The 56,327-nt window shown below is 60.2% G+C and carries 51 protein-coding genes (2 of these 51 running past the window's edge); 11 read left to right on the forward strand and 40 right to left on the reverse strand.

Going from position 1 to position 56,327, the window contains the following annotated elements; translation table 11 throughout:
- On the forward strand, positions 1 to 1,097 hold the 3' portion of the coding sequence (gene pntB, locus ACUXAC_RS06520; protein WP_060439853.1) for a Re/Si-specific NAD(P)(+) transhydrogenase subunit beta. It extends 298 nt beyond the left edge of the window; 1,097 of the gene's 1,395 nt are visible here — the last part of the coding sequence; the start codon falls outside the window, past its left edge; its stop codon occupies positions 1,095 to 1,097.
- A gap of 57 nt (positions 1,098 to 1,154) precedes the next feature.
- Here pntB and uspE read toward each other — a convergent pair whose 3' ends face one another.
- Positions 1,155 to 2,117, reverse strand: a complete 963-nt coding sequence (gene uspE / locus ACUXAC_RS06525; RefSeq protein ID WP_004938281.1) for a universal stress protein UspE — start codon at positions 2,115 to 2,117, stop codon at positions 1,155 to 1,157.
- A 126-nt stretch (positions 2,118 to 2,243) separates the two neighbouring features.
- Complete coding sequence (locus ACUXAC_RS06530) at positions 2,244 to 3,008, reverse strand: FNR family transcription factor (RefSeq protein WP_004938278.1); 765 nt, start codon at positions 3,006 to 3,008, stop codon at positions 2,244 to 2,246.
- A gap of 393 nt (positions 3,009 to 3,401) precedes the next feature.
- Between ACUXAC_RS06530 and ACUXAC_RS06535 the strand changes: the two genes are divergently transcribed.
- Both ACUXAC_RS06535 and ACUXAC_RS06540 read left to right on the forward strand, forming a co-directional pair.
- On the forward strand, positions 3,402 to 3,737 hold the full coding sequence (locus ACUXAC_RS06535; RefSeq protein ID WP_060418645.1) for a hypothetical protein: 336 nt from the start codon (positions 3,402 to 3,404) through the stop codon (positions 3,735 to 3,737).
- A gap of 16 nt (positions 3,738 to 3,753) precedes the next feature.
- The gene (locus ACUXAC_RS06540; RefSeq protein ID WP_225528740.1) at positions 3,754 to 4,281 is read left to right on the forward strand and encodes a glycine zipper family protein; all 528 of its coding nucleotides are present in this window, start codon (positions 3,754 to 3,756) and stop codon (positions 4,279 to 4,281) included.
- Here the strand turns inward: ACUXAC_RS06540 and ogt are convergent.
- From ogt to ACUXAC_RS06595, 11 genes are all read right to left on the reverse strand, one after another.
- Complete coding sequence (gene ogt, locus ACUXAC_RS06545) at positions 4,278 to 4,808, reverse strand: methylated-DNA--[protein]-cysteine S-methyltransferase (RefSeq protein ID WP_060418648.1); 531 nt, start codon at positions 4,806 to 4,808, stop codon at positions 4,278 to 4,280. The two genes, ACUXAC_RS06540 and ogt, sit on opposite strands and share 4 nt — an antisense overlap.
- Before the next feature lie 219 nt (positions 4,809 to 5,027).
- A complete protein-coding gene (locus ACUXAC_RS06550; RefSeq protein ID WP_049198300.1) occupies positions 5,028 to 5,339 on the reverse strand; it encodes a hypothetical protein in 312 nt (103 codons plus the stop codon).
- Between the two features lie 305 nt (positions 5,340 to 5,644).
- Complete coding sequence (locus ACUXAC_RS06555) at positions 5,645 to 6,499, reverse strand: tagatose bisphosphate family class II aldolase (RefSeq protein WP_049199756.1); 855 nt, start codon at positions 6,497 to 6,499, stop codon at positions 5,645 to 5,647.
- Between the two features lie 9 nt (positions 6,500 to 6,508).
- Positions 6,509 to 7,675 (reverse strand): SIS domain-containing protein, encoded by a 1,167-nt coding sequence (locus tag ACUXAC_RS06560; RefSeq protein WP_225528741.1) that lies wholly within the window; start codon positions 7,673 to 7,675, stop codon positions 6,509 to 6,511.
- Positions 7,676 to 7,700: 25 nt separating this feature from the next.
- On the reverse strand, positions 7,701 to 8,471 hold the full coding sequence (agaR, locus tag ACUXAC_RS06565) for a transcriptional repressor AgaR (RefSeq protein WP_087762745.1): 771 nt from the start codon (positions 8,469 to 8,471) through the stop codon (positions 7,701 to 7,703).
- Positions 8,472 to 8,803: 332 nt separating this feature from the next.
- Positions 8,804 to 9,709 carry an ROK family protein gene (locus ACUXAC_RS06570; RefSeq protein WP_060440685.1) on the reverse strand — a complete coding sequence of 302 codons (906 nt, stop codon included), beginning with the start codon at positions 9,707 to 9,709 and terminating at the stop codon, positions 8,804 to 8,806.
- A 17-nt stretch (positions 9,710 to 9,726) separates the two neighbouring features.
- Positions 9,727 to 11,010: a Gfo/Idh/MocA family protein gene (locus ACUXAC_RS06575; RefSeq protein ID WP_193159140.1), complete on the reverse strand. Its 1,284-nt coding sequence runs from the start codon at positions 11,008 to 11,010 to the stop codon at positions 9,727 to 9,729.
- A gap of 19 nt (positions 11,011 to 11,029) precedes the next feature.
- The gene (locus tag ACUXAC_RS06580; protein WP_454266567.1) at positions 11,030 to 12,142 is read right to left on the reverse strand and encodes an ABC transporter ATP-binding protein; all 1,113 of its coding nucleotides are present in this window, start codon (positions 12,140 to 12,142) and stop codon (positions 11,030 to 11,032) included.
- Between the two features lie 21 nt (positions 12,143 to 12,163).
- On the reverse strand, positions 12,164 to 12,982 hold the full coding sequence (locus ACUXAC_RS06585; protein WP_004938251.1) for a carbohydrate ABC transporter permease: 819 nt from the start codon (positions 12,980 to 12,982) through the stop codon (positions 12,164 to 12,166).
- A 10-nt stretch (positions 12,983 to 12,992) separates the two neighbouring features.
- Complete coding sequence (locus ACUXAC_RS06590; protein WP_087762748.1) at positions 12,993 to 13,934, reverse strand: carbohydrate ABC transporter permease; 942 nt, start codon at positions 13,932 to 13,934, stop codon at positions 12,993 to 12,995.
- Positions 13,935 to 14,012: 78 nt separating this feature from the next.
- The gene (locus ACUXAC_RS06595) at positions 14,013 to 15,266 is read right to left on the reverse strand and encodes an ABC transporter substrate-binding protein (RefSeq protein WP_225528742.1); all 1,254 of its coding nucleotides are present in this window, start codon (positions 15,264 to 15,266) and stop codon (positions 14,013 to 14,015) included.
- A gap of 465 nt (positions 15,267 to 15,731) precedes the next feature.
- On the opposite strand from ACUXAC_RS06595, the gene ACUXAC_RS06600 reads away from it, so the two are divergent.
- From ACUXAC_RS06600 to ACUXAC_RS06615, 4 genes are all read left to right on the forward strand, one after another.
- Entirely contained in the window at positions 15,732 to 17,402 is a 1,671-nt protein-coding gene (locus ACUXAC_RS06600; RefSeq protein ID WP_387441220.1) for a DUF4091 domain-containing protein, read from the forward strand.
- Between the two features lie 155 nt (positions 17,403 to 17,557).
- A complete protein-coding gene (gene olsF, locus ACUXAC_RS06605; protein ID WP_197827023.1) occupies positions 17,558 to 19,279 on the forward strand; it encodes an ornithine lipid synthase OlsF in 1,722 nt (573 codons plus the stop codon).
- Positions 19,280 to 19,380: 101 nt separating this feature from the next.
- Positions 19,381 to 20,163: an N-formylglutamate amidohydrolase gene (locus ACUXAC_RS06610; protein ID WP_123895030.1), complete on the forward strand. Its 783-nt coding sequence runs from the start codon at positions 19,381 to 19,383 to the stop codon at positions 20,161 to 20,163.
- A 76-nt stretch (positions 20,164 to 20,239) separates the two neighbouring features.
- A complete protein-coding gene (locus tag ACUXAC_RS06615) occupies positions 20,240 to 20,953 on the forward strand; it encodes a flagellar brake protein (protein WP_049199733.1) in 714 nt (237 codons plus the stop codon).
- Positions 20,954 to 21,013: 60 nt separating this feature from the next.
- On the opposite strand, the gene ACUXAC_RS06620 is transcribed toward ACUXAC_RS06615, so the two are convergent.
- The 12 genes from ACUXAC_RS06620 to ACUXAC_RS06675 form a co-directional block, all read right to left on the reverse strand.
- A complete protein-coding gene (locus ACUXAC_RS06620) occupies positions 21,014 to 22,441 on the reverse strand; it encodes a hypothetical protein (RefSeq protein WP_141959338.1) in 1,428 nt (475 codons plus the stop codon).
- Positions 22,422 to 24,332 carry a hypothetical protein gene (locus ACUXAC_RS06625; RefSeq protein ID WP_387441217.1) on the reverse strand — a complete coding sequence of 637 codons (1,911 nt, stop codon included), beginning with the start codon at positions 24,330 to 24,332 and terminating at the stop codon, positions 22,422 to 22,424. The genes ACUXAC_RS06620 and ACUXAC_RS06625 overlap by 20 nt, the downstream gene beginning before the upstream one ends.
- Before the next feature lie 9 nt (positions 24,333 to 24,341).
- Positions 24,342 to 26,000, reverse strand: coding sequence for a hypothetical protein (locus ACUXAC_RS06630; RefSeq protein ID WP_060418681.1), 1,659 nt, complete (start codon positions 25,998 to 26,000; stop codon positions 24,342 to 24,344).
- Between the two features lie 13 nt (positions 26,001 to 26,013).
- Positions 26,014 to 27,780, reverse strand: a complete 1,767-nt coding sequence (locus ACUXAC_RS06635; RefSeq protein ID WP_454266568.1) for a hypothetical protein — start codon at positions 27,778 to 27,780, stop codon at positions 26,014 to 26,016.
- A 128-nt stretch (positions 27,781 to 27,908) separates the two neighbouring features.
- Positions 27,909 to 30,065, reverse strand: a complete 2,157-nt coding sequence (locus ACUXAC_RS06640) for a hypothetical protein (RefSeq protein WP_060418685.1) — start codon at positions 30,063 to 30,065, stop codon at positions 27,909 to 27,911.
- A 21-nt stretch (positions 30,066 to 30,086) separates the two neighbouring features.
- Positions 30,087 to 31,517: a hypothetical protein gene (locus ACUXAC_RS06645; RefSeq protein WP_387441214.1), complete on the reverse strand. Its 1,431-nt coding sequence runs from the start codon at positions 31,515 to 31,517 to the stop codon at positions 30,087 to 30,089.
- Entirely contained in the window at positions 31,514 to 33,268 is a 1,755-nt protein-coding gene (locus ACUXAC_RS06650) for a hypothetical protein (protein WP_159318069.1), read from the reverse strand. Before ACUXAC_RS06650 ends, ACUXAC_RS06645 begins: the two co-directional genes overlap by 4 nt.
- A 4-nt stretch (positions 33,269 to 33,272) precedes the next feature.
- The gene (locus ACUXAC_RS06655; protein ID WP_141959327.1) at positions 33,273 to 34,880 is read right to left on the reverse strand and encodes a Hint domain-containing protein; all 1,608 of its coding nucleotides are present in this window, start codon (positions 34,878 to 34,880) and stop codon (positions 33,273 to 33,275) included.
- A 79-nt stretch (positions 34,881 to 34,959) separates the two neighbouring features.
- Positions 34,960 to 35,484 (reverse strand): NUDIX hydrolase, encoded by a 525-nt coding sequence (locus ACUXAC_RS06660; RefSeq protein ID WP_060418693.1) that lies wholly within the window; start codon positions 35,482 to 35,484, stop codon positions 34,960 to 34,962.
- A 452-nt stretch (positions 35,485 to 35,936) separates the two neighbouring features.
- Positions 35,937 to 36,776 carry a PfkB family carbohydrate kinase gene (locus ACUXAC_RS06665; RefSeq protein WP_197785258.1) on the reverse strand — a complete coding sequence of 280 codons (840 nt, stop codon included), beginning with the start codon at positions 36,774 to 36,776 and terminating at the stop codon, positions 35,937 to 35,939.
- A gap of 3 nt (positions 36,777 to 36,779) precedes the next feature.
- The gene (locus ACUXAC_RS06670; RefSeq protein ID WP_060418700.1) at positions 36,780 to 37,496 is read right to left on the reverse strand and encodes a glutamine amidotransferase; all 717 of its coding nucleotides are present in this window, start codon (positions 37,494 to 37,496) and stop codon (positions 36,780 to 36,782) included.
- Positions 37,493 to 37,747, reverse strand: a complete 255-nt coding sequence (locus ACUXAC_RS06675; protein ID WP_336850431.1) for a hypothetical protein — start codon at positions 37,745 to 37,747, stop codon at positions 37,493 to 37,495. The genes ACUXAC_RS06670 and ACUXAC_RS06675 overlap by 4 nt, the downstream gene beginning before the upstream one ends.
- 66 nt (positions 37,748 to 37,813) lie before the next feature.
- Here ACUXAC_RS06675 and ACUXAC_RS06680 point away from each other — a divergent pair, with 66 nt between their 5' ends.
- Positions 37,814 to 39,118 (forward strand): aminotransferase class I/II-fold pyridoxal phosphate-dependent enzyme, encoded by a 1,305-nt coding sequence (locus ACUXAC_RS06680; RefSeq protein ID WP_387441209.1) that lies wholly within the window; start codon positions 37,814 to 37,816, stop codon positions 39,116 to 39,118.
- Here the strand turns inward: ACUXAC_RS06680 and ACUXAC_RS06685 are convergent.
- The 3 genes from ACUXAC_RS06685 to nudI form a co-directional block, all read right to left on the reverse strand.
- Positions 39,115 to 40,101: an MsnO8 family LLM class oxidoreductase gene (locus tag ACUXAC_RS06685; protein ID WP_089186017.1), complete on the reverse strand. Its 987-nt coding sequence runs from the start codon at positions 40,099 to 40,101 to the stop codon at positions 39,115 to 39,117. The genes ACUXAC_RS06680 and ACUXAC_RS06685 overlap by 4 nt on opposite strands.
- A 138-nt stretch (positions 40,102 to 40,239) precedes the next feature.
- The gene (gene pbpG, locus ACUXAC_RS06690) at positions 40,240 to 41,076 is read right to left on the reverse strand and encodes a D-alanyl-D-alanine endopeptidase (RefSeq protein WP_100395739.1); all 837 of its coding nucleotides are present in this window, start codon (positions 41,074 to 41,076) and stop codon (positions 40,240 to 40,242) included.
- 93 nt (positions 41,077 to 41,169) lie between these two features.
- Positions 41,170 to 41,595 carry a nucleoside triphosphatase NudI gene (gene nudI, locus ACUXAC_RS06695; protein WP_087762761.1) on the reverse strand — a complete coding sequence of 142 codons (426 nt, stop codon included), beginning with the start codon at positions 41,593 to 41,595 and terminating at the stop codon, positions 41,170 to 41,172.
- 229 nt (positions 41,596 to 41,824) lie between these two features.
- Between nudI and ACUXAC_RS06700 the strand changes: the two genes are divergently transcribed.
- Positions 41,825 to 43,255 carry a C40 family peptidase gene (locus tag ACUXAC_RS06700; RefSeq protein WP_147839917.1) on the forward strand — a complete coding sequence of 477 codons (1,431 nt, stop codon included), beginning with the start codon at positions 41,825 to 41,827 and terminating at the stop codon, positions 43,253 to 43,255.
- A gap of 65 nt (positions 43,256 to 43,320) precedes the next feature.
- Here ACUXAC_RS06700 and ACUXAC_RS06705 read toward each other — a convergent pair whose 3' ends face one another.
- Positions 43,321 to 44,073, reverse strand: coding sequence for a hypothetical protein (locus tag ACUXAC_RS06705; protein ID WP_089186015.1), 753 nt, complete (start codon positions 44,071 to 44,073; stop codon positions 43,321 to 43,323).
- A 257-nt stretch (positions 44,074 to 44,330) separates the two neighbouring features.
- On the opposite strand from ACUXAC_RS06705, the gene ACUXAC_RS06710 reads away from it, so the two are divergent.
- Entirely contained in the window at positions 44,331 to 45,359 is a 1,029-nt protein-coding gene (locus ACUXAC_RS06710) for a transporter (protein ID WP_060439873.1), read from the forward strand.
- Here the strand turns inward: ACUXAC_RS06710 and ACUXAC_RS06715 are convergent, their stop codons facing one another.
- The 9 genes from ACUXAC_RS06715 to ACUXAC_RS06755 form a co-directional block, all read right to left on the reverse strand.
- Positions 45,360 to 45,893, reverse strand: coding sequence for an SRPBCC family protein (locus ACUXAC_RS06715; RefSeq protein ID WP_060418727.1), 534 nt, complete (start codon positions 45,891 to 45,893; stop codon positions 45,360 to 45,362). It abuts the gene before it with no gap.
- 3 nt (positions 45,894 to 45,896) lie between these two features.
- Positions 45,897 to 46,244: an ArsR/SmtB family transcription factor gene (locus ACUXAC_RS06720; protein ID WP_060439874.1), complete on the reverse strand. Its 348-nt coding sequence runs from the start codon at positions 46,242 to 46,244 to the stop codon at positions 45,897 to 45,899.
- An 82-nt stretch (positions 46,245 to 46,326) separates the two neighbouring features.
- Entirely contained in the window at positions 46,327 to 47,553 is a 1,227-nt protein-coding gene (locus ACUXAC_RS06725; protein ID WP_197756948.1) for a Zn-dependent hydrolase, read from the reverse strand.
- On the reverse strand, positions 47,550 to 48,041 hold the full coding sequence (locus tag ACUXAC_RS06730; RefSeq protein ID WP_060439876.1) for an L-2-amino-thiazoline-4-carboxylic acid hydrolase: 492 nt from the start codon (positions 48,039 to 48,041) through the stop codon (positions 47,550 to 47,552). The genes ACUXAC_RS06725 and ACUXAC_RS06730 overlap by 4 nt, the downstream gene beginning before the upstream one ends.
- Before the next feature lie 18 nt (positions 48,042 to 48,059).
- Positions 48,060 to 49,163, reverse strand: a complete 1,104-nt coding sequence (locus ACUXAC_RS06735; RefSeq protein WP_371935060.1) for a branched-chain amino acid ABC transporter substrate-binding protein — start codon at positions 49,161 to 49,163, stop codon at positions 48,060 to 48,062.
- 82 nt (positions 49,164 to 49,245) lie between these two features.
- Positions 49,246 to 49,959 (reverse strand): ABC transporter ATP-binding protein, encoded by a 714-nt coding sequence (locus ACUXAC_RS06740; RefSeq protein ID WP_060439877.1) that lies wholly within the window; start codon positions 49,957 to 49,959, stop codon positions 49,246 to 49,248.
- Entirely contained in the window at positions 49,952 to 50,722 is a 771-nt protein-coding gene (locus ACUXAC_RS06745) for an ABC transporter ATP-binding protein (RefSeq protein WP_201966404.1), read from the reverse strand. Before ACUXAC_RS06745 ends, ACUXAC_RS06740 begins: the two co-directional genes overlap by 8 nt.
- Complete coding sequence (locus tag ACUXAC_RS06750) at positions 50,719 to 51,831, reverse strand: ABC transporter permease subunit (protein WP_387441201.1); 1,113 nt, start codon at positions 51,829 to 51,831, stop codon at positions 50,719 to 50,721. The genes ACUXAC_RS06745 and ACUXAC_RS06750 overlap by 4 nt, the downstream gene beginning before the upstream one ends.
- 10 nt (positions 51,832 to 51,841) lie before the next feature.
- A complete protein-coding gene (locus tag ACUXAC_RS06755; RefSeq protein WP_197756600.1) occupies positions 51,842 to 52,792 on the reverse strand; it encodes a branched-chain amino acid ABC transporter permease in 951 nt (316 codons plus the stop codon).
- Between the two features lie 169 nt (positions 52,793 to 52,961).
- On the opposite strand from ACUXAC_RS06755, the gene ACUXAC_RS06760 reads away from it, so the two are divergent.
- Positions 52,962 to 53,891, forward strand: coding sequence for a LysR substrate-binding domain-containing protein (locus ACUXAC_RS06760; RefSeq protein ID WP_060418747.1), 930 nt, complete (start codon positions 52,962 to 52,964; stop codon positions 53,889 to 53,891).
- On the opposite strand, the gene ACUXAC_RS06765 is transcribed toward ACUXAC_RS06760, so the two are convergent.
- Both ACUXAC_RS06765 and ACUXAC_RS06770 read right to left on the reverse strand, forming a co-directional pair.
- Positions 53,888 to 55,207 (reverse strand): ABC transporter ATP-binding protein, encoded by a 1,320-nt coding sequence (locus ACUXAC_RS06765; RefSeq protein ID WP_387441198.1) that lies wholly within the window; start codon positions 55,205 to 55,207, stop codon positions 53,888 to 53,890. The two genes, ACUXAC_RS06760 and ACUXAC_RS06765, sit on opposite strands and share 4 nt — an antisense overlap.
- A 12-nt stretch (positions 55,208 to 55,219) precedes the next feature.
- Positions 55,220 to 56,327: the 3' portion of an ABC transporter permease gene (locus ACUXAC_RS06770; protein ID WP_387441196.1), read on the reverse strand. Its footprint extends 632 nt past the window's final position; 1,108 of the gene's 1,740 nt are visible here — the last part of the coding sequence; its start codon lies beyond the right edge, outside the window; its stop codon occupies positions 55,220 to 55,222.

The raw sequence follows: 56,327 nt of genomic DNA on the forward strand, positions 1-56,327 counted from the left end.
TGGTCGGTTTCAACAGCTACCTGGATCACGGCGCGCCGATGGAGCCGGTGATGGCGAATATCCATCTGACCGAAGTGTTCCTCGGTATCTTTATCGGCGCGGTAACCTTCACCGGTTCGATTGTCGCCTTCGGCAAGCTGCGCGGCATCATCTCTTCCAAACCGCTGATGCTGCCGAACCGCCACAAGCTGAATCTGGCGGCGTTGGTGCTCTCGTTCCTGCTGCTGGTGGCGTTCGTGCGTACCGACAGCGTGGGCTGGCAGGTGGTGACGCTGCTGCTGATGACGGCGATCGCACTGGCGTTCGGCTGGCATCTGGTGGCCTCGATCGGCGGCGCCGACATGCCGGTGGTGGTGTCGATGCTCAACTCCTACTCGGGGTGGGCGGCGGCCGCGGCGGGCTTCATGCTGAGCAACGATCTGCTGATCGTCACCGGCGCGCTGGTGGGCTCTTCGGGTGCGATCCTGTCTTACATTATGTGTAAGGCAATGAACCGCTCGTTTATCAGCGTGATCGCCGGCGGTTTCGGCAGTGACGGTTCGTCTACCGGCGATGCCGAAGAGATGGGCGAATACCGTGAAACCACGGCGGAAGAGGTGGCCGAGCAGCTGAAGAACTCCACCTCGGTGATCATCACGCCGGGTTACGGCATGGCGGTGGCGCAGGCGCAATATCCGGTGGCAGAAATCACCGAGAAACTGCGGGCGCGCGGCGTTAAGGTGCGCTTCGGCATTCACCCGGTCGCGGGGCGTTTGCCGGGCCACATGAACGTGCTGCTGGCGGAGGCGAAGGTGCCGTACGACGTGGTGCTGGAGATGGATGAAATCAACGAAGATTTCCCGGATACCGACACCGTGCTGGTAATTGGCGCCAACGACACGGTGAACCCGGCGGCATTGGAAGATCCGCGCAGCCCGATCGCCGGCATGCCGGTATTGGAAGTGTGGAAAGCGCAGAACGTGATCGCGTTTAAACGCTCGATGAACACCGGCTACGCCGGCGTGCAGAACCCGCTGTTCTTCAAGGAGAACACCCAGATGCTGTTCGGCGACGCCAAAGACAGCGTGGAAGCGATTCTGCGGGCATTGCAGAAGTAGTTGAGCAACCAAAAAAACGGGCCGCTTATTAGCGGCCCATTTTTTTATGCGTGAAGGCTAATCTTCGTCGTCGTGCTCATCGTCTTCATCCGCCTCGATCGGGCAGTTGAAGTTCTCCGGCTTAATCACCAGCAGATCGCATTTCAGATGGTCGATCACATGTTCCGCGGTGTTGCCGATAAAGGCCGCTGAAATGCCGGTGCGGCCCAGGGTGCCCAGAACCACCACGCCGGCCTGCAGGTGTTCGGCCAGATCGGGGATCACCTCTTCCGGCAGGCCTTTTTCCACGTGGGTGAACTCTTCCTTAATGCAGAATTTCTGCCGCAGCGCCTTCATGGCGATCAGATGCTGGCCGCGGATGGCGTCGTTGTAGACGCTCGGATCGAAGTCGGGCAGCTCGATGGCGATGTTGATCGGGGTAACGGGATAGGCGCCGACCAGGTGAACCTCGGTCTGGTTGACGTTCTGCGCCAGTTCGACGGTTTCTTGCACCAGTTTGATATTGAGCGGGTCGTGATAGGGTTCTTCGCTGGCCAGGTTGACCGCCACCAGCGCTTTGCCGCCTTCTGGCCAGGGTTGGTCTTTTACCATCCACACCGGGCAAGGGCATTTGCGCAGCAGGTGCCAGTCGGTGGGGGTGAAGATCACCGACTCCAGCCGGTCGTGCTGGTGCGCCATTTTCAGCAGCAGATCATGCTGGCCGGAAAGCACTTCCTGAATGATGGCTTCGAAGGGGCGGTTATGCCAGACCACTTTGATTTCGATCGGCACGCCGTCGTTGAGATAGAAGCGGCACTGCTCGTTGATCCAGGCGGCGCGTTGGCTGATCACACCTTGCCGCATCGCCGTTCTTTCGTCCGGGGAGAGCAGGGTCGTCATTTCGTAAGAGAAGTCATAAATGGGCAGGAAGGCTTTGATGCGCCCGCCGTTCCGTTTTACCAGGTACACGGCGCGGCGCAATGCCGGCTGATCGTCCTGATTGGGGTCAATAGCCACCAGAAGATTCTGATACTTCGCCATAGGGCCTCCTTACAGCTGAAATCAACAGTCTGTTAATTTACAGAGTAACCCAACATTGAAAAACAGAACAACAACAGAAGCGTGCCGGATCAACAATTTCGGTGAAATGTTGATCCGGCAGGGGAATCAGGCGTTGACGGTCACGTTGATGCGTGGCGTACCGGCCAGCACCGACAGGGCGTCGGCGTTTTCGATGGTGATGTATTTGCCTTTCACGCTGAGGATTTCGCTTTTCTGGAAGCGGCCCAGCAGGCGGCTGATGGTTTCCACCGTCAGGCCGAGGTAGTTGCCGATGTCGCCGCGGGTCATGGTCAACCGGAACTCGCGCGGCGAGAAGCCACGCTCCGCGAAGCGGCGCGACAGGTTGTAAACGAACGCCGCCAGGCGCTCTTCGGCATTTTTCTTCGACAGCAGCAGGATCATGTCCTGGTCGCCTTTGATCTCGCCGCTCATCAGTCGCATGATCTGCTGACGCAGATTAGGCATTTTGCCGGACAGATCGTCGAGGGTTTCGAATGGGATCTCGCACACCATCGAGGTTTCCAGCGCCTGAGCGAAGCTTGGGTGCTTCAGACCGCCGATGGCGTCGAAGCCCACCAGGTCACCCGCCAGGTGGAAACCGGTGATCTGCTCGTCGCCTTGCTCGGTGATGGTGTAGCTTTTGATGGTCCCGGAACGGATCGCGTACAGCGATTTCAGCTCGTCGCCGGCCTTGAACAGGGTCTGGCCTTTCTGGATGGGCTTTTTCCTCTCGATAATGTTGTCGAGCTGGTCCAGCTCGTGGGCATTAAGGGTGAAAGGAATGCACAGCTGGCTGATGCTGCAGTCCTGGCAATGGATCGCACAACCACCAGACTGGATACGACGAATCACGCGTTTTTCCGGGATCATAGATTACGCTCATTCAATAATTGATATGAGTCAATTTTAACATCTTTTGCTGCAGCTGATAAGGGTGGCATTAGCATGAATAGGGGTATTGTGTGCGAATTTTGCGCACACATGCCGCCGATTATTCTGTATCGCGCTGAAGTCGCTAGATTTATTTGGCACTTATGCGCAACGTGCGGTCGCCATTCCGGCGGCATAAGGCAGGGCAATAGGCGCGGGTGGTCTGCGCGGCTCGCATTGACAGGTTTTAGCGGCGTGAATCAATCATCCTTTGACACATTTACTGGCGAAAGCTTGTCGCATTCATCCGAATCCTCACCGCAAAGCCGCGCCGCATCGGCGTTAAGCTGAAGGTCAGAAAGGCAGGTGAACGATCCTGTTCGGGAGTGGATGATGAAAAAGCGCATACTGTTGATGGCGGCCGCCGCGGTGTTGATGACGGCCAGCGCCGCCGCCTTCGCCCACGGCTATTACGGCCACGGCTACTACCGGCACGGCTATTATTACGGTGGGCCGCGCGTGGTGATCGGCGTGCCCTGGGGGCCGCCGCCGCTCTATTACCCGCCGCCGCCGGTGGTGTATGTCACGCCGCCGCCGCCGCAGACCTATATCGAAAAGCCGCCGAGCTATGCCTACTACTGCCGCCGCCCGGCGGGCTATTACCCCCAGGTGCCGCGTTGTCCTGACGGTTGGATGAAGGTGGTGCCAGACGGTCCGTTCTCCCGGTGATTAAAGGCGGTGCGTGATGAGACACTCTTTTGCTTTCCCGATAGTGGCGCTGGCCGGGCTGTTGGCCGGCTGCGTCTCTGCGCCTTCCGGGCCCGGGGTCACCGCGCTGCCCGGCACGGGGAAAAGTTACGAACAATTCAATCGCGATGAGGCCATGTGCCGCGGCTATGCGCAAAACAGCCTTGGCAGCGGCGCGCAAACGGCGGCCAATTCGGCGACGGGAACGGCGGTGGCGGGAACGGCCGTCGGCGCGACGGCAGGGGCGTTGATTGGCGCCGCATCCGGTCATGCCGGCCCCGGCGCGCTGATCGGCGCGGGCGGCGGGTTGCTGGTCGGCAGCGCGATGGCCAATAACTCGGCCTGGCGCAGCAGCGATGACCTGCAAGACCGCTATGATACCGTGTATACGCAGTGCATGTACGCCAAAGGTAACAAGGTGCCGGTGGCCTACGGTTATGGTGAGGCCACCTCATCGCCGGTGCCGCCGGACTACTATCCCGCCGCCCCGGCGGAGGGCGTCCCGCCGGACTATGTGCCGCGCTAGCGCGAGAGCAGATCCTGCGGCAGGTAACCTTCGTGCTGCAGCAGCCACTGCTTTCGCTGCACGCCGCCGGCATAGCCGGTCAGCGCGCCCTGCGAACCGATCACCCGGTGGCAGGGCACCACGATGCTGATCGGATTCGAACCGTTGGCCATGCCGACCGCGCGTGAGGCGGTCGGGCGGCCGATACGTTGCGCCAGCTGGCCGTAGGTCAGGATCTCGCCGCACGGGATTTGGCGCAGCTGTTGCCACACGGTGCGTTGGAACTCGGTGCCGGCGGTCATCACCGGCAGCCGATCGATAATGCCCAGTTCCCCGGCGAAATAGCGTTGCATCGCGTCGGTCAGCCCGCTGGGATCGCGCTGCTCGCGCAGGGTGAAGCGATCGGCGCGGTAGTGGGTATTCAGCAGCTTCATCAGGCGCGCTTCGTGATCGGTCCAGTCAATCGCCCGCAGGCGCCCCTGTTCATCGGCAATCAGCACCAGTTCTCCCACCGGCGTGGCGGTACGATCAATCAAAAAAGTCTGCATCTGGATCACTCCTCGGTTTGGTATGGCGATTATCGCATGAAAGCGGGGGAAGCGATGGCGGATTTCGGACATGCTGATGGGCAACCGCAGGGTTGCCCAAATAGCCGGCTCAGGGTAAGCCGGGGAGTCATTGCACGTTAAATTTATAAAATAAATTTATAAGTCATCAAGACAAGTTGTGTCTTGTTTATTATTTCATCAGACATTAACGCGTTGGCGTTACTTATAGCTGATGGTCACGCGCTTTAAATGGGGATCGTTATTCACCATTTCGCTGGTGACGGCAGAGACTAATTCTTTTGGCATTTCTTTTAACGAAGAGGAAATATACCCGTTCTGATATTCCGTCACTTTACCGAAGCAGTTGGAGATAAGCTGTTCATCCTGATGTGTGATGGTGCAGGCCGGGGTGGTAATGGCGCCGGTGAAGCGCACGACGCCGGAGGCGACCGGGCTGCCGGAAAGCGGTTTTGCTTGCAGAGCGAAGGGCAGAATGACCAATGCGCTTAATACGGCTAAGTAATGGTTCATACGCTGTTCCTCTCAGAGTAAAAATGCTGCCAATTAAAAAACAAGCACGCTTGTTTTCATCAAATAAGCTATTTCGCCTGGCGAAATAAAAACGAATGGGCAAAAATCCTACTGCCTGAATCCAATGAATTTGATAATAGGGAGGTAGGGTGAGTAAAACCATGATTTGGATCATAGTGAAGACCGGTTAATGGTTTCCGGCGCGGGCAGGGTAAAAGGCTGTGATCGTTCTCTCAGGAAAGCGGGAAATGGCGGGATGTTTTCGCCCCCGTGGTGCAGCCACGAAACCGGGGGCGAGCGCGGGGTTACAGCATACCGCTGCTGCCGCAGATGCGGATCTTTTCCGCCACCACTTCTTTCATCGCCAGCTTGCCGGGGACGATATATTTGCGCGGGTCGTTGGCATCCGGGTGCTGTGAAAAGTAGCTTTTCACCGCATCGGCGAAGGCGATTTTCAGTTCGGTGGCGACGTTGACCTTGCAGACGCCGAGCGAGATCGCGCGTTTGACCATCGCCTCCGGAATGCCGGAGGCGCCGTGCAGCACCAGGGGCACGTCCACCTGTTCGCGGATCAGCGCCAGGCGCTCGAAGTCCAGCTTCGGCTCGCCGTGATACAGGCCGTGGGCGGAACCGATCGCCACCGCCAGCGAATCGATGCCGGTGGCGGCGACGAACTCGCGTGCCGCCACCGGGTCGGTATAGAAACTGTCCGCCGTATCGACGATCAGATCGTCTTCCTGCCCGCCCAGGCGGCCCAGTTCCGCTTCCACGCTGGCGCCATAGCGGTGGCACAAGGTGACCGCAGCAGCCACTTTGGCGATGTTCTGCTCGAACGGCAGATGGGAACCGTCGATCATCACCGAACGGATGCCGCTTTTCACCTTGTGCTCGATGTCGTCCAGCTCTTCGTGATGATCCAGATGCAGCGCCAGCGGCAAATCGTAGCGGTGCGCGGCCGATTGGCAAATGCCGATCAGGTAGTCGGTGCCGGCGTAGCTGAAGGTACCGGGCGTGCCGGCCATGATCACCGGCGAGCGTAGCTCGGCGGCGGTTTCCGCCACCACCTGCACGGTTTCCAGATTGTGAACGTTAAACGCCGGGACGGCGTAACCCTGGCGCTGCGCCTTGAGCAGCATTTCTCGGTTGGCTATCAGATACATGGGATCTCCTTACTGCACGGGGGAAGGGAAACGGTAAATCGTCACGCCTTTCACCACCCGGTTAACCTCGCCGGTTGGGCAAGGGTTGTCTGGGGTCAGCGCCAGCGCCAGCGAACTCTCGAAGGCCAGCATCTGGGTGAACAGCAGATACGGGAACAGCAGCCAGATATCGTCCGTGGCCTGGTGCATAGGCAGCAGGGCATCGGACGGTGTCCGGGGCTGGCCGGTCAAACCGACCAATTGCATCGCCAACCCGTCGCGCTGCAGCTCGTTCCACAGATCGCGGTCATACTGGCGGGCGTAGTCGTCGTGGGAGAACATCACCACCACCAATGTTTGGCCGTCGACCATAAATTTCGGGCCGTGGCGCAGGCCGAGCGGCGAGTCGTAGCGCGTCACGATGCGCCCGGCGGTCAGCTCCAGCATCTTGAGCGAGGCCTCTTCCGCCAGGCCGGTAAAGCAGCTGCCGCCGAGGGTGATATAACGGCGGAAACCGCTGGCGGCCAGCGCCTTTACCTGTGGCTGCAGCGTTTCGCGCAGTGCGCGGCAGCGCTGCACCATGGCGTTCAGCGGCGCCTGGGCGGCCTCGAGCGAAAGCGGGCCGAGCAGCAGCGCGGCGCTCAGCATCATGCAGCTGAAGCTGGAGGTCATGGCGAAGCTCTGATCGTTGGAGCCTTGCGGCATCACCAGCGAACAGACGTTGTCGCGCCGATGCGCATACTGCGCCAGCTTGCTGTCCGGGTTGCAGACCAGCATCAGGTGGTAGCTTTCCGGCAGCAGTTGGTCGGCCAGCTCCACCGTCGCCACGCTTTCCGGGCTGTTGCCCGAGCGGGCGAAGGAGACCAGCAGCGTCGGCCGCTCAGGATCGAGATACTGCCGCGGGTTGGCGACGATATCGGTGGTGCCGTAGGCCGCCACGTCGCGGCCGGTTCGTTCGCGCAGCCAGGGCGCCAGGGCGCGGCCGGCGAACGCCGAGCTGCCGGCGCCGCACAGCACGATTTGCAGCCGAGGATTGGCCAACAGCGGCGCCAGGAACGGCTGCCACTGCGCCTGTTGATCCTGCAGTTGCCGGTGCAGCGCCGCCCACAGATCCGGCTGCTGCCAAATCTCTGCGGCGGTGTGCCAGGCGTTGCGCTGCTTCAGCCAATCCGCCTCGTAAGAGAAATACGCGTTCATGATGACAACTCCTTAAAAGCCTCGGTTAACGGTCGGCGATAATCACGTCGATCCCTAAATGGTGCAGCGCCTGCAGATAGTGTTCCGGAATGCGGCCGTCGGTGACCAGGCGGTGGATCTGGCCGATTTCGCGGATCATGCAAAAGCTGGTGCGGCCGAATTTGCTGGCGTCGGCGATGGCGATCACTTCGCGCGCCACCTCGCACATCACGCGGTTCAGCTGCGCTTCGCCCGGATCCGGCGTGGTGATGCCGCCCGCCAGATCGAAACCGTCGACGCCGAGAAACAGCTTGTCGAACCGGTACTGGCGCAGCTGCTGTTCGGCGGCGGGGCCGTACAGCGACCAGGCCTTGCGGCGCACGCTGCCGCCGACCACCATCAGATCGATCTGCTCGTTGTTGGCCAGCTCGAAGGCGATGTTCAGCGCGTTGGTCATCACCACCAGATCCTTTTTCCCCGCCAGCTGCGGCGCCATCTGGCTGGTGGTGGAGCCGGAGTCGAGGATGACGGCGTCGCCGTCTTCAATCAGCGCCGCCGCCGCGCAGGCGATGGCGTGTTTTACGTCGCGGTTGATGCGGCCCTTGTCCTGCAGCGGGCGATCGAAGGCGAACTGTTTGTTCAACATGGCGCCGCCGTAAGCGCGCACCGCGCAGCCGTGTTTTTCCAGCTGGCGCAGATCGCTGCGGATGGTGACGCTGGACACCGAAAACTGCTGGCTGAGCTGTTCCACGCGCACCGAGCCTTCGCGGCACAGCTGGTCGATAATTAATTCCCGGCGTTTTGCGGTATTGATCATTAACGCAGACTCCTGATTTACCTGTAGCCGTGCCCGACCGCGGCTTAATAAGCCGCAGCGATACCGACCGGAGCGCTTTCAGTTGTTCGTGGCGAATTACAGCAAACGAAACACTGAAATGCAATCGATTAATTTTAAAATATCTATATCTATCAGTTGGTTATATTTAATTTTGCTTTCGGTTTAGCGGTAACCGAAAGCGGTATTAACACAAAGTGAAAACGGCAAATTCGTTATTTTTCAGTCGACAATTCTCGCGATGGCTTTATTCGGCCCTGCGGCGGCGAAAGCCGCAGCGATCATTCGACAGCCGCCGGGCTTTCACTGTTTTTTTATGCCGCCGCCTGTAATAGCGCCGCGCCACGCACGCCGCTGCTGTCACCGTGCACCGGCGGGAATACCGCTGCCGGTTCCACGCCCGGCAGCAGCCAGTGCCGCATCGCCGCCGGCAGCAGCCGATACAGCTCGCCGACGTTCGACAACCCACCGCCCAGCACGAAGGCATCGACGTCCAGCAGCAGCTGCAAACCGGCCAGCGCGCTGGCCAGAATGTCGACGTAGACGGTCATCAGCCACTGTGCGAGCTGATCCCCCGCGCGATAGCTGGCGACCAGCGCCGGCACGTCGGCGGCCGGATGGGCAAAGTGGCGGCTCAGCGCCAGCAGCCCGCTGCCGGAGACGTAGCGTTCAAAGCAGCCGGTCAGCCCGCAGTTGCAGCCGAACAGCGGCAGATCGTAACGCTGCGCCAGCTGGGCGGAGATCGGCATATGGCCCCATTCGCCCGCCAGCCCGTTGCGCCCCTTGTGCAATTGCCGGTTCACCACCAGGCCACCGCCGGCACCGGTGCCGATGATGGCGCCGAACACCAGCGGCAGATGGGCGGTTTGCGGCGTGCTGGCTTCCGACAGCGCGAAACAGCGGCAGTCGTTCTCGATGGCGATCGGCCGCGCCAGCGCCTGCGTCAAATCATCCGCCAGGCAATGCCCTGTCAGGCAGGGCACGTTGACCGCCAGCTGGCGGCGGCTGACGGGATCGGTGATCCCCGGCAGGCCGATGCCGATGCTGCCGCGCGTATGCAGCTCGCGGTCCGCCTGCTCGACCAGCCCGGCGATGCAGGCCACGAACTCGCCATAATCGCCGGTTGGGGTGCGCACGCGCTGAAGCAGCACCTGATTGAGCCGGCGATCGTAAGCGGCCATTTCGATCTTGGTGCCGCCGATGTCGAAGCCGTAACGCATCTCTCTCGTGCTCATGGTCAGGCTCCGTTCAGGGCGATCACCGCCGCTTCGCGGCGCGCGCGTTCGGCGGCGAACACCATCAGGTGGCTCTCCAGCGCTTCCGCCGGGCCGGCCAACACCTGGCTCGGATCGTTGGTGCGAATGGCCGCGATAAAGTGCTGCATCAGGTAGTAGTCGCCGCCGCCGTGGCCGGCCATGGCGTGCAGATCCTGGCCGGCGTCGGTGTCGTAATGCGTTTCGCCGTCGTCGAGGAACGAGGTGATGCGGATATGGCGGCCGTCGCCCTCCAGGCAGCCGCGGCTGCCGAAGATGCGGGTGTGGCGATCTTCGTGGCGGGTAAAGGCCGTCATGGTGAACGACGCGGTGCGGCCGCCGGCGAACTGCATGTTGACCACCTGATGATCGACCACGTTATTGTCGCAGCGGTAAACGCAGCGGCCGTAGGGCCCGTCGCGCAGCGCCGCCCGCAGCGTCGTCTGGTCAGGTTCTGGCGTCAACACGCGCAGAAAGCCGGGCGTGGCCTTGTGGTCGTCGCCCAGATAGATGCGTTTGGCGGAATAGGGGCAGGACGCCTCCACCGCGCAATCCAGGCAGTTGTCCGCCGCGCCGGCCGGTTGGTTTTCCTGGCGGAAATGGCGCAGGTTGCCGAAGGAGCTGACCTGTTCGCAGGGCTGCTCCATCACGTAGCGGATCCAATCGATGTCGTGGCAGGATTTCTGCAGCAGCATAAAGGCGGCCTGCCGATCGTTGCGCCAGTTGCCGCGCACGAAGGAGTGCGCCTGATGCCAGTAGCCGACCGGCTCCAGGTGTTGCAGGCTGACGATGTCGCCGATCGCGCCGTCGCGCAGCAGCTGTTTGAGCTTTTGGGTATAGCGGGTGTAGCGCAGCACGTGGCCGACCGAGAAGATCAGCTTTTGGCGCACCACCTCGGCGACGATGGCGCGGCACTCGTCGGCGTCCGGCGACAGCGGCTTTTCCAGCAGCATGGCGTAGCCCTGGCGGGCGAAGGCCAGCGCCGGTTCCAGGTGCATCTGATCCTGAGTGCAGATCAGCACCGCGTCGGCCAGCTTGCCGGCATCGGCGGCCTGGCGCCAGTCGGTGAAGACGTTTTCCGGCGCGATGGCGTGCTGTGCCACGAACTGTTCGCGGTAGGCGTCGCGCGGTTCCGCCACCGCCACCACCTGCATCAAATCGGGGTGCGCCAGCGCATAGCGCGAGTAGATTTCACCGCGCGCGCCGGCGCCGACCACCAGCACCTGCACCGGGCGCTGGGCAACGTTGTTGGGTTGTGTTGACGACATTGCTGATACTCCGCTGTTGTTATTTGAGGTTTTGGCCGCTGAGCTCGTCGAACAAATGTGCGCGCGTCAGATCGAATGCCAGATGAACGCTTTCGCCGAGGCGCGGCTCCCAGTCCGGCAGCGACGCCATGCGCAGCACGAAGCGCAGGTCGGCCAGTTCACAGTGCAGCAGCTCTTCGTTGCCCATGCGCTCGATGGTGACGATCTGCGCCGGGAAGCAGTTGGCGCTGCCGGGCGCGCACAGCCGCAGGGACTCCGGCCGGATACCGAGGCACACCCGCGCATGCGGATAGTCCGTCAACTGCCGCTGCAGCGCCGGCGGCAGCTCGAGCGGGTGCTGCAGGCCGATGCGCAGCCGCACCGTTTGGCCGTCGCGCACGATCGCCAGATCGTGCAGGTTCATCGACGGGCTGCCGATAAACTCGGCGACGAAACGGTTGGCGGGGTGGTGGTACAGGTTGATCGGTTTGTCCACCTGCATGATGGCGCCGCGGTTCATCACGCAAATGCGATCGCCCATGGTCATCGCTTCGACCTGATCGTGGGTGACGTACACCATGGTGGCGGCGGCGCCTTCCTGCTTCAGCTGATTGTGCAGTTCGATCAGTTGCACGCGCATCGACACCCGCAGCTTGGCGTCGAGGTTGGACAGCGGCTCATCGAACAGGAACACTTTGGGCTTGCGCACGATGGCGCGGCCGACCGCCACCCGCTGGCACTGGCCGCCCGAGAGCTGGCCCGGCTTGCGCTGCAGCAGGTTGGTGATCTCCAGCTTTTCCGCCGCGTCGCGCACCCGGCGGTCGATCTCGGCCTTGCTCTCTTTGCCGATCAGGCCGAACGCCATGTTCTTGTACACCGTCATGTGCGGGTACAGCGCATAGTTCTGGAACACCATGACGACGCCGCGATCCTTCGGCATGCTGTCGTTGACGCAGCGATCGTGGATCAGGATCTGCCCCTCGCTGACGCTCTCCTGCCCGGCGATCATCCGCAGCAGGGTGGATTTGGCGCAGCCGGACGGGCCGACGAACACCATAAATTCCCCGTCCTCAATGTCCAGATTGACGCCGTGCAGCGCGTGGAAACCGTTGGGGTAGACTTTTTTAACGCTGTTTAACTGAATTCCGGCCATGTCATTTACCTTGTCTGCGCGTTAGCCTTTCACCCCGGCGCTGGCGATGCCCTGGATGAAATAGCGTTGGAAAATAATGAACAGCATCAGCATCGGGATCACCGCCATCAGCGCCCCGGCCATCAGCAACGGGTATTCCACCCCGGCGCGGCTGGAGAGCGAGGCGAGGCCAACCGGCAGCGTCAGCTTCTCGGTGGTGGTATTGACGATCAGCGGCCACATCAGGTTGTTCCAGCTCCACAGGCCGTTGATGATGACGCAGGCGATAATGCCCGGCCGGATCAGCGGCAGCATGATGCGCCAGAAGATGGCGAAGTAGCTGTAACCGTCGATCAGCGCCGCTTCCTCCATCTCCTTCGGCACCGCCAGAAAGAACTGGCGCAGCAGGAAGGTGGCGTAGACGCTGAAAATGCCCGGCAGCACCAGCCCGGTGATGCTGTTGACCAGCCCCAGCTTCTGTACCACCAGAAATTGCGGGATCAGAAACGCCTGGCCGGGCACCATCAGGATCGACACGCACACCAGGAACACCGCGTCGCGGCCGCGAAAATGCAGGCGCGAGAAGCCATAGGCGGCCAGGGTGGCGATCGCCATCTGCAGGGTGACGGTGAAGAAGGTCGCCAGCAGCGAGTTGAGATAAAAACCGGCGAACGGGATTTCGTGCATCACCCGGCCGTAGGCCTGCAGGCTGGGGTGCGCCGGCAGCAGCGTCAGCGGGATCTGGATGCTCTCGGCCTGGGTTTTCAGCGAGGTCACCAGCATCCAGATAAAGGGCACGACCGAGGCCAGCGCCGCCAGCCCCATAAACAGGTACACCAGCGTTTTCTTGCTTGCGTTCATGTGCAGCTCCTCAGCTGACTTTCAGGCGCTTGCCGATCGCCATTTGAATCAGGGTGATCACCATCGTGACGGCGAACAGCACCACGGTGATGGCGGAGGCGTAGCCTTTTTCCTGCAGGTAAAACGCGTACTTGTAGAACAGGTTGGTGACGGTCATCACGTCGTTTTCCACCAGCGCGCGGTCGAACATCAGGAACACCACGTCGAAGATTTGCAGGATCTCGATAAAGCTCATCACCGACACGAAGAACAGCGTCGGCACCATCATCGGCAGCGTGATGCAGAAGAAGCGCCGCAGGGTGCCGATGCCGTCGATATCCGCCGCCTCGTACAGCTGGCGCGGAATACTCTGCAGCCCGGCCAGCAAAATGATGATCTTCAGCGCCAGCGACGACCAGATGATGATGATGGACACGCTGATGCGCACCACGTCCGGATCGGACAGCCAGGCGACCGGCGCAATGTGCAGCAGGCCCAGCGCCTGGTTGATCAGGCCGAAATCCTTGTTGAACAGCCATTGCCACACCATGGCCACCGCCGCGGGCATGGTGACCGCCGGCAGGAACAGCAGGGTGCGCAGCAGGCCTTTGCCGCGGATGTTCTGGTTGAGGCCGATCGCCAACAGCAGCGACAGGCTCAGGCTGATCGGTACGCACACCACCACGTAGAACAGGGTGTTGGCGGCGGCGGTGTAGAAGTCGTCGTCTTCGAACAGGTTGAGATAGTTATCGACGCTGATGCTGCTCCAGCGCATGAACTGGTTCAGATCGGTAAAGCTGTAAAAAATGTTCTGCAAAAAGGGGATTAGGTAAAACACCGTGACCCCCAACAGCAGCGGCAGGATCATCACCCAGCCCCAGAAGCGTTCGGCGCGTTCGAGCCGATTGAGCGCGGGGCGGGCGGTGCGCCGGGATGATTTCAGGGTGACCGTAGCCGTTTCTGCCAGCGACATGTTGCCATTCCTCACCTATCACTTTCAGCGTGGGTCCACCGCGGCGCACACTCGGGGTAGCGCGCCGCGGCGGGGCGATTACTGCTCCATGACGCGCGCGATCTTCTTGACCGACTTGTCCATTTCCTGCTTGGCGTCCGCGCCCATAAAGATTTTCTTCAGGCTGGCGATCCACATGTTCTGCCATTTCGGCGTATTGGTGCCGGCGGTGGGGTAAGCCTGGGTCACTTCAAGGGTCTGGATGTAAGGCGAGACGTCGACTTTCTGGATCTGCTGCGCCCAGACCTTGGCCGCCGTCTTGTTGGCCGGGATCACCACCTTGGCCAGCTCCGCCTGCGAGGCTTCGCTGCTCATGAAGGCGATATATTTCCAGGCGGCCTGTTTGTGGGCGCTTTTGGCCGACATGGCGAAGGCCAGGCTGTGCGCTACGCCGGACTGGCGTTCAATTTTCGGCATCATTACCACGCCGATGTGATCGTTGATCAGCGGGTTGTTGGCGAACGGCGCCGCCAGCCAGGAACCGGCATAGACCATCGCGGCGCGGTTGGACTGGAAGATGTTCTCGGTTTTGACTTCGCTCATTTGCTGGGCGCTCGGCATCAGGCCGTCTTTCATCATGCCCTGCAGCTGCTGGTAGACCCAGATGGATTTGTCGTTGGCGATGTCGGTGGGTTGGCCGTCTTTCGGTACGATGTGATTGCCGTTTTGGAACAGCAGGTTCATATAGCTGTCCTGGCCGTCGATGCTGAGATCCATCACCAGCGGGAAGGCGGCGCCTTTCAGCCCGCTTTTCAGGGCGGTGGCTTTGTTTTTCAGATCGTCCCAGCTCCAGTCGCTGGTGGGGTAGCTGACGCCGGCCTGATCGAACAGTTTTTTGTTGTACCACACGGCGATGGAGTCGACGTCGCGCGGAATGGCCATCTGTTGGCCGTCGTACTGGTAGGCTTTTACCGAACTGGCGACCACGTCGTCCAGCTGAAGGCCGCTGTCCTTAATATAAGGCGCCAGCGGTTCCATAATGCCGTTTTTGGCGTATTGCACAAAATAAGGCATATTGATCCAGAATATATCCGGCGCCACGCCGCCGGCGGCGGCAGAATCCAATTTAACGAAATATTGCGCAGAGGGCGTTAATTCTATTTCTATTTTTATATCCGGATTGGCCTGTTCAAAGCGTTTGGCGATCTCCTGTTCGGCAGGTAATTGGTTTCTGTCCCAAACGGCATAGCGCAATGTTATTTTATCTGCAGCGTGGAGCAGGGTGGGTAATAATAATGCGCTGGCAAGAATAGAGTGCACCAGCAGGCGTCCGGTATTTTTTATCGGTGACATTGCTTTCCCCTCGGTGAGCGACGAATAACGTTTTTCGCAACGTAAATTCTTTCTATCCCTTAACTTTCAATGTGTCAATACACCCCAGGATGCCCAAAAATGGGGCGAGAATGTTTCACTGTTGTTAAAATCGAAAGGCTTTCATGGCCAAGTGAAAGGTATGTTTGTTCACATTCTGTTAACCTGTTAATGGGTTTTCTCCCTGCTGTCGCGGCATTTAGCGGCCCTCGCAGGCATAGGAATAACTGATAACCCTTGCACCATAATGGGGATTAAAAACATTTTTATTGTGCAAGCATCAGCTTCTTTCATTTTTGTGATGCAAATAAACAAAAAAATCGGGTCGCGGCAGTCAAAGAAGGGTATGGGAACGATTTTTATTACCGGCTATTGTCTGTGGCGATAAAAGGCGCTAGCCTGAATCTCATCGTGTTTATTCATTAAAAATAAAGAGGGCCGAACATCATGCGCCTGTCTCTGGTATTTACTCATTGCCTGGAGAAAGTATTTCATCGCCACAGCGTGCCACCTATTTCCGTGGAGGAACGGCTGAGCGGGTTAAATAACGAGGTGCTTTCCTGGCAGGCGGTGTATTGTTTGCAAACGCTCGGCAACGAAACCCGCCATGAGCTGTGTTATCAACTCGACGGGCCGCTGGCGGAGTATATCAGCGTGCGCCAGGTGCAATCGGTGCCGAGCGGTTTTCCCTGTTATCGCGAGACCGACGAGAATTACCTGACGACCGAGCCGGGCTTATTTCCCGATCCGCTGATGCCGCTGCCGCAACGGCGTTTTTTCGCCGCCTGCCGCTATTATGGCAGCCTGTGGTTGACCCTGACGCCGCCGGCCGATGCGCAACTGGCCGGCGACTTTCCGTTGACCCTGCGGTTGCTGGATGCCCAGAGCGGCGAGGCGCTGGCCGAGACCACGCTGACGCTGCATCTGGTGCCGGCGGCGTTGCCGCCGCAAACGCTGTTGCACACCGAGTGGTTGCACACCGACTGCCTGGCGGATTACTACCGTCTGGCGGTGTTCAGCCCGGATTACTGGCGCGCAGTGCGCCACTTTGTGCGCTGTGCGGTGCGCGCCGGGGTCAATATGCTGCTGACGCCGCTGTTTACGCCGCCGCTGGATACCGCCGTCGGCGGCGAACGCACCACGGTGCAGCTGGTGAGGGTGACGCGTTCGGCGCAGGGGTATGGCTTCGATTTCAGCCGCCTGGCGCAGTGGGTGGCGCTGGCGCAGGAAGAGGGCATCGAGCACTTCGAAATCGCGCCGCTGTTTACCCAATGGGGCGCGGCGCATGCGCCGAAGATCGTGGTGGAGGAGCAGGGCGAGGCGCGACCGCTTTTCGGCTGGCACACCGATGCGCAGGGCGAACCGTATCAGCGTTTCCTGCAGGCGCTGCTGCCCGAATTGACCGCCTGGTTCCGCGAACGGGGGCTGGAACGGCAGGTGTGGTTCCATGTTTCCGATGAGCCGACGCTGGACAACCTGGCGGCCTACCGGCGCGCCGCCGCCGCGCTGCGGCCGCTGCTGGACGGCTTCCGCACCTTCGACGCGCTGTCGGATTTCGCTTTCTATCAGCAAGGCCTGGTGGAAACCCCGGTCGCCGCGACCGACCATATCGATCCCTTTATCGAACACCGGGTGCCCGGCCTGTGGGCCTATTACTGCTGCGTGCAGAAAACCGAGGTCGCCAATCGGTTCTTCGCCCAGCCTTCGGCGCGCAACCGCATATTGGGCGTGCAGCTGTATCTGTACCGCATTGCCGGCTTCCTGCATTGGGGATTCAACTTCTATAACAGCGCCCATTCGCGCGAGCGCATCAATCCGTACGCGGTGACCGACAGCGGCCATGCGTTTCCCTCCGGCGATCCGTTCGTGGTCTATCCGGGCGAGGATCTGCAGCCGGTGGAGTCGCTGCGCCTGCGGGTGCTGCACCAGGGGCTGCAGGACATGCGTGCGCTGCAGCTGCTGGAGAGTCTGACCGACCGGGCGACGGTGGAGGCGCTGATCGAACGCGAGCTGGGCATGCGCATCACCTTCAAGCGTTATCCGCACCAGGCCGGGCCACTGCTGCGCCTGCGAGAAGCGGTGAACCGCCGCATCGAAGCGTTGCTGGCGCCGATGTGAGGGGCAATGGGGGCGAAAATGCGTCTTTCGCTCCCAAATCGCCATTACTTTGCTATACCTGATAGTCGATGGATTCATTTTATTGTCATGTAACTGACACGTCAGAGTCACGGCTCTGGCTTAAGTTTGCAGCGACTACGTCAGGAGATAACGCGATGTTCAGCCTGGATTCTCTGTTGCAAGATGCATTTCCACACCGCAATACCCCTGCCTGGCAGCGCAGCCTGCTAAGAACCCTTCTCTTCGAAAAAGAATTCAAACAGTTCGCCGCCGACTATCCCCACCTGAAAGGGCTCGATCTGATCGAGCAGGTGGTGGACTACTTCAACCTCAGCTGCGAGCTGGTGGACGGCGATCTGGAAAACATTCCGAGTCAGGGGCCGGTGGTGCTCGTGGCCAATCACCCGATCGGTTCGCTCGACGGCCTGGTGCTGCTGCGCGCCGTCGCGGCGGTGCGCCCGGATGTGAAAGTGGTGGCCAGCCAGCTGCTGACCTACATCGAACCGCTGCGCAACCTGTTCGTGCCGGTGGATAACGTCGCTTATAAAACCAGCCGCAAGCAGATTGAAGGCATGCAGCAGCAGCTGGACAATCAGGGCGCGCTGATCCTGTTCCCGGCCGGCGAAGTGTCGCGTATGAGCCCGAAGGGCATCCGCGACGGCCACTGGCATACCGGCTTTCTGCGCCTGGCCGCCAAGGCGCGCGCGCCGATCGTGCCTATTCATATCAGCGCGCGCAACAGCAACCTGTTCTACTTTACCTCGCTGGTCTACCGGCCGCTGTCGACGCTGTTGCTGGTGCGCGAAATGTTCCAGCAGCGGGGCGGGCGCATCAAGATCCGCATCGGCGGCCGCGTGCCGTTCGCCAACTGGCACGACGGCCACACCAGCGCCAAGGATCTGGCGGAGCGTTTTCGCCGCCATGTGTATCGCCTGGGCCAGGGCAAGCCGGGGCTGTTCGCCAGCGAATCGCCGATCGCGCTGCCGGAAGAGCGTTTGGAGCTGAAAAAAGCGCTGGCGAACTGCGAACGCTTGGGGGTGACGCCGGACGGTAAAACCATCTACCTCTACCGCCGCCACGACGAAGCGCGCACGCCGATCCTGCGCGAACTGGGTCGCCTGCGCGAGATCGCCTTCCGTGCGGTAGGGGAAGGCTCCGGCCGCCGCCGCGATCTGGACAGCTACGACGACGACTATTATCACCTGGTGCTGTGGGATGAGGAGGAGTTGGAGATCGTCGGCGCCTATCGCTTTATCCCCACCGCCGAACAAATCGAACGCAAAGGGCTGGAAAGCATCTACAGCAACAGCCTGTTCCACTACGACCGCGATATGGCACCGATCCTGGCGCAGGGCATCGAGCTGGGGCGCAGCTTCATTCAGCCCGCCTATTGGGGCAAACGCGGGCTGGACTATTTGTGGCTGGGCATCGGCGCCTACCTGTCGAAATACCCGCAGTACCGTTATCTGTTCGGCCCGGTGTCGATCTCCGGCGGCATGCCGCTGGCGGCGCGCGATCTGCTGATCGCCTTCTATCGGCTCTACTTCTCGCCGGATCATGCCTTCGCGCAGTCGCGCCGGCCTTATCCGGCGTCGCTGCCGCAGGTGCTGGCGCAGTTTGCCGGGGACAACTACCAGGAAGATCTGGTGCGGCTGAAGAGCCTGCTCAGCAACATCGGCTGTTCGATCCCGACGCTGTACAAACAGTACACCGAGCTGTGCGAGCCGGGCGGGGTGCAGTTTATCGACTTCGGCACCGATCCGGCGTTCAACAACTGCATCGATGGGCTGGTGCTGGTGGACACCACGCGGCTCAAGCCGTCGCGCTATCAGCGTTATATCGCGGTGCACCAGCCACAGCCAGCCGAGACGGCATGATTGTAGTCTGACTCATGCCTTTTTGATCTAAGCACGACCTTGGGGCCGGCGACGGGATAGCGCTACGATAAACGTTTTGCTTTCCACCGCCGGAGCCTTGCATGCCTCACTCGTTTATCCCGCCGTTATTGTCCGCCGATGAACCCTCTGCCGCCGCCGTTGAAATCCCGCATGGCAAAGCGCCATTTTTGCTGCTGTGCGATCACGCCGGCAAGGCGATACCGCAATCCCTCGGCGATCTCGGCTTACCGCCCGGGGAGATCGAACGCCACATCGGCTGGGATATCGGCGCGCTGAGCGTGTCGCGCCATCTGAGCCGCCAGCTGGACGCGACGCTGATCCATCAGCGCTATTCGCGGTTGGTGATCGACTGCAACCGGGCGCCCGGCATCGCCAGCTCGATCCCGCACTTGTCCGAGCTGACGCCGATCCCCGGCAATATCGGTATCGACGCCGAACACGCGCTGGCGCGCGAGCGCGAGGTGTTTTTGCCGTATCACCACGCCATTGACGATCATTTGGGGCAACGCCAACTGCGTGAACTGCCGACGGCGGTGATCGCCATGCACAGCTTTACGCCGGTGTTCAAGGGGGAATCGCGCCCCTGGCAGGTGGGGCTGTTGTTTAACCGCTACCCGGAGTTTGCCCATCTGCTGGCCGAGCTACTGCGTGAAGAGGGGGATTTGCAGGTGGGCATCAACGAACCTTATGCGATGACGGACGCCACCGACTATACGTTGCCGGTTCATGCGGAACGCCGCGGTTTGCCTTATGTCGGCATCGAAATTCGCCAGGATCTGATCGCCGACGAACGCGGGCAGCAGGCGTGGGCGAAACGTTTCGCGCGCCTGTTGCCGCAGGCCTGGCAACGCTGGCAAATTTGACTTTAGGAATATTCCCAGAGATGATAACCGTAAGGAATACGTAAGACGTCATTAGAAAAAAAGTCAGGAGAGACGAGTGGAGCACAGCGATAACGGACTGTTTATCAAACGGGAGCGTTTTGAAGTTCTGGCGATTCTGCGTGAAATTTGCAAACAACGCACGCCGCTGCGCGTAGAAAATCAGCAGCACCGGTTTCAAAGTCTGTTATTGAGCGTCGGGCCGGACAATATCGTGTTTAGCGGTGAGGAAGCCGCGAGCGCCATCGACGGCGCCTGCACCATCGTGATTGAAAGCAACGACGCCAAAATCGAGTTTTCCGTCGGCCAGGCGGAGCTGACCGAACATCAGGGCGTCCAGGCCTGCTCGACCCGTCTGCCGCAGGAGCTGGTTTACATTCAGCGCCGTCGCCAGTTCCGCATCACCACGCCGCACTGGCGTCAATTCTTCTGCACCGGCGAATACCCGGACGGTACGCCTTATGAGCTGCGGATCCACGATCTGTCCGCCGGCGGCGTCGGTTTGCGCTTCGACGGCCCGCTGCCGGAATTCTTCCAGCCGGGTTTGCAGTTCAAGAAAGCGCTGCTGGATCTGGGCAGCTACGGCAGCTTCAAGGTCAACATGGAGCTGGTGGTGGTCAACGACGATCAGGAAACTGACGACAACGATCAGGTGGTACACTTCTCGCGCCTGTCATGCCGCTTCCTCAAGCTGGGGCTGGCGATGGAGCGCAAAATCCAGAGCGCGGTGTTCGCCTTCGAGCTGGATTTCAACAAAAAGAAAAAACGCTGATCCTCTGTTCCGGCGCGTCGGGCTGGATGCCGCCCGGCCGCGCCGCCATTCTCTCCCCGTTCAGGGGACGTAAATAATCTCGAAGCTGGACGTATTGTCGTAGGAGGACTTTTTGCCGCCGTCGACGTAGATAATCTGCAAATCGTAGTGATACACCAGCTTCTTGTCCGGATGCAGGATCAGTTCCAGCACGGAAATCTTCACGTTAACCGATTGAACGGGGTGCTCCTTGTCCAGCTCAATGGTCTGATTGTCGATGCTGACCAGCATGCGCTTGATCGGCCGCGGCCCGGCAGGATCGTAGGCGCCGGCATCGCTGCGGAATTCCACGGTCTTATTGATGTCCGCCGGTGCGGATTGCTTGATGAAATCCGGCAGCCTGTTCTGGTATTTGGCGTCCAGCGCCAGCGCCACGGGCAGATTATCCGGGTTGAAGCCGGTGAATTGCACCGCCAGATACCCCTTGAGCAGCAGGTTTTGCGGCGACCGATCGAAGAAGGCATCCCAAATCAATCCAAATTGGCTGGCGGGCAGCGTGAATGAATCCACGATGCCGCTCTGCAGATTGATCAGCGCGTTTTTTTCCTCCGTTTTGCCGTCCGGCAGCCCCAGCAGCAGCGTCAGGGTGTCCGCGTTGGCGAACGGTGCCAGCTTGCCGTCCGGTTGCATCTGCGTGAACTGTGCGGTGGCGTCGCCGATGCGCGCCTGATTGACCTTGGGTGACAGGAAATAGTCGAACGTCACCTCGACATCGTTGAGCGAGGTTGCGTGCGGCGCTGCAGAAAACGAGATAGACAGCATCGGTTTGTCGTCGTCGGCGGCGTTGGTCGCCAGCAGGAAAGTATCCGGCAGGTAATAAAGATAGTTTTTTCGTACATAGTCCTGATAGTAGTTGTACCACAGATGCCCGAAGGCCAGCGGCGTGAGGATCAGCTGCAGGCGCGGTGGCGGCGGCAGGATGCCCTGATAGATATAGGGATAGTAGTTCTCGGCGAAGTAGAAGACTTTCGGCGAGGTGATGGTGTTGAGGAGCCCGTTATCGGTGACGATGGCGACCACCAGCGTGGTTTGCGAGTCATAATCCGACAGCGCTCGCAGCAGCGCGTCACGCTGTTCCAGGCGGTCCAGGTCGAGCTGGGCGCGGTAGCGGGTCGGTGGGACGTCCAGCAAAACCTGTTCGAAGATCATTTCTTCAACCTTGCCGAAAGTGCTGAAGGTCAGCACCACGTAGGGCACCTGCTGAACGGCGCGGCTGAGCGCGAAATCCACCGTCATATGCCAGCGCGTACCGTCACTGCTGGTGGCGATGCGATAGCGCGTCTCTCCCGAGACGACTTCGGTACAAACATCGGCCTGCAGTTCGTCGGCCACCGGCGCGGGCGCGGCGCGGTAGCGCAGACGGGGGGCTTCGGCGTCGGGAAACTGTTCGCGCGCGTTGTCCAAAATGACTTTGTTCAGCGTCACCAGATCATTGAGAAAGATGTTCATAGCGATCCTCCAGGGAAGAAAGGCGTGCCAGATGTCTGAACTGGTTCAGGCAGGCGGAAGTCCAAAGAAAATGACCGTCGTGACGGCGATAGAGCGGGCTTTCGTCGTTGGTCGCCGGCAAGCGCCAGGCGGCCAGCGCATCGATCGCCGGTGCAAGCTGCGGCACTCCTTGCCGCCTGGCGTATTCCAGCGTACTTAGCCACTCATGCGGGTGGGCATAATAGGGCGTTAACGCGTTGAGGCGGTTGTAATCGCCGTCGCTCCAGCTCACCGCCTGATTCAGCATTTGGATAATGCGCGGATAGGCCGGCGGCGGGCTGCCGTGAGCGGCGGTCAACGCATGGATTAAAATCAGCGCGTTGGTATTCACGCAGCAGTCCAGTTGCGTGATATCGCCGTCGTCTTTCATCCAGGTGTGAAAGGCGTAACACTCGGCCCAGGGATAGGGCGTCGTCTGCAGCCGCCGTTCGACGCGCTGTACCTGATAAGCCTGCATCTGCGCCAGCGTCTGTCTGGCTTGCGCCAACGAGCGCCGATGAAATCGATACAAGAGCTCAGTGATAATGGCGGTATCGTCAATGTCAGCGTCGATCCGCTGGCCCGCCATCCAGGCGGGGTGCTTGCCGGCAGGCCAAAAATGGAAGTGGTGCGGGCGGCTCTCGCAACCGAGCAAAAAGTCGAGCGCCAGCTCGATATGGGGCGCGGTCTGGGCGGTATAATCCAGCGTGCGCAGCACCTGGGCGGTGACAAAAGCATTTTCATCCTTGTGCCAGCGGCCATCCGGCGTTCTGACATGAGAGGGAAAGGCGCCGCTGGCACACTGCTGCGCCAACAGCTCCGCCAACGGCAATGGCACAAGCGGTGCCGTTTCGCGCGCTTTGCATGGCAGGATTTCGAAATGCGCGTTTTGCGGGCTGAACGTGCAGCTGACGCTGTGATTGCCCTGGCGATCGCAGGAAAAGCCGACGACGTTGTACTGCAACGGAACCTGTTCGCTCACCGCGCGGTTAAGCAGCGGCATGGCTTGGCCATCGGGCGCCAGCAGCGCGGTGATGCCGTCGAAAACGCGGCGGTTGTCGCCGAAAAAACTTGCCGCCATGGCGAACAGCGTAAAACTCTCCAGATTGCCGTCCGGCGCGTATCCCAGACTGAATCCGTAGGTGGTCGGGGGGAAGTCCCGCCTGTCCTGCCGCCGCAGCGCGCGGTCCAGCAGCGGCATCAGGGCGGAAAAACGGCTTTCTCCCTCGAACAGCCGCATGACGGCGAGGATATCGTCACGCGTGATCCGCGCACTGTGCCACTGGTAGTAATATTCGCGCGGAGAGTCGGCAGATTCCGGGTAATACCCCACCATCAGCAGCATCAATCCCGCCGCGCGGCGGGCCTCGGCGGTGAGCGGCCCTTGCAAGCCATCGGGTGCGGCCGCCATGTCCGCGGGGATTTCAACGTAGACCTTGGTTTTGATGGCGTCCGGGGCGTATTTTCGCCCCAGCCAGGCGCCGAAGCGCAGCGGCTGAACGCTTGCACATTGCATACGTCGCACCGCCTCCAGGCTGTTGGCGGGATCGGCGAGCGGGACCGCGGTGATCGCCTCACAGTGTCGGGCAAAGGCGCCGGCGCTGCGGCGCTGCGCATAGCGCGGTAAAAAGGGATCCAGCGTGCAGGCGAGCCCCTGCGGTTTGGCCGACGACACGGTGAACTCCAGCGGGCTGCCGTTATAACCGAGCAGGCTGGTGGTAAACGCGGCGGACAAACCGCCGGGCGTCGCCTTCGTCCGGCTGAAGCGGGCGACGTCCGGGGCCAGCGTGTTTTGCAAATGGGGCGCTTCCTTGCACAGGGCGTTGACCAGGGCGTTCCATGCCGCGGGTAACACTGCGTTGCGATCGATCATGGTGCTCACCTAAACCAGGTTGGGGATGACGATCGCCGGCGGGTTTTCGCTGCCGCTGCGTTCGACGGTTTCCCCGCCAACCAGGAAGTAGATCAGTGTGTAATTGACCGCCCAGGGCTTCTCCGTCAGACAGCGGTATTTGAACGTTTGGCTCTCGTGCGCGCCTTGCGTAAAGGTATATTTCTTGGTCTTGCGGCTTCCTTTGTCGTCCTGATAGCTCAGCTCCACCATGACCTGGTTACAGTTTTCCCACGAGAATTTGCGGTCGAGGAAGATACTGATCTCGTTGAAAGACAGCACCGAGCCGGGATCCATGTTCAACAGGGTCGAGGCCGATTTGGACTGCGGCTGATAGCTGCTGCTGCCTTCCCAGCCCGAGGAGGCTGCGGATTTGAACGCGAATTCGCTGGTGATATGGAATAGCTCGTTCTTATCGCTGCTGCGGGCAATGCGTTTGGTCCATGTCCCGTCATCGTTGGTGAAAGGCGCGCCGGTATAAACCTGGTTGTTGTAACGGATGTTGAAGGTGGCGGCCTTGATACCGTACTCCTCGAAGCTGTCCGGCCCGAGCACGGTCAAATCCAGCTGTTGGAAGAACGGATCGTTGACGTTGACCTGAATAAAGTAGGGAGCGGTTTTTTGGGCGTGCAGGATATCGCTGCCGATGAAGTTTTGCGGCACGGCGGACTGGCTGAGGGCTTTCGACGAGGTGTAGTTGAAGTTCAGGCTTTTGGTTTCCTCGATCCGCACCAGCTTGATCTCCAGCGAAGCGCTGGGGAACAGGCCGCCTTTGCCGGCTTCTTCGCCTTCTTTCTTGTCGCTGGCGATCAGCGAATCCAGAATGGCGTCGCTGGCGGATTTCGCCTGCGGGTTGCTGTCGTCGTTAGGTTTGAGCGTGGCGCTGAAAAAGCTTTTCAGGATCTCTTCCTTGACGAACTGCAGTGCCCACTCTTTCTCTTTGGCCTCTTCGTCGCCCGGCATGCTTTCGGTGACCTTGATCACCAGTTTCTGATCCTGCTGCAGTTTTTTGATGACGCTGTCGAAGCCCAGCCAGAAGCTGGCCGGCGTCTCAACCGGAATGGGAATGTTGGCGCCGAATTTCAGATCGAATTCTTTGTAGATGCTTTCGAACTGTGCGGTCACTTCGACCTTCAGCGCCGGCGTGATGCCGGTGAAGCTGAGGTTATAGGCGACGGCGGCCGGCGCCTTGGCCTGGGTGAACGCGGCTTCGAGGATCACCGCCTGGGACGGCGTCAGCTTGGCACTGAAAATGGCGCTGTTGTTGCCGAACAGGCTGGGGCAAGGGGCGCTGATCAGCTCACCGTTGGTGGCGCCCGCGTCGAGCACGAAGAAGTTCACCGTGCCTTTATCATACGGCACCTGGGCCTTGCGGGCATTCTTGGGATCAACGTTCAGTTTGCGCAGATAGTCGTTGAAGGCACGGTTCAACACCGCTTCGTCGATCGCCGTATTGACCTCGAAGTTGATGTATCCCCCTTGCGGATCGCTGGCGTCGCCGGTGTATTTGATCAGCGAAAACACCGGTTCGCCCGACTTCTGCGCAATGTGGATATCACCGGGCAGATACCAGAACTGGTTATCGTCTGAATCGTCGGCGAAGAAGGTGATGTTGTTGATGGTGGCAGTTTTGGCTCTGAGTAATAACATGGCGTTTCCTTAGTTAACTGAGGGTGGCGAGATCGAGAGCGTTGGCGTCGGTCGAGCACTGCACGTTTTCGGGCCGATCGCCGCCTTCGCCGGGTTGATAGGTAAACCAGATATCCAGACAGACGCTCATCTGCTCCGGATCAAGCTGATCGGCGCTGAAACAGCGCGGGGCGGCATCGGATTCGGTAAATTGAAACACCTGCTGCAGCGTTTCCGCCGGCGTGCAGACGTAGCTGGCGGAAACGATGACCATTTCCACCCGGCGCCAGTCCATGTCGGCCGACAGCGTCAGCACGCGCTGGCGATACAGGGTCGAGAACAGGTAGACGTCCTGACCGGTCGGTTCTTGCAACTCGGCGGAAATATGCGGTGAGTTGACGGCGGCGCTGTAGGTTTTGTCGACGTCGAATTGGTATTCGTCCGGCTCCGGCAGCATGACCGGGTAGTGGGCTCGCGGGCTGGTCTGGTCAAGTTGGAAGCTGCGCGACACGCTGCTGTTCGGCTGTTGCCGGTGGCGATAGCGCAGCGTGACCAGCACGGATTGATAGCGCTGCCAGTCAAACTGTTGCGCCGCTTCGATCGCGAAATCATAGCGGCCGTAGAGCGACTCGACGTCCAGAAAGACCTCGCTCATCTCCGTTTGCAGGCTGCCGGAGCTGACCGAAGTCACGCCGCCTATCGACTGGTTGAAGTACACGGTGAAGTCATACTCGACCGGCCACAGCATTTTTCCCGTTTTCGGGTCGATCAGGCTGGGTTCCTTAAACGGTTTGGGCCCGAAGTCGTCGCGGGTAAATTTCAGCTGTCGGCTGTTTGAGCCATAGCGCAACCGGGCCGTCACCAGCAGGATATTGGCGTCAAGCGCATCCGACAGCAGGCTGACCCGCACCTCGCGATAGGCGAAAAAGTCATCCTGCAGATCGCGTTTGACGATCGCGCGATCGGCCTGATAGTCCGTGCCGTTGACCAACTGGGCGAACAGGGCCTGCGGATAGAGCGAACGCTGCACGACGGTGGTTTCGCTGATCTTGCCGCTCAGGCGGCGTTGATCGATGTTTTCAACCGAGACCTGTTGTAGATAAAAGCCGGCTTTGGGGCTTGTCTGCTGCGGTTCGTTGGCGATAACCGGCGTGAAGAACTGGCTGGTGAGGATCTGCGTCAGTTCGGCGGCCGCCTGCGCCATATGGCCGTCGGGATCGGTGTCCCTGACTTTGACGGTGACGATTTTCTCGCTGATCAACTGGGCGGATGTCTGCTCGATACCGACGCTAAAGATCAGCAGGTTAAAGCCTATCGAGCGCTGCAGGTAACGGTAAACCTGGTCCCAGTTGGCTTCCAGCTCGAAGGTGGCCGGCGGCAGTTGCTGCAGGTAGTCGATTTTGTAACTGACGGCGATCGGCGTCGAGGCCGGCGTGCGCATCAGGCTTGCCAGCAGCAGGATATCGTCGTCGTCGTCCAGTTTGGCGGACAGATAGCAATATTGCTGGTCGCTCAGCGAGGTTTTGCTGGTCTGCCCGGGGATAAGATCGGGGATATTCAGCGTCGCGCTGCAGGCGATCGCCTGCAGCGGCAATAAGATCGCATCGCGCGGTATGTCCGGGCTGGCATCGGCGGCGCGTTGCGCCGCGTCGGGCGAACTGGCCAGCTGGGTCTGCAACGACAGCGTGGCGTAGTAAAGATCGTCCGGTTGGTTGAGATTTCTGAAAATTTGCAGTTGGACATCGGGTTGATTGCCTGCGGCGACCTGCACGCTCGGCGCGGCGGCACAGTAGTAATACACGGGCCGGTCCGGGTCCGCTCGAATAAAACAGATGTCTTGCATGATTACCTGATCGCGCATAGCGGCAACCCCACGTCATCAGAGAGGGAGCCGGAGCAAGGCGTGCTTGCTCCGGCGGAGACCGGCCGTCAGAAGGTCACGACCACGATGGTGCTGGTGCCCGTGATCGGCTTGGTGACGGTTTTCTCCTGGTTATCGCCGTAATAGACCGTGGCGGTGTAGCTGATCTGCGGCTCGTTGCCTTTCTCTTGCTGCATCAGGTTGAATGTCAGGTACTGCGTGAGTGACTTGGTGTCGAACTCGGTTAACGCAATGGGCTGCGTTTGCGAGAAGTCCCATTTCGGGTAGTTCACCGTCATCTCGAAGGTGATCAGCGAAACGTCTTTTTGCGACGGTTTGAAGATGATGGTGTATTTCTGCTGCTTCGGCAGGGCGTTGGCGATCAGGATCTGATTGCCGCGCGTTTCGCCATAGCCGGGCAGCTGCGGGTTGCTTTCCACGCCCGGCGGGAGGTAGGTCAGGCTGTCGCCGTCCAGCGCATAGTAGTCGGCCGAATAATAAAGCGGCTTTTCCACGTTGGTGCCGATCGGATAAATAAACGGCACCGGCGGGTTCTTGTCGCTGATCACCTGGGTGTATTGCTTGAGCGGCACGCTGTGCTCTTTGTCTTCGTACTGGGTCTTGACCACGACCTGGCTGAAGACCTCCCAGCCCAGCGGGTTGAGCAGGGTGGAGATATCTGCGTAGACGATGCCGCTTTGCGCCGCGTTGATGGTGACCACCAGATCGTCTTTGACCTGGATGTCCCCAGACAGGTAAGGCCTGGCCTGCATGCCGGTGAAGTTGACGGTGTAATGATAACGGTAGGCGCGGCCGAGCTCGGGTTTGATAAACCACTTGTCGGTTTTCTTCGGCCCCGGATCCTTCGGCGTAAAGGTCAGCGTGCTCTTGAGATCGTCGTCGTATATCGCGGTGACCACGATATTGGCGATGTCATACTTGGCCATGTCTTCGGTGACGAAGAACTCCGGCTGGATGTACTGATAGAACGGGTCGTGGAGATCGTACTCTTTGAAGTACTGATCCAAATCGGCTTCGCCGACGATTGAGCGTATCGACGGCAGCTGAGTTTGCGGGTAAATGGTGGAGGACACCACGGCGTTCTCTTCATATTCGCGGGTGAAGCTCAGAGTTTGCGAGATTTTGGACTGGAATTTTTCGAAGCTGCCGGCGTCGTTCAGCAAATTGAGACTCATGTCGATGCCGGTTTGGCTGCTCAGGATCTGCTCGACCTGCTGTTGCCCCCAGTTCCGCAGACTTTCCTTCCATTTATCATAGGCGGCGGGTTCCATGCCCATTTCTTGCGCCGTCAACCCGATCCGCACGTCCACCTTGATCGCTTCCTTGGCGTAAAACTCCTGCTCGATCTTTTTCTCGTCGGCCGACCAGGTGTGGTAGTTGATGGTTTGCGCTACGGACTTGGCCTGCTCGCTGTTATAGGTGACGATCACTTTGGCCGCCGACATGGAGGCATCCAGGGAGAGGTCGAAGCGCACGCCGACGCTGGCGTTTTTATCGGTGCCTTTCAGCACCTGTTCAAACAGCGTGGCGCCTTCCCCGGTCAGCGACAGGCTGAACACGGTATTGTTGTCGCCGAGGCCGGAGGGGGACAGCGGCGTTGGGATCTGGCGATAGAACTTATCGTTGCCGTCGAGGATCAGCATGGCCTGCGCCGAGGTGTAGCGCGGCTGCATCAGTTCGATTTTTGCAGCGTCCGCCGGCATTAGTTCGCTGAGGAATTGATCGTCGCCCTTGTTGCCGTCGTAGAGCGCGACAAACCGGTTGAGCTGTTCATCGCTCAGGCCGGTATTCTTCTGTGCCTGATCCATCGCGGTCTTCTTGGTGTTGTTTTCCGGGTCCGCTTCATAGGCCTGTTTTGCCTTGATGTAGTCGACAATGAGCTTGGATTTTTTATCCAGCGGGCCATCTTTTCTGCCAAGGCCGTTATACAGCTGCAGGCGGATGCGGTCTTTCATTTCCGCATTCGGCTGCGGCAGCTGCACGGTGAATTGCGCGTAGCCGCCTTGCGTATCTTCGCTGCGGTATTTGTAAAACATAAAGCTCGGCGTATTGGTATCCCGTTTGGCAAACACCGGGATCTCCGGCACCACATAGAAGATATCCTTGCTGTCGCTGTCGCCGTAGCAGGTATACGCGTATTCCTTGACGCCCAAATACTCGGTGACGTCGATTTTTATCGATTGCTGCAAAGCGGTGGTTAACATAGGGCGGTCCTCTTGTTTATGTCACTTGTGGTATTGCAGTTTGATGGGGCCGGTGGTGGCCTGCAGGGGGCCGGAGTCGTAGTTTTTGGGGAATAGCGCCGCCGTTTTCCCTTGCCAGCGATAGTCCACCCGGCCGTTGAGGCCGGCGGCATGGGCGTTGATCCACCAGATGGCCTGCCACTGCGCGGCGGAAAAGGCGAAGGTGAAGTTTTGTTTCTTGCCCTGGTCCGCCGGGAGATAGCTGGCGCTGCCGGAGATCGTTTTGAATTCGGACTTCAGAGACTCGGCGTCGAACAGCAGGCTATAGAAACCCACATCCTGCGGCGTCAGCGCGATGGCGTTCTGCCACGCCAGCCGGCTCTCGAAACTGGTGTAATCGGCGAAGGTCACCTTGAGTGCGATATCGCTCACCGCCGCTGTCGTTTCCAGCGTCACTGGCGGGAAGCTGGGCCATGCCATCGGCGTCTGTTGATCTGCCCAGCGCAGCTCTATCGCCATGATATTGAAGCCTTTCGGATCAAATCCCAGGCTGACGGTGCAGCGTTGAGGCTCGATCGGCTTATCCGGCCTGCTGGGTTCCGGCAGGGGCGTAGCGGTAAAGGAGATGATGCCGTCGGCCGGCAGCCGATTCAGCAGTTCGGCAATGTCGCGTTGCTGCTCCAGCAGATAGCGCTGGGGCACGGTGTCGTCGTATTCGATCTGGTAATTCAGCTTGTTGGGGATTTGTTCTGGCGACGAGATATTGCGTAGCGTGTTGGCGATCAGCAGTGAGGCGGTGTTTACCAACGCCTGGCGAACGCGAGCTTGCGTCTGCTCTGAAGGCGCATTGTCGAACTGCGCTTGCACAATGACGACGCCGGCGTCGATTTGTTGGTTCAGCAGCCTGGCGATCGCTTCCGGTTGCCGCGCCTGCTCGTTGAAGGCCAGGGTGACAAACGCGACCCAATCGGCCTGCAAACGGGCATTGACGCGGCTGTCGACGCTGAATCGGCTGCGGGTGAGAAAATAGACCTGGTCTTTTGTTCCCTGGATCGCGCCCGCCAGCCGGCCAGACTCCTCATGGGTCAACGCCATTTTGGACTGTTCAAATTCGACGCTGTAGGCGGCAGCAGCCGGCCGCTGCGCGAAGTGCAGCCACAGCGATTGCTGGATCTCCTCCTGCTCCAGGGTGATGGTTTCTGGAGCGGGGACGAAATGGCGGCGGATATAGTCCTCGATCGCAGCCCTGTCGACCGGCAGCTTCGGTGCGATGAAGGTCGCCAGGCCGCCGCCGGGGCTGGTCAGCAAATGCAGCGAGCTGATCTTGCCGGCCGGCGTTTCCTGCACCACCTGCGGCGTATAGCTGCCGTAGGTGTAACAGCCGCTGGGGCGCGTTTGGTCGTGAAACGCCAGCGCGCGGTCAAGAAGAAAGAAGTTTTGCAACGTACGTTGCGGATCCAATTCGTCGGTCATGGTGTATCACCCTTGATATCGATCGTTTGGTCGCCGGTGACATAAGGCGACCAGGGGCCAGTGGGAGTCTTGTAGCGGAAGCCGGCGGCGAAAATGGAGGTGACGTTCCATTTGTAGACGAAGCTCGGCTGCGAATGCGTAAAAGTGCGGTCGCTGGTGCGCTCGCTGTCCTGCGGCTGAAAACTCAGTACGGCGCTGAGCGACTGCGGCGGCAGCCGAACGGTGATCGTCGCCTGCTGTGCGCCGAACTGCGGAAAACTGTAGGCGCCGATGGTGGCGTTTTGCACGATCGGGGCGGGTAACGGGACGGCGCCGTCGCCGGAAAGCGAATAGGCGGTCGCCTCGGCAAAAGTCGGGTCGCCCAGGATCGGTGCGCTGAAATAGGGCGCCGATGCGCTGAGCGCCCACGTTTGGCGCCAGTCGGCGGAGTAATAGGGGCCGCCAAGTCGGCTTTGCTGGGCGAACGTTGGGTCGAGATACAGGGTCAGGAAGCGGCAAGGCAGCGCGGCGTAGTCCAGCACCAGGTTATCCTCGTCGCAGCGACGTTGTTCGCCGGGCAACGTGCGGTAAACGCCGTCTTGCGGGTAATTCACGCGGATCTGGTAGAAAAACGGCTGTGCATCCAGCGCGCTGTTGTGAAACTTGAAGGTTAACCAGGTGCGGTCGGGGCGCAGCGCCAGCGTTTGCGTTTGCTCGATCGGGTAGATATTGCCGGGCGGTACGGTCAGCTGAATATCGATCGTAACGCCGGATTGCAGCCCCAGCGGGTAGGCGTAAAAGACGTTGATCTCTCGCTCTCCCGCCGGCAGCGGCGGTGCGGTGGTACGATGGATAATGGTATCGGGCGAAACTTTGGCGATCTGCTGCGCGGCGGCGAACGGATCCAACGTGAAGCAAAGTGGCCGCTGAGTCAGCGCGACATTGGCCAGATCGCACCGGGTCCGGCCGGTATGCGGGGGCGGCGTCAGAAGGATCTGCGCCACATTGCCGGCGGCGGGGCCGGCAGACGGCGCACCGTACAGGTTGTATAGCCGATCGAGCAAAGCCTGGCTGAGCAACAGATCCCCGGCCGGATCGTTAGCCGGTGGCGGTGGGTCGATGTCGAGCGGCAAGTGGGTGAGGTTGCGGCTGAGGTAGAGGGTCAGCCCGTCGTAGGGAAAGACAATCCCGGTATCGCCCACGGCATGGGCACCTTCCACGCCGGCGGCCAGAGCCAGGATCAGCGCACGGGCATCAAATTCCACCCGGTAGGCCAGACGCGGCGATACGCCTTCGACGAAACCGTCCAGACGCGCGTTGAAGCCTATCGTCTCATCGAGCAGGGTGCGCTCGATCAACTGAGTGCTTGCCGCATTGAGCAGAATGATGAATTGACTGCACTGTGCCGAATACCAGGTGGTGTCGTAGTGCCGGCCGTACAGTTCGCTGTGGTAGTCGATGGGCACGTCGAATCCCAGGCTGCCCGGCAAGACCGGCAGCGCCTTCACCGCACAATCCGGATACTGTTGCTTGAATACCTGCAGGCTTTGTTCACCGGCGAACTGCAATTGCGTGGTGAAATTCAGCCAGCCGTAGAGGCTTTCGGTACTGTAGCTGCGCACGATATCCAGCGAGAAAGCCAACGGGTCGGCCGCCAGAATGCTGAGCGCCTGCGGATATAAATAATAGGCGTCGTTTTGCCGATACGCGGCGACGAAACGTTGATCATCGCAGATAATAATGCGCTGGAAGTCGGGGTAGCCTTCATACATGATATTATTCTTCCGCTGCATTGATCATATTGTGGTAATCCTGGTGCCACTCGGCAGGCAGCGTTTTCAGCACGTTTTTAGGGCGTTGGTGATATTCGTCTTCATAGAGGTGTTGAACCAGCGCGTCACCGACCAGCACGCCGTTAGCATAAAAAGTACTGAGGGCGCATTGCGTTTTTTGCAGCGGAGAGTCAGCGCTGAGTTGCAGGTTATAAACGGTTAACTCACCGGACTGGAGAGAGAGGGCGGTAATTTCGCACTCACCGTGCCGAGTTTTAAGACGCATGCCTGAGGTCAATTCACGGGCGAGACAAATACCGTTTGCGGTGACGAAAGGGTGCCCCAGGCTGGCTTTTATGCGATATTCACGTGCCGCCTGGTCGCGGGCGGTAATGTCAATGTAATGCTGCTCCTGCCCCGTGGTGATATTCTCAATGCGTCTGGGGTAGTTATTGCCGCAAATAACGAATTCATCTGCCGTGAGGGCATTTATCGGCTTTTCTGTCCCATCCTGCATTAAAATCAACGTATCCTCTGCCAGGCAGCCATAAATAATCTGCATCGGTTTGATTTGTACGGTATTGAGCAGGCGGCGATCCGGATCGCTTTCTTTGGGCGCGTTAGTAATAAAGGCGGCGATGCTGCGGCCTTCGACATCAAGCGTAATTTTAAAAACGTAATAAACCATCTCACCGGATTCAAAATCGACGCGGTTGAATTTCAGCCAGTCAAGATCCCAGGTGATGTTATTTCCGCTGATTCGGGTTGCGGCAGAATTAAAAATATTATAGCCGCCGTAAGGGGTGATCGGATCGCCGCCGGCACGGGTGCGGATAAGATAAATGGTATTGCTGGCGTTGACCGGCTTGCCATTGCTGAGATCAATATTGCCAAAATAGGTGATGTTGCCTTTTATCGGCACTTTAACCGTGCCGTCCTGATCGTAGCCGGTGCGATAATCACAGTCGCCATCGTCACGCGTCAGGCAAATCTTGATCATGCGCTGGTTATACAGATTCCTCGGGGAATCGTTGATCATTTCTTTCGGGTAGCTTTGCGTCGTGACGATTTCGGCGCCGTAAACGGTTTGCTGGCCGACCGTTTGCGCGAAGGTATAGATCACCGTAACCGGAAAGCTGCCGCCGGTCTGGCTTTGCGGATAGTCACCGCTGGCACCGATGGTGCAGTCCGCCGTGTAAACGTAGTCGCTTTTGTATTCCACCTTGCCGACGTTATCGGCGCCGCCGTCGAACAGGCCGAGGGTTTGCGTCACATTGGTCGCCTGAACCGGCAGAGAGCCGATGGCGTCGGTTTGATAACGTTTACCGTCGGTGGAATCCAGCCTGACGATGCTGTACACCGGCTGAGCGCCGCTGGTGTTGGCCTCGCTCATCCGGCCTGCGACCCGTTTGACGCGTTTCGTCTGCTGCCAGAGCTGGGTGAATTGCGGTGCGGCGGCGGCGGTGACGCCGGCCAGTTTTAATTGAATATCATAAAATTCGGTTAAAACCGGATCGCCTGGCTCGATAAGAAATACGCCGCTGTTCTCGTATTGGTCGATAACGTTTTTTACGATGCGTTTCTCATCTGACGTATAATCTTTTGCGAGCATAATATCGGCACCAATAAATTAATGGCATTGCCAGAGATGCACGCCATCATCATGGCGTGCCCATCGTTTTTAACAGGCGTTATTTGCAGGTTTCTTTACAGTAAGCGTAAATGGCGCTCAGGCAATCTGAAGATAAATACTGTTCGAATTCCGCATCGGTGGGTTCAATATCGACATCCAGCGTCATGGCATAAAGTTCTTGAGCAAACATGTCTTTAGTGGCAGCGGGTTTGTTTTTAAAATAGGTTTTTATTTTGCCTTTGCTCACTTTCCGAATCCAGGCAAACTCACCGCCAATGGCCACTTTCCCGGTGAAAGTGAAGTCTTTACTGGTATAAACGCTGATGTCATTGGGGTAAACCTGATATCTTACCACCTGTTCCACGCCGATATTTTGATTGGTTTCTTCCCAGGTTTCTCTTTTTATTACATTCAACGCAAAGTTTTTTCCATCGACCGGGCCATCTTTAGCATCGGCGGTGCCGCCAAATAACATCGGGCAACCTCTGGCAAAACCTTCGTTCTTTAACCCTAATAGAATAAAATCGGAATTGCCGACAGCTTTGGGCGCGCTATCAAGAATGACATACTTTTTAATAGGCATAGTCAGATCCTTATACGCAGGATGGTATAAAAAGGAGGTGGTGAATCGCTTTGTCGCCGCGTTTTACTCACATTCAACAATAGCAATGGCGCTTGAAAAAGCAATACATACATAAAAATAAATTAAGTGTTTATTCTTGCATAACAGATAATCAATAAAATCACGGCGTTGTAAAAGAGGAGGAATAGTTTAAGAAATCAAAAAAACAGAATGTTTTTTGCGGTTTTTATTTTCTTATTGGCTTTAATTTTAATAAATCAATGTGTTGAGTGTGGTTATGATTTTAAATGGCTCTAATCATTAGTTGTTTAATCTTTTATATATAGTGAATTAATTTATCATTACTGTGCGCATCATTGACGGAGTAATAAATAAAATTCGCAGCGGAATGATTGCCACGGTGAGCAATCAAGACGGATGAGGCGGGGCAGCAGGCTGCCCCAGGTCAGGGTTTAGGTTAACGCCCGCAGGCTGCCGATCTCTTCCCAACCGAAATGCGCCGCTTCGGCCAGCACGTCGCACACTTCGCCGCCGGCGGCAACCACTGCTGCGTCGAGCGCGGTGTCGTGCAGCAGATGGCTCACCAGCAGTGCGGTGAACAGATCGCCGGTGCCTTTGACCGCCGATTTGACCTTCGGATGGGTAAAGCACTGCGCTTCCTGCCGGGTGACCAGCATTAAACCCACTTCGTCTTCGTGCTGTGCCACGCCCGGCGCGCTGGTGACCAGCACCCATTCGGTGGTGTCGTTCAACAGCGCCTGCGCGGCGTGTTGCGTCTGCTCCCGGCTGCTCAAAGAGCGGCCGCACAGCTGCTCCAGTTCGAAACCGTTCGGCGTCAGGCCGTTGGCCAGCCGCAGGAACGGCGAGCGATAGCAGTTGACGATGCGCTCATCCACGTAGATCCCTTCGCCGTAATCGCCCATCACCGGATCGATATAGATCTTTATCTGCGGATTGAGGGCGCGCACCCGCTGCAGCCAGTTGGCCAGAATATGGCACTGCATCACGTCGCCCAGATACCCGACGATCACCGCCCGGGTGCGTTTCATCACGCCGCGGGCGATCAGATCGTCGAGAAAGCCGCCGAACCACTCGCCGGAAATGACGCCACCGTGCGGTTTGCCGTAATAGGGTGGGCAGCCGAACAGCACGCTGGGCACCTGCAGCGCTTCCAGCCCCTTTTTCAGCAGGGCGCGGTAGGCGATACCGTTGCCGACGCTGCCGTAGACCACCTGAGATTGAATGCTGATCACGTCGATGGACGGTGACCGTAAGGGTGAAGTCTGTTGCATGAGTTACATCCTTGGTTCGTTATTATCCAGCCAGCGGGCGAACACCTGCCGCGCACGCTGTTCCAGCTGTGTGCCGTGGCGCGCCGCCTGTTCGCGCAGGCTTTGGGGCGCAACGCCGGCCAGTTCCAGCTCGCAGGCATGGCCAATCAGCCAGCGTTCGATATCGCGATGATCCGCCTCCAGATGGAACTGCAGGCCGAGCGCAAACCCCTGATAGTCGAAGGCCTGATGCGGGCAAACCGCCGTACCGGCCAGGCAGCGGGCGCCCTCCGGGATCGTGAACATATCGCCGTGCCAATGCAGCACCGGCGTATCGGCCAGCGGCGCCAGCGGCGAGTCGTCTTCCGCCGCTAGCGTGGTCAGCGGGGCGAAGCCGATCTCTTTGACGCCGAGCGAGATCACGTCGGCGCCCAGCGCCTGGGCGATCACCTGAGCGCCGAGACACACCCCGAGGGTCGGCCGCCGCTGCGCCAGGCGCTGTTTGACCAGCGCCAATTCATGGTCGAGAAAATCATAGCGCAGCGCGCCGGAAAAGTGCTGGGCAGCGCTGATCGGCCCGCCGAGCACCACCAACAGATCGGTCTCTTCATTATTGATAGCACGAATATCATCGCGGCCGGCATCGTAATAGTCGATCTGATAGCCACGCAGCGAGAGCAGGGAACCGAGGATGCCCAGGTTTTCAAAATTGACGTGTCGAATGGCGACGGCTTTTTTCATTGTTTAACCTCGAGAGCGTGGGTGAACGGCGTCAGCGCCAGCGACTCGCCCAGCACGGTGATGCCTTGCGCGCCGCTCTGGTAGACGATACGGCGTTCGCTGACCTGGCTGAGTTGCACCTGATAACCCTGCGCAGCCGGGAACAGCGCGCAGGCCTGCTCCAGCTGATCGGCGGCCCAGGGGGTGAACATCTCCAGGCGGGCAAAGGCTTTTCCTGCATACTGAATGTCGAGCACGTAATGTTTATCCATGGAACCCCTTACTTTTGGCCGCGGAAGCTGCTAATCTTGTTTGAACTAGTACAAAAGGATTTATGTATGGCTTCATTGTATGCAAAAGGCGGCGGCGCTGTCCAGATTGCCGAGCAGATCGCCGCACGCATCAAAGGCGGCACGCTGCGGCCGGGTGAGCTGCTGCCACCGGTACGCCAGCTGGCGGCGGAGCTGGAGGTCAATGCGAATACCGTCGCCAGCGCATACGGCCGATTGCGCGATGCCGGTCTGGTGGCGACGCGTGGGCGGGCGGGAACGGTGGTGCTGGAACCGCCGCTGGCGGCGGTGAGTGCGGCCTATACGCCGCGCCAGGTGCCGGCGGGAATGTGCGATCTGGCCAGCGGCAATCTGGATGCCGCCCTGTTGCCGGCGTTGGCGCTGGGCGCGGCGGAGGGATTCCCGCAACAAAACGGCTATGACATCAGCGGCGATCTCCCGGTGCTGACCGGCCTGGGGCGCGAGTGGCTCGGCCGCCAGGGCGTTAGCCTGGGGGAGCCTGCGGTATTCTCTGGCGCGCTGGACGCGATGGAAAAGGCGCTGCGCTGCCATATGCAGCCGGGCGCGGCGGTGTGGGTGGAAGACCCCTGCTGGCCGCCGCTATTGACGCTGCTGCGCCACCTGCGTTTGCGGCCGCTGCCGCTGGCGATGGATGAGCAGGGATGCCGGTTGCCGGAAAGCGGAGCGGCGGGCGCGGTGATCCTGACGCCGCGCGCCCACAATCCGACCGGCGCCTCGCTCTCTGCGCAACGCGCGCAGCAGTGGCGGCGTTTTCTCAGCGAAAATCCGCAGTGTCTGGCGATCGTCGACGATTTCTGGGGGCCGCTGTCGCAGCAGCCGCTGCATCTGCCGTTCGACGGCGATCGCGGCCTGTACGTGTTGTCGCTGAGCAAGTTTCTCAGCCCGGATCTGCGCATCGCGCTGGCCTGCGGCAACCCGATGTTGCTGCAGGCGATGCGCGCCGATCAGTACATCAGCGAACGCTGGGTCAGCCATATCTTGCAGCAGATTGCCGCCAGACTGTGGGGGCAGGCCTTGCAGGAGGGGCAGCTGCAGCGGGCGCAACAGGCGTATCAAGCCAGAAGGGATGAGCTGGTGCGACGGCTCAACGCGCTGAATCACACGGCGCTGGCGGTGGGTGAAGGGCTGCATCTGTGGTTGCCGGTGCGGTCGGAAACCGCCGCCGCGCAGCTGATGGCGCAACGGGGGTGGCTGGTGCAGGGCGGTGAACCTTTCCGCCTGAAGGGCGACCCTGCGATCCGCGTCAGCCTGGCCAACGTCGTGCCGGCGCAGCTGGCGCCGCTGGCGCAGGATCTGGCCGACGCCATGCGGGCCAGCGCGGCGATCAACTAGGCCGGCGTCAGGCTCTCCTCCGCCAGCAACTGCAGTGAGGTGAGCCGGGCGCTCGGTTCGCCGATCGGCGTGTCGATGATGAACTCGTCCACGCCGTAGCGCTGCTGCAGCTGCGCCAGTTGCTGATGCACCTGCGGCGCAGTGCCGAGCAGGATATGGTTTTCTCTTGGTTCGATGCGGTAGTCGGTGGCGCCGGCCTGCTGCACGAAACTCTCCGCCTGGGCCAGGCTGCCGACGGTCACGCTCTGCTCACCGGCGACGTGCACGCGGTATTGCTGAATATCCGCCGCCAGCGCCGCGGCCTGTTCTGCGCTTGGCGCCGCGATCGCCGCCACCGCCAGCAGCCCCTTGCGGCCGCCGCTCAGTGCGGTGTAGTGCGCCAGCGCCTCGCGGATATCCTGCGGATTGCCGTTCAGATGCGCGGCGAACACGAAGGCCCAGCCGGATTCGGCCGCCAGCGTCGCGCTCTCTTTGCTGGCACCGAGCAGAAAGCGCTGGGCGGCGTGCGGCGGCAGCGGTGTGGCGCTCAGTCCCGGCTCGGCGTCGTCGTTCAGATAGGCGGTCAGCTGCGACAGCTGCTGCGGGAAAGCCGGTTTGTTTTGGCGGTCATGAGCGGCCTGCAGCGCCTGGGTGGCGAGCGGCAGCCCGCCGGGCGCTTTGCCCACCCCGAGATCGACGCGCCCCGGTGCCAGCGCCGCCAGCAGGTTAAAGTTTTCGGCCACCTTGTAGGCGCTGTAGTGCTGCAGCATCACGCCGCCGGAGCCGATGCGAATGCGCGACGTCTGGCCGAGCAGGTAGCCGATTAGCACTTCCGGCGACGGGCAGGCGAGCTGCGGCGTGTTGTGGTGCTCCGCCAGCCAGAAACGCCGATAGCCCCAGCGTTCCGCCTGTTGCGCCAGATGCAGCGTGCGCGCCAGCGCCTGAGCGGCGCTTTCCCCGTCGGCGATCGGACTCTTTTCCAATATGCTCAAGGCATAAGCCATTTTCCCGCTCCTTTCCTCATCAGATATGCCTGACAAATACCATGCGGGCGGCGCGCGCCTTAATACTGATTGGCGATAGGATATTCCATTGATCCAAAACGGATTTGGATATGCGCAGAACGGTAAAGCGCCGCGTTGTTATCCCTCGAGCCAGGCCTTCAGACGAATGGCGTCACGGTAGTGGCCGTAGCGCGGCTGCGCGCCGAGCAGGATCATCACCACCGGTTGTCCTTTGATGGTGGTGCGCATCACCAGGCAGTGGCCGGCCTCGTCGGTAAAACCGGTTTTCTGCAGCTGAATCTGCCAGGCCGGGTTATTGATCAGGCCGTTGGAGCTGCGGTAGACCAGTTGGCCGCGGCCAGGGCGCACGATCTGCTGCTTGTCGGTGCTGAAGCGGCGAATCGACTGATAGCGATAGGCGTGATTGACCATCTTCAGCAGATCGTTGGCGGTCGCTACATTGCGCGGCGTCAGCCCGGTCGGATCGTAGAAGCGGGCGCGTTTCATGCCGATGGCGCGCGCTTTCTGGTTCATTTTCGCCACGAAGGCTTTGCGCCCGCCGGGATAGCTGCGGCTCAGCGCCGCAGCGGCGCGGTTCTCCGAAGACATCAGGGCGATGTGCAGCATGTCGCGGCGGCTGAGCACCGAGCCGATGGTCAGGCGCGAGTGGGTTTTCTTCAGCAGATCGCGATCGGCGGCGGTGACCTTGAGCGGGCTGCTCATCGGGCGTTTGCTGTCCAGGGCGACCATGGCGGTCATCAGTTTGGTGAGCGAGGCGATCGGCAGCACGCGGTTCGGCTGCTTTTGATAGAGCGTCTTTCCGGTGCGTTGATTGACGACCAGCACCGACTTGGCATTCAGTACCAGCGGCGGCGTGGCGGCATGCACGGGCGCCAAAACGAACAGCAGGCTGAACAGGAGGGCGGCGCCGAAGCGCCGGACGGGCAGACGGAGAAAAGCGAGAGATAAAAGCATAACGACGGCAATAATGACCCTAAGTGATTAAAAAATATCAAAAGAGTCTGCCCGGCAAATGTGAAGGAAATAGGGTGATATTCGCTCAAACTGTTACAGCAGCCCGCGTTGCCGCAGCGTGAAGCGGGTGGCCTCGTTCAGATCGTACTCCGCCAAGCGCTCGCGCGGCACCCAGGCGTAGTCGTCAAACTCGTCGTTGATCGTCACGTCGCGGTTGGCGGCATGGCAGTCGAAAATCAGGTAAATCATATAGATTTGCTCGCGGCTGCCGTCGGCGAAGGTTTTGATGCGCACGTCGTCGCGGAAGGTCCAGGGCGTGATGCTGTCGAGGATCAGCGCGGCGCCCAGCTCTTCGCGCACTTCGCGCCGCAGCGCCTGTTCAATCTGCTCACCCGGCTCGACGCCGCCGCCGGACAGTGCCCACTGGCCGGGGAATACGCCCTTGTGGGCGGCCATCTTGCACAGCAGGAAGGCGTTATCGTTTTCAATCAGCGGGCAGACAATGATGCGTTGGCGCATGGAAGACTCCTGTCAAAAAACAAACCCGCAGGGTAGCAGGTTTGGCGGCGCGGGGCAGCGAGACAGGTCGCGTTCTACGCGGCGGCGGGAAATCCGATTGGCGCTTGCTATACCACCGGCTTTGTCTTCTTCAACGGGAAATCAATCGCCGATGTTAATAAGTATCAATTAGTATGATTTCTCTTCAGGATAAAGAGGGCTTTTTAACCTGTCACGGAGTGGATAACGCATGCTTAATGGAATAAAACCGCTGTGCCTGACTCTCTTGCTGTTGCTGTCGGCCTGCCACAGCGCGTCGGTCAGACCGCCACCTCACGACGCTACGGCGTCTGCCCCTATCGATCCAACCAAGTCGCTTTTTCCGTTGGACAATTATTCGCAGTCTGTCGATAAATGGCTGCCTCCCGGCCCGCAGCGGCAGGTCGCCGTGCTGGATGACGCTGCGCAGCAACGTCATTTCTCTGCCCTCAAATCCCACTATTTTGGCATGGGGCCGAATGAGGAGTCCTCCTGGAATCCGCATTACATCGCTTCCGTCTTGAGCCGTGAAGCGGAAAGCCACCGTGATGCCGCAATGGATAAATATCTTGGAAATGACAGCGTTTCCTGGGGGGAAAACTTCAGGACTCACGCTGAGCGCTGGAAACAGCAGGTCAGGAATAATGCGTCTGTCGGCATTGACAAGGCTTATCATTCTTCGGCCAGAGGTATTGCGATTAGGGAAACGCTGGTCAGGATGTTGCCGACAGACGATCCGGCTTATGACGATCCGCGTCTGGCAGGGCAAGGTTATCCCTTTGATAATTTGCAGGACTCTTCTATCCGCCCCGGTACACCGGTATACGTTGTGACGGAAAGTCGCGATAAACGCTGGAAATACGTCATATCGCCTACGGTGATCGGCTGGGTGCATAGCGAAGATATCGCGGCGGCGGATCGGCGGTTTGTCAGCGAATGGCTGGCGCTGGCAGGGAAAAATTTGGGGGCATTCATTCAGCAGCCGGTGTCGGTACAAGAGGGGGAGCTGTTTTATTTTACGGCGCGTCATGGCACGGTTCTGCCATTTTACCGTCACCGGCAGGGTGTTTTTAAGGTTGCCGTGCCGGTACGCCGGGAGGATGGTCGCGCGCAAATTCGCCGGATCGATTTAAAGGAGGGGGAGTTTGCCGCCATGCCGTGGCGAATGACGCCAGACCATCTTGCCACGCTGATGCGTTCGATGAGCGGCAGGCCCTACGGCTGGGGGAATGATAACTTCAATAATGACTGCTCTTCCGAACTGCGCAGCCTGTTGATGCCTTTCGGGGTGTTTCTTCCCAGGAATTCCGCCGCGCAGATAGAGGCGGCAAGCCGAGTGGTCGATCTCAGTCAGGCGAACACGGATGAGCGGCTGCGCTATCTCAAGGAGCATGGCAAGCCGTTCACCACGCTGGTCTACATTCCGGGCCATATCATGCTGTATATCGGCAATGCGGCGATTAACGGCCGGAGTGTCCCGATGACGTACCAAAATATCTGGGGCCTGCGCCCGGCAGATTCAAAAAGCCGCAGCATTATCGGCGGCGCAGTCTTTTTCCCGCTTCTGGCTACCTACCCGGAGGATCCTGAGCTGACCTCGCTGGCGGGCAAGGCGCAGTTCAAACTGGGTTTTATTGAGTAACGTCTGAATGCCTATCAAGTGGCCGCCTTGACGGTCTCTTGATAGGCGAGGGCAAGCGGGGAGTGTTAATTGCCTAGCCGGTTTTTGATGATTTTATTATGTTCATCCGTCAGGTTGGCGTAATTCCAAATAAACAATCCGCCAAGATTAAAATCCAGAACCTGATCGATAAAGTAATTTAAATTCCAGTCGGTCAATCCCCGGGTCGTCAGGGCCAGAATGCATTTTTTATTCTCGGCGCCGTTGACCAACGATTGTTTTAATGCCGGGATGACATTGGCGAGAATATCGTCATCGCTCCACATCGCTGCGGCATAGCAGTAATGAATAAAGCGATCGCACTGGCCTGACAGGATGATTTTTCTGACTTTCTCGTTGAGCTTTTTACCATTTTCCGTATTGGGATGATTGTAGGAATAGCCGGCAATAAAACCCAGGCTGGTCTCTTTTCGGGCCTCTTTTAGCCGTTTCATGGCTTCGATGACCCGTTCGGTGTTCATATTGCATTCGTCATCAAAATCGACGCCGTCCCAGCCCCGGTCTACCGTGGCTTCGACGATCCTCAACACTTCATCCTCATTTGCCGGCTTTTGCTGTGGGGAGCATCCGCCGCCGCCATAAACCCAGAGCGTCTTTCCTTTAAAACCGGGGAGAGTATCGGGTTTGTTTTGCTTTTCCGGGCTCCATCCTGGATGCGCTGATGTGCCCGTGGTCAATCCATCAAGGTTGGTGACCATGCCATACATCATGACATCGAACTCTTTGAGAGGTTGGCCAGTCAGAGACTGGCTCCATCCGCCTGTAATAAACGTATTCATTGTCGTTATCTCCTTATTGGTCGTGTTCCTTAAATAAATATGTCTTGCGTGATGGAGGGTACCAGTCTCTATATTCATGTTGCCATTGTGCGGTCGCTGAGCGGGCAAGGGATGAAAACGATGTTGAATGGCGATGACGTTTTTATGACGAAAATATTAATCATCGGGAACGCTGAAAATCATTAACGCCGATAGATAAAGATTGCTATAACAGCGGGGACGATCTGGGTTAACGGCGAAAGGCAGGATAAGGCGTTATGGTGCAACGGTTAGCGGAAAAGATGCACAAGCTTGATTTCGATGATGAAGTGACCGGGCTGATCTACGGCCATGCGTTTCGTTCCGGTGAACCGCCGATGCGCCTGAACTCACAGCAGGTTTGCCAGGCCTACCAGGCGTTGCCCCCCGGCGACGGTTTTATCTGGCTGCACCTCAATCTCAACCACGCGGCGGCGGAGAAGTGGCTGAAAAATCATTTCGCCATTTCCGATTTTTTCTTTCACGAGATTCGCCACGGCTCCCACACCACGCGCATCGAGCGCCAGGGCGACGATCTGTTCGCGGTGCTCAACGACGTGATTTTCCACCCCGAGGACAGTAACCCGGAGACGGCGACGCTGTGGCTCTATTGCTGCCGTGGGCTGGTGGTCACCGTGCGTCACAAACCGGTGCGACTCATTGAACGGCTGCTCGGCCGCCTGACGGCGCTGCAGCTGGCCTCGTCCACCGAGCTGCTGGCGCACCTGCTGGAAGAGCAGGAGGACGTGCTGGAACAGGTGGTGCGGCAGGCCAACCAGTATGTCGATACCATTGAGGACCGCTTGTTGACCCGCCGTGTCAAACGCAACCGCGCCGAGCTGGGGCGCATGCGTCGCATGTTATTGCGCTTTCAGCGCCTGCTGGCGCCGGAGCCGGCCGCGCTGTTTCGCCTGTTGAACCGGCCGCCGACCTGGCTGAGCCGCGAGGTGGTACAGGATCTGCGGCAGTTTACCGAAGAGTTCACCGTGGTATTGAACGATCTCGCCAGCCTGACCGAACGCATCCGGTTGCTGCAGGAAGAGCTGGGCGCCAAGCTGATGGAGCAGAACAACCGCACGCTCTACACGCTGACGGTGATTACCGTGCTGGCATTGCCGATCAATATCGTCGCCGGTTTCTTCGGCATGAACGTGGGGGGTATCCCGCTGGCCAGCAATCACCACGGTTTTATCCTACTGGTGTTGCTGGTCGGCAGTTTTACGCTGATCGCCGGTTATCTGGCGTTCAGGCGCAGGGACGAGACGTAATTACAGGCGGGCGCGGTACTCTTCTTCCAGCCGGGCATGGGTGCTCCAGAACGGCTGCGGCGCCCGATCGTGCAGGCGATCTAACAGGATATCCAGATGGGTGTGCCAGCCGCCGGCGACGCTGAGCATCTCGTCGCGGTTGGCCAAGCGCCGGTGGGTGACCGTCAGCAGCACGGCGCTTCCCTGTTCCGTCAGTTCGAAAGTCACCTCGGAAGGACGGCCCTGATCCTGTTCGGCCCAGGTAAAGCTCAGCAGGCGCGGCGGAAACAGGCAGGTGATGTGGCCGCGGTTGCTGACGCAGCCGCCGTGCTGTTTGTACTTGGCCGGCGGTGGTTCGTGCTCGCCCGCCAAATCGGAGTTGCGAAACTCCAGCTCCAGCGGTGCGCCGTTTTCCAACTTCATGGCGCCGGCCGCCAGCCAGGTGGCGCGCTTGTCGGATTCGGTCAGGTAAGCCCACACCCGCTCGATGGGGCCGGGCAGCAGCCGCTGGATGCGCAGCGTGCCGGGTTCGATAATCATGCCGTAATCATTCATGGTTCACTCCTTGGGAGGAAGCTGTTCGGGCTGCAGCAGCGCCTGTTCGAGCGCATCCAGCCGTTCAGTCCAGAAATGTTCATAGGTTTGCAGCCATTGCATGGCCTGCGCCATAGGCTCGGGTTCGAGCCGGCAGATATGGTTTCTTCCTTGCACGGTGCGTTGCACCAGGCCCGCATGTTCCAGTGCTTTCACGTGCTTGGAGGCGCCAGCGAACGACATTTGCAGCGGCGCGGCCAGTTCGCCGATGCTGCGTTCACCGCCGGCCAGCGCGCGTAACATCGAGCGGCGGGTCGGATCGGCCAGCGCATGAAAAATGGCGTCCAGCTGTGAGGAAGATAATTCAACCATATGGTTGAATATAGAACAGGCAGGCTAATATTCAACCGTTTTGTTGAATATTTTTTGCCCCGGCGAAAAACCGGGGCGAGGTTCAGGCGTCGGCGTGCGCCAGCAGCGCATTCAGCAAGACGTCGGCACCGGCGGCGGCCCAGGCGGGGGTGATGTCCTCCCGTTCGTTGTGGCTGATGCCATCCACGCAGGGAATGAAAATCATGGCGGTCGGCGCGACGCGATTAAGGTAACAGGCATCGTGGCCGGCGCCGGAAATCATGTCGCGATGGCGATAGCCCAAGGCTTGTGCGGCGTGGCGTACGCTGTCGATGCAGCCCCGATCGAAAGCGATTGGAGGATACTGAAAGATGCGCTCGGCGCGAGCGGTCAGGCCGCCGCCGTTGACGTGGTTTACCGCCGCCAGCAGGCGCTGCTCCATCTGCTCCAGGGTTGCCTCCTCTGGATGACGGAATTCGACGCTGAAAAAGACCCGGCCCGGCACCACGTTGCGTGAATTAGGGGTGATTTGCGCCATGCCCACCGTGGCGCGCGCATCGGGCGCGAAATCCCAGCCGATACCGTTGACCGCCGTCACCAGCTCGGTGAAGCCCAGCAGGGCGTCGCGGCGGCGATCCATCGGCGTGGTGCCGGCATGGGCGCTGAAGCCGACGACTTCCAGTTCGTACCAGCGCTGCCCTTGTGCGGCGGTCACGACGCCGATGTCGAGGTGTTCCGCTTCCAGAATCGGCCCCTGTTCGATGTGCAGCTCGAAGGCGGCGTGGATCGGCATGCCGCCCACCGGGTGTTCGCCGGCGTAGCCGATGCGTTCCAGCGCCTCGCCGAGGCTGATGCCATGCTCGTCGCGGCGCGACAGGCCGTACTCGAGATCGAATACCCCGGCGAACACCCCGGAGGCGATCATCGCCGGCGCGAAGCGCGCGCCTTCTTCGTTGGTCCAGTTGATCACTTCAATCGCGCGTTCGGTGACGATCTGCCGATCGTTAAGGCTGCGAATAACCTCCAACCCGGCCAGCACGCCGTAGATGCCGTCGAAACGGCCACCCTGGGGCTGCGAGTCGCCGTGAGAACCGGTGACCACCGGCGCCAGCTCGGGCCGCGAACCTTCACGGCGCAGGAACATGTTGCCCATTCGATCGACGCGCACGCTGCAACCGGCCTCCAGCGCCCAGAGACGCAGCTGATCGCGCGCCTGCCGGTCCTCTTCGCTGAGCGCCAGGCGGGTGACGCCGTTGTCGGCGATGGCTCCGAACTGCGCCATCGCGTGCAGGCTTTGCCACAGGCGCTCGCCGTTGACCCGATACGTCATTGTTCTTCTCCCGGCGTTTTGGCGGTGTAGCGGAAATCGCAGCAGGGGGCGCCGGACATGATGGTTTGGCTGCGCTGCAGCTCGACCTCCGGGGCATAGCCGACGATAAACTGGCTGTCGCGCGCGCAGGAGAGCAGGTGGCCGATTTCCCCCAGCCCCATCTCGTGATACATCTCGGCATAGCGGCAGCGGGTGACGTTATAGTCGAAGTGCTGTTCGTCCTGGTTGATCACCTCGACGCGCAGCGCATCGTCTTTTTCCCACAGGTACTGCAAGGCGGCGAAGCTGCGCAGATCCGCGCCGTTCGGCTCCTGTGCGGCGAACTGCTTGCCTGCCGCGATGGCGGCATTCTCGATGGCTTCGCCGATCACCGCCTGAGCGCGCACCTTGCCGATTTCACGCACCAGAATCTGGTAGATCGGTTTGATGATCTCCGCTTCGATCTTTCTGCGGGCCAAAATGCCCAATTCGTTGTTTGCACAGCTCATCGCCTTGCTCCTCTTGATTTATTGTGGTTTGGCGCCGCCCAACACGGTTTGCGGCTGCCATTTGCCGTCCACTACCCGGTACAGGGTGAAGCTCGGCTGTTGCAGGTTGCCCTGCGCATCGAAGGCAATGGCGCCGGTCACGCCCTGGTAATGTATGGTGCGCAGTTTCGGCAGGTAATCGGCCGGATTGGCCGAGCCGGCCTGTTCGATGGCGGCGATCAGCACCCGGGTGGCGTCGTAGGCGAAGGGCGCATGCAGTTCGATGTGGGTGTGGTAACGATCGCGGTAGGCTTGTTCAAACGCCTTGCCGCCCGGCATCTGTTCCAGCGGCAGCCCGGGCTCCAGCGCGACGACGCCTTCGCCTTCCCGCTGCGCCAGCGTCAGGAAGGTTTGGCTGACAAAGCCGCCGGCGCCCATCAGCTGCGCGTTCATGCCCAGCTGTTTCAGTTTGCGCGCCAGCGGCGCCGCCTGGGAGTCCACGCCGCCGAAGAAGATCAGATCGGCGTTTTTGCTGCGCACGGTGGTCAGCACGGCGCTGAAATCGACGGTCTTGTCGTCGACGTACTCGCGGGTGACCGGCTGCACGCCCTGGGCCTGCAGCGATTTGATGAACTCGTCCGCTAGGCCCTGGCCGAAGGCGGTGCGATCGTCGATCACCGCGATGCGCTGGGCTTTCAGCGTTTTCACCGCATACTGCCCGGCATAGTTGCCGCCGTCGTCGTCGTGGCCCATCACGCGGAAGCTGGTGTCAAAGCCTTGTTGCGTGTAGCCGTGGCCGGTGGCGACCGGTGCCACCTGGGCGATGCCGGCGTCGTGGTAGATACGCGCCGCCGGGATGCTGGTGCCGGTATTCCAGTGGCCGACCACGCCGGCGACGCCCTCGTCGACCAAACGCTGCGCGACGGCCACGGCGGTGCGCGGATCGGACTGATCGTCCTCGGACAGCAATTTGAAGGTGACCGGTTTGCCGTTCAGCGTCGGCTTTTGCGCGTTGGCGTCGGCGATCGCCAGGCGCGCGCCGTTTTCGAGATCTTTGCCGATGCGCGCGGAAGGGCCGGTCAGCGGCCCGGCCAGGCCGATCAACACGGTGTCGTCCGCCAGCGCCGGAAGGCTCAGGATCATCGTTACGGCGGCCAGCGCCAACGGCTTGATGCGAAAGTTCTGCTGCATGTCATACTCCTGGTGCGGTTAAAGGTAACAACGGTTATTCACCCAAATAGATCTGTTTGATTTTTTCATCGTCCAGCATCGCGGCGGAGCGGCCGCTGTGGCTCAGGCTGCCGCTGTCCAACACATAGGCGCGGTCGGTAGACTCCAGCGCCAGGCGGGCGTTTTGCTCGACCAGCAATAGCGTGACGCCGTCACGAGCCAACTGTTTGATGACCGAAAAAATGGCCTCCACCACAATCGGCGCCAGCCCCATCGACGGTTCGTCCAATATCAACAGGCGCGGGCGGCTGAGCAGCGCGCGGCCCATCGCCACCATCTGCTGCTCGCCGCCCGAAAGCAGCCCGGCCGGTTGATGCAGGCGCTCGTTCAGGCGTGGGAAGGTGGCGCATACCCGTTCGAAATCGTGCCGCACCGCCGCTTTGTCACGGCGCGCATAGGCGCCCAGCTGCAGGTTTTCTCGCACCGTCAGGCGGGTGAAAATGCCACGACCTTCCGGCACCATCACCAGCCCCTGTTGCAGCAAGCGGTGCGGCGGCACGCCGCGAATCGAACGGCCGTCGAACAGGATGTCGCCCTCGAACGGCTGCAGGCCGGTCAGCGCCCGCAGGCTGGAGGTCTTGCCCGCGCCATTGGCGCCGATCAACGTGACCTGCTCGCCGGCGTTGACCATAAAATCGATGCCTTTGACCGCGTGAATGCCGCCGTAAGACACTTTGAGTCGTTTAACGCTCAGCAGGGCTTCAGACATGCGCGCCGCCTCCCAGATAGGCCTGAATGACCGCCGGTTCACGCCGAACCTGCGCCGGTTCGCCTTCGGCAATCGCTTTGCCGTAATCCAGCACCGTCAGGCGATCGCACAAACCCATCACCAGCTTGACGTCGTGTTCGATCAACAGCAGCGTTTTGCCGCTGTCGCGAATGCGCAGCAGCAGCTCGCGCAGCGCCACTTTTTCTCCGGCGTTCATGCCGGCCGCCGGTTCGTCCAGCGCCAGCAGCCGGGGCTCGGTCGCCAGCGCGCGGGCGATCTCCAGACGGCGCTGGTGGCCGTAGGCGAGATCCCCGGCGCGATAATGGGCGAATTGGCCGATGCCGACATACTCCAGCAGCGCATGGGCCTTGTCGCGCACCGCCTGTTCTTCCTCCCTGGCGCGGCGGTGGCGGGCGATCGCCGCCCACAGGCCGTTGCGGGTGCGTACGTGGCAGCCGACCATCACGTTTTCCAGCACGCTCATTTCGTTGAACAGCCGCAGGTTCTGGAAGGTGCGGGCGATGCCGGCCTGCGCCACTTTATCGATCGCTTGGGGCTTATAGCGCTGGCCCGACAGGCGAAATTCGCCCTCGTCGGCACGGTACAGGCCGGTGATCAGATTGAAGCAGGTGGTTTTACCGGCGCCGTTCGGCCCGATCAGGCCGTAGATCTCCCCCTGGCGGATGCTCATGCTGACGTCATCCACCGCCGTCAGGCCGCCGAAGCGTTTGCTGACGTGGTGTAAAGCGAGCAAAGGCGTCATGCGGCATTCCCTCTTAGGTGGCGGGCCGGCCACAGGCCCGCCGGGCGATACAGCATCACCAGGATCAGCGCCAGGCCGTAAAACAGTTGGCGGATAATTTCCGGGTCGATCAGCACCTGGCCGAACAGCGCCTGCTGCAGCGGCCCCATGCTGCTGCGCAGCAGCTCCGGCAGAGCGGCCAGCAGCAGCGCACCCAGGATCACGCCGGGGATGTGCCCCATGCCGCCGAGCACCACCATCGCCAGTACGGCGATCGACTCTTGCAGGGTGAACGATTCCGGCGACACGAAGCCCTGAAACGCGGCGAACAGCGCGCCGGCCACGCCGCCGAAGGTGGCGCCGATGGCAAAGGCCAGCAGCTTGAAGTTGCAGGTGTTGATGCCCATCGCCCGCGCGGCGTCCTCGTCTTCGCGGATCGCCGTCCACGCGCGGCCAATGCGCGAGTTTTGCAGCCGCAGGCTGATAAACAGGATCGCCAGCAGCAGCGCGGCGAACAGGTAGTAATAGAGGTACAGGCCGGAGAAACGCACGCCGAACCACTCATGCATGCCGGAAAACTTCAGGCCGAACAGGCTGACCGGGTCGATGCCGGAAATGCCTTTGGGGCCGTTGGTGAGGTTGACCGGGCGGTCGAGGTTGCGCATCAAAATACGCACGATCTCGCCGAAACCGAGCGTGACGATCGCCAGGTAGTCGCCGCGCAGCCGCAGCGTCGGCGCGCCGAGCAGAATGCCGCACGCCGCCGCCAGCAGCGCCGCCAGCGGGATCAGCCACAGCATCGACAGGTGCAGCCCATCGGGGAACCACTGCAGCAGCAGCGGGAACTGCTGCGTCAGATGCGGTGACGACAGCAGCGCGGCCAGATAGGCGCCAACGGCGTAAAAAGCGATAAAGCCCATGTCCAGCAATCCGGTCATGCCCACCACGATGTTCAGCCCGAGCGCCAGCATCAGGTACAGCAGCGCGAAGTCGACGACGCGCACCCAGTAGTTGCCGCCGGCGGCACCCGCGACCCAGGGCGCCAGCAGCAGGGCGAGAATGAACAGCGTCAGCCCCAGCCTGGCACGCCGAGGCGTGGCCAGGGGAAGTGAGGAAGTTAAAACGGTCATCATGATGTCCTTATGCGCGCGCGGCGATGCGTTCGCCCAACAGCCCGGAGGGGCGGAAGACCAGCACGGCGATCAGCACCAGAAACGCGAATACGTCCTGGTAGTTGCTGCCGAATACGCCGCCGGTCAGCTCGCCGAGATAGCCGGTACCCAGCGATTCGAACAGCCCCAGCAGTAAACCGCCGAGCATTGCGCCGCGCAGGTTGCCGATGCCGCCGAGCACGGCGGCGGTAAAGGCTTTGATGCCGGGCAAAAAGCCCATCGAGAAACCGGCGTTGCCGTAGTTGCTGGCCATCATGATGCCGGCTACCGCCGCCAGCGCGCCGCCGAGCGCGAAGGTCAGAACGATGATGCGGTCAGGACTGATGCCCATCAGGCCGGCGACCTGCGGGTTTTCCGCCGTGGCGCGCATGGCGCGGCCGAAACGGCTGTGTTCGACCAGCAGCCAGAGGCCGGCCATGACCGTCACGGCCACCGCCAGCGTGACGATCGCGGTGCCGGTGATCACCGCCGGCGCATGTTCGGCGCTGCCTGCGGTCAGGGCGATGGGCGTCATCGGCAACAGCTGCGGAAACATCAGGGGATTGCGTGACCAGATCAGCATCGCCAGGGTTTGCAACAGCAGCGAGACGCCGATGCCGCTGATCAGCGGGGCCAGGCGCGGTGCATTGCGCAACCGGCGATAGGCCAGACGTTCGATCGCCATCGAGGTGATGGCGCAGACGGCCATGGCGAACAGGGCCGCCAGCAGCAGCGTGGCGTAGGGCGGTAACGCGGGAAAATGATGCTGCAACACGCCGATCGCCGACAGCGCGCTGAGCGCCCCGACCATCAGCACGTCGCCATGCGCGAAGTTGATGATGCGCAGGATGCCGTACACCATGGTGTAGCCGAGCGCGATCAGCGCATAGATGCTGCCGAGCATCAAACCGTTGACGGTCTGCTGTACCAGCGTATCCATAGGGAGAGTCCGGAGATAATGAGTCAGGAGGCTCACAGTAGAGAATTTAAAAAAATTGTAAAATACGGAAAAATACTTTCTTATACAAAAAACGAGTGATTTTAATGCTTTGATTTTTATGTATATTAAATAAATACTTCTCCTGGACTTTCCATAAAACAATCGATATATGAAAAAAACAGAACAGTACGATGAGCCGTTGCCGATGTTGCCGAACGATCCGCCGCTGCGCGCCGTGCGGGCGTTCGAGGCCATCGCGCGCCTGGGCAGCATCAGCGCGGCGGCGAAGGAGCTGATGATTTCGCCTTCGGCGGTCAGCCATCAGCTGAAAACGCTGGAGGCATTCTTGCAGATGCCGTTGACCGAAAGGCAGGGGCGCCATCTGGTGCTGCGCGGCGAGGGGCGGGAATATTACCGCTCGATCCGGTCGGCGTTTAACGTGCTGCGCCAGGCGACCGAACACGTGCGCGAGCAGTCCGCGTCGCGGCAGGTCACCATCAGCCTGATCCCGCTGTTCGGCATGGGCTGGTTCATTCCGCGGCTGCGCGGCTTTCTGCGGGAAAATCCGGATATCGACATCAATGTGGTTTACGCCAACCACCGCAATTACCTGAGCGACGCCGCCGATCTGTCGATCCGCTTCGGGGTTGGGCAGTGGACCGGCTATCGCAGCGAAAAGCTGATGTCCGGCCAAATGGTGCCGGTGTGCAGCCGGGCATTCAGTAAACTGCACGGTTTGCTCGATACGCCGGATCAGCTGGCGGCGCTGCCGCTGCTGCATGACGAGGAGCGTAATACCTGGATGCAATGGTTTCAGCTGGCCGGCGTTAAACGCCCGCTGCGCAGCATCGGGCCGATGTTCGAAGACGGGTTGCTGACGCTGGCGGCGGTGCAGGCGGGATTGGGGTGTGCATTGATGCGCGAGCCGTTAATCGCCCAGTACCTTGAAAGCGGCGAGTTGATCAAAATGTTCGATCTGCCGATCGACGACGGTCGGGATTATTACCTGTGCGCTCGCCTGGATAGCGAACTGTCGCAGGAGGGGGAAAACCTGCGGCAGTGGCTGCGCCGCGAAGCCGATGAGCGCCGGCTCGCTTAAAACTCGACGTCCTCCAGGCTGAAAAACGCCGTTTGATCGTTGTAGGAGAAGATTTCGCCGTAACGGCCCCAGTTGATCACCGTATCCAGCGTCTCTTTGGCGGCGTTGTCCGACAGCGAATCCTCCAGCTCCTGCTCGAAACGCACGCGCGGCGCGCGGTGCCCCGGCCGCTCGTCCAACACGTTTTTGATCAGCGCGGCCAGCGGCACATAGCGCAGCAGATGCTCCGCGAACAGCACTTTGCGCGCCTGAACGTCGCCGTCGGCGAAGGCGCGCGCCGGCGGCGTCAGGAAGATGTCGCCTTCACGCACGTCGGCGAAGCCCAGCGACTGCAGCACTTCGGCGATGGGGAACAGCTCATCGACCTCCAGATGCAGCGAGAGGGCGATCTCCGGCATGTCGGCACGGCCGAAATAGGGCGCGGCGGCCAGGGTTTCGATCAGGCCGGCGATCAGGTTGGTGGACACGTGCGGCAGCCGGGTGCCGAGCTTCAGCCCTTTCTTGACGTTGCCGTCGGTCGGGCGGGCGGTCATCTTGGCGTACACATCGTCCACCAGGTGGCGGAACTGCGGATCCAGCCGGTTGCGCGGGTGGCTGAACGGCACCTTGATTTCGGCGATCACCCGGCCGGGGTTGGAAGAGAGCAGCAGAATGCGATCGCACATGAAGACCGCTTCCTCGATGTTGTGCGTGACGATCAGCACCGATTTGATCGGCATTCGCCCCTCGGTCCACAGATCCAGCAGGTCGGTACGCAGCGTTTCGGCGGTCAACACATCCAGCGCCGAAAACGGCTCATCCATCAGCAGCAGCGTCGGATCCACCACCAGCGCGCGCGCAAAGCCTACGCGCTGGCGCATGCCGCCGGATAGCTCGCGCGGGTAGGCGTTTTCAAAGCCGTCCAGGCCGATAAGATCGATGGCCGCCAATGCCCGCTCGCGCCGTTCGGTAGGGGCGACGCCCAGCGCCTCGAGGCCGGCCTCAACGTTTTGCAGCACCGTCAGCCAGGGGAACAACGCGAAGGTTTGAAACACCATGGCGACGCCTTTGGCGGGGCCGTTCAGCGGCTGCCCCAGGTAGTTCACCGTCCCGGCGGTGGGGGTAACCAGACCGGCGATGATGCGCAGCAGCGTCGATTTGCCCGAGCCGGAGCGGCCCAGCAACCCGACGATCTCGCCCGCCCGCAGCGACAGATTGACCCCGTCGAGGATCAGCAGCTCGCCATGTGCCTTGTCATAGCCATGGCTGACCGCGTTGACCGCTAAAATTTCCTCGCCGGGCGAGTGCGTCGCCTGCGTTGGGTGAAGGTCTGACATCTGAACGGCTCCTTAATCGATGCGGAAGCGGGATTCGGCGTAGGCGTAAAGCGGCCGCCACAGCAGACGGTTGAACAGCGTAACGAACAGTGACATCACGGCGATGCCCAAAATGATCTTGGGGAAATCGCCGGCGGCGGTGGTTTCGGCGATGTAGGCACCCAGCCCATGTGCCTTCACCTGGGTGCAGCCCCATTGCACGAACTCCGCCACGATGCTGGCGTTCCAGGCGCCGCCCGACGCGGTGATGGCGCCGGTGATGTAATAGGGGAAGATGCCCGGCAGCATCACCTGGCGCCACCATTGCCAACCGCGAATGTGAAAATTGGCGGCGGCCTCGCGGTAGTCGTTGGGCAACGCGGTGGCGCCGGCCACCACGTTGAACAGAATGTACCACTGGGTGCCCAACACGATCAGCGGCGACAGCCAGATATCGGGGTTCAGCCGGAAGTGGACGATGGTGATGACGAACACCGGGAACAGCAGGTTAGCCGGAAACGCGGCCAGAAACTGGGCGATCGGCTGGATCTTTCCGGCCAGCGTCGGGCGCAAGCCGATCAGCACGCCGAGCGGCACCCAGATCAGCGACGACAGGGCGATCAGCACCGCCACGCGCAGCAGCGTGATCAGCCCCAGCACCATCACATGGCCCACGTCATTGAGCGTCACGCCGGTCTGCACATAGAGAATGACGCGCCAGGCGATCGCCAGCGTCAGCAGGATGACGATGGTGCTCCAACACCGATCGATCGTGCGCGAACGCCGCTGCCGTTGGGCGCTATTGCCGCGGCGCAACGGCCGGGCGGGCAGGCTCAGTTTCAGGCGCGCGGTTTTGGCCAGCAGTGCGCCCAGCGGCGTCAGCAGCAGGTGGATCAGGCGCGTGCGGCGCATCAGGTTCAACAGCCAGGAAGTGGGGGCGCTCGCCGAGCGGGTGGTTTCCATGCGGAATTTGTCCGCCCATGCCACCAATGGCCGAAACAGCAGTTGATCGTAGGCCAGGATCACCACCGTCATGGTGAGCAGCACCCAACCTATCGCGGGCAGATCCTTGCTGAGGATGGCCTGCGCGAGATACGCGCCGATGCCCGGCAGCGTAAAGGTGTTGTTGCCGACGGTGATC

Source organism: Serratia sp. 121840015-1 (genome assembly GCF_053627655.1).

What these genes read in the sequence shown, in the direction of transcription:
- uspE (WP_004938281.1), bottom strand. Translation starts at nt 2,117, where the DNA reads ATGGCGAAGTATCAGAATCTTCTGGTGGCTATTGACCCCAATCAGGAC.
- ACUXAC_RS06530 (WP_004938278.1), bottom strand. Translation starts at nt 3,008, where the DNA reads ATGATCCCGGAAAAACGCGTGATTCGTCGTATCCAGTCTGGTGGTTGT.
- ACUXAC_RS06535 (WP_060418645.1), top strand. Translation starts at nt 3,402, where the DNA reads ATGAAAAAGCGCATACTGTTGATGGCGGCCGCCGCGGTGTTGATGACG.
- ACUXAC_RS06540 (WP_225528740.1), top strand. Translation starts at nt 3,754, where the DNA reads ATGAGACACTCTTTTGCTTTCCCGATAGTGGCGCTGGCCGGGCTGTTG.
- ogt (WP_060418648.1), bottom strand. Translation starts at nt 4,808, where the DNA reads ATGCAGACTTTTTTGATTGATCGTACCGCCACGCCGGTGGGAGAACTG.
- ACUXAC_RS06550 (WP_049198300.1), bottom strand. Translation starts at nt 5,339, where the DNA reads ATGAACCATTACTTAGCCGTATTAAGCGCATTGGTCATTCTGCCCTTC.
- ACUXAC_RS06555 (WP_049199756.1), bottom strand. Translation starts at nt 6,499, where the DNA reads ATGTATCTGATAGCCAACCGAGAAATGCTGCTCAAGGCGCAGCGCCAG.
- ACUXAC_RS06560 (WP_225528741.1), bottom strand. Translation starts at nt 7,675, where the DNA reads ATGAACGCGTATTTCTCTTACGAGGCGGATTGGCTGAAGCAGCGCAAC.
- agaR (WP_087762745.1), bottom strand. Translation starts at nt 8,471, where the DNA reads ATGATCAATACCGCAAAACGCCGGGAATTAATTATCGACCAGCTGTGC.
- ACUXAC_RS06570 (WP_060440685.1), bottom strand. Translation starts at nt 9,709, where the DNA reads ATGCGTTACGGCTTCGACATCGGCGGCACCAAGATCGAAATGGCCGCT.
- ACUXAC_RS06575 (WP_193159140.1), bottom strand. Translation starts at nt 11,010, where the DNA reads ATGTCGTCAACACAACCCAACAACGTTGCCCAGCGCCCGGTGCAGGTG.
- ACUXAC_RS06580 (WP_454266567.1), bottom strand. Translation starts at nt 12,142, where the DNA reads ATGGCCGGAATTCAGTTAAACAGCGTTAAAAAAGTCTACCCCAACGGT.
- ACUXAC_RS06585 (WP_004938251.1), bottom strand. Translation starts at nt 12,982, where the DNA reads ATGAACGCAAGCAAGAAAACGCTGGTGTACCTGTTTATGGGGCTGGCG.
- ACUXAC_RS06590 (WP_087762748.1), bottom strand. Translation starts at nt 13,934, where the DNA reads ATGTCGCTGGCAGAAACGGCTACGGTCACCCTGAAATCATCCCGGCGC.
- ACUXAC_RS06595 (WP_225528742.1), bottom strand. Translation starts at nt 15,266, where the DNA reads ATGTCACCGATAAAAAATACCGGACGCCTGCTGGTGCACTCTATTCTT.
- ACUXAC_RS06600 (WP_387441220.1), top strand. Translation starts at nt 15,732, where the DNA reads ATGCGCCTGTCTCTGGTATTTACTCATTGCCTGGAGAAAGTATTTCAT.
- olsF (WP_197827023.1), top strand. Translation starts at nt 17,558, where the DNA reads ATGTTCAGCCTGGATTCTCTGTTGCAAGATGCATTTCCACACCGCAAT.
- ACUXAC_RS06610 (WP_123895030.1), top strand. Translation starts at nt 19,381, where the DNA reads ATGCCTCACTCGTTTATCCCGCCGTTATTGTCCGCCGATGAACCCTCT.
- ACUXAC_RS06620 (WP_141959338.1), bottom strand. Translation starts at nt 22,441, where the DNA reads ATGAACATCTTTCTCAATGATCTGGTGACGCTGAACAAAGTCATTTTG.
- ACUXAC_RS06625 (WP_387441217.1), bottom strand. Translation starts at nt 24,332, where the DNA reads ATGATCGATCGCAACGCAGTGTTACCCGCGGCATGGAACGCCCTGGTC.
- ACUXAC_RS06630 (WP_060418681.1), bottom strand. Translation starts at nt 26,000, where the DNA reads ATGTTATTACTCAGAGCCAAAACTGCCACCATCAACAACATCACCTTC.
- ACUXAC_RS06640 (WP_060418685.1), bottom strand. Translation starts at nt 30,065, where the DNA reads ATGTTAACCACCGCTTTGCAGCAATCGATAAAAATCGACGTCACCGAG.
- ACUXAC_RS06645 (WP_387441214.1), bottom strand. Translation starts at nt 31,517, where the DNA reads ATGACCGACGAATTGGATCCGCAACGTACGTTGCAAAACTTCTTTCTT.
- ACUXAC_RS06650 (WP_159318069.1), bottom strand. Translation starts at nt 33,268, where the DNA reads ATGTATGAAGGCTACCCCGACTTCCAGCGCATTATTATCTGCGATGAT.
- ACUXAC_RS06655 (WP_141959327.1), bottom strand. Translation starts at nt 34,880, where the DNA reads ATGCTCGCAAAAGATTATACGTCAGATGAGAAACGCATCGTAAAAAAC.
- ACUXAC_RS06660 (WP_060418693.1), bottom strand. Translation starts at nt 35,484, where the DNA reads ATGCCTATTAAAAAGTATGTCATTCTTGATAGCGCGCCCAAAGCTGTC.
- ACUXAC_RS06665 (WP_197785258.1), bottom strand. Translation starts at nt 36,776, where the DNA reads ATGCAACAGACTTCACCCTTACGGTCACCGTCCATCGACGTGATCAGC.
- ACUXAC_RS06670 (WP_060418700.1), bottom strand. Translation starts at nt 37,496, where the DNA reads ATGAAAAAAGCCGTCGCCATTCGACACGTCAATTTTGAAAACCTGGGC.
- ACUXAC_RS06675 (WP_336850431.1), bottom strand. Translation starts at nt 37,747, where the DNA reads ATGGATAAACATTACGTGCTCGACATTCAGTATGCAGGAAAAGCCTTT.
- ACUXAC_RS06680 (WP_387441209.1), top strand. Translation starts at nt 37,814, where the DNA reads ATGGCTTCATTGTATGCAAAAGGCGGCGGCGCTGTCCAGATTGCCGAG.
- ACUXAC_RS06685 (WP_089186017.1), bottom strand. Translation starts at nt 40,101, where the DNA reads ATGGCTTATGCCTTGAGCATATTGGAAAAGAGTCCGATCGCCGACGGG.
- pbpG (WP_100395739.1), bottom strand. Translation starts at nt 41,076, where the DNA reads ATGCTTTTATCTCTCGCTTTTCTCCGTCTGCCCGTCCGGCGCTTCGGC.
- nudI (WP_087762761.1), bottom strand. Translation starts at nt 41,595, where the DNA reads ATGCGCCAACGCATCATTGTCTGCCCGCTGATTGAAAACGATAACGCC.
- ACUXAC_RS06700 (WP_147839917.1), top strand. Translation starts at nt 41,825, where the DNA reads ATGCTTAATGGAATAAAACCGCTGTGCCTGACTCTCTTGCTGTTGCTG.
- ACUXAC_RS06705 (WP_089186015.1), bottom strand. Translation starts at nt 44,073, where the DNA reads ATGAATACGTTTATTACAGGCGGATGGAGCCAGTCTCTGACTGGCCAA.
- ACUXAC_RS06710 (WP_060439873.1), top strand. Translation starts at nt 44,331, where the DNA reads ATGGTGCAACGGTTAGCGGAAAAGATGCACAAGCTTGATTTCGATGAT.
- ACUXAC_RS06715 (WP_060418727.1), bottom strand. Translation starts at nt 45,893, where the DNA reads ATGAATGATTACGGCATGATTATCGAACCCGGCACGCTGCGCATCCAG.
- ACUXAC_RS06720 (WP_060439874.1), bottom strand. Translation starts at nt 46,244, where the DNA reads ATGGTTGAATTATCTTCCTCACAGCTGGACGCCATTTTTCATGCGCTG.
- ACUXAC_RS06725 (WP_197756948.1), bottom strand. Translation starts at nt 47,553, where the DNA reads ATGACGTATCGGGTCAACGGCGAGCGCCTGTGGCAAAGCCTGCACGCG.
- ACUXAC_RS06730 (WP_060439876.1), bottom strand. Translation starts at nt 48,041, where the DNA reads ATGAGCTGTGCAAACAACGAATTGGGCATTTTGGCCCGCAGAAAGATC.
- ACUXAC_RS06735 (WP_371935060.1), bottom strand. Translation starts at nt 49,163, where the DNA reads ATGATCCTGAGCCTTCCGGCGCTGGCGGACGACACCGTGTTGATCGGC.
- ACUXAC_RS06740 (WP_060439877.1), bottom strand. Translation starts at nt 49,959, where the DNA reads ATGTCTGAAGCCCTGCTGAGCGTTAAACGACTCAAAGTGTCTTACGGC.
- ACUXAC_RS06745 (WP_201966404.1), bottom strand. Translation starts at nt 50,722, where the DNA reads ATGACGCCTTTGCTCGCTTTACACCACGTCAGCAAACGCTTCGGCGGC.
- ACUXAC_RS06750 (WP_387441201.1), bottom strand. Translation starts at nt 51,831, where the DNA reads ATGACCGTTTTAACTTCCTCACTTCCCCTGGCCACGCCTCGGCGTGCC.
- ACUXAC_RS06755 (WP_197756600.1), bottom strand. Translation starts at nt 52,792, where the DNA reads ATGGATACGCTGGTACAGCAGACCGTCAACGGTTTGATGCTCGGCAGC.
- ACUXAC_RS06760 (WP_060418747.1), top strand. Translation starts at nt 52,962, where the DNA reads ATGAAAAAAACAGAACAGTACGATGAGCCGTTGCCGATGTTGCCGAAC.
- ACUXAC_RS06765 (WP_387441198.1), bottom strand. Translation starts at nt 55,207, where the DNA reads ATGTCAGACCTTCACCCAACGCAGGCGACGCACTCGCCCGGCGAGGAA.